General features: G+C 49.3%; 47 protein-coding genes (2 of these 47 running past the window's edge). 27 read left to right on the top strand and 20 right to left on the bottom strand.

The annotated features are described in order from the left end of the window. From CWI70_RS05765 to CWI70_RS05755, 3 genes are all read left to right on the top strand, one after another. Positions 1-83 carry the 3' portion of a hypothetical protein gene (locus CWI70_RS05765; protein WP_126771353.1) on the top strand. 391 nt of this gene lie to the left of the window's left edge, so the window shows 83 of its 474 coding nt (coding positions 392-474); its start codon lies off the left edge, out of view; its stop codon occupies positions 81-83. Positions 84-415: 332 nt separating this feature from the next. After that, positions 416-1,480, top strand: coding sequence for a nitroreductase family protein (locus CWI70_RS05760; protein ID WP_126771352.1), 1,065 nt, complete (start codon positions 416-418; stop codon positions 1,478-1,480). A gap of 28 nt (positions 1,481-1,508) precedes the next feature. Then, positions 1,509-3,359 carry an acyltransferase family protein gene (locus tag CWI70_RS05755; protein ID WP_126771351.1) on the top strand — a complete coding sequence of 617 codons (1,851 nt, stop codon included), beginning with the start codon at positions 1,509-1,511 and terminating at the stop codon, positions 3,357-3,359. A 5-nt stretch (positions 3,360-3,364) separates the two neighbouring features. Here CWI70_RS05755 and CWI70_RS05750 read toward each other — a convergent pair whose 3' ends face one another. After that, on the bottom strand, positions 3,365-4,510 hold the full coding sequence (locus tag CWI70_RS05750) for a polysaccharide pyruvyl transferase family protein (protein ID WP_126771350.1): 1,146 nt from the start codon (positions 4,508-4,510) through the stop codon (positions 3,365-3,367). Between the two features lie 89 nt (positions 4,511-4,599). Between CWI70_RS05750 and wecC the strand changes: the two genes are divergently transcribed. Genes wecC through CWI70_RS05725 form a run of 5 tightly spaced genes read left to right on the top strand, consistent with a single transcriptional unit; the run spans position 4,600 to position 9,608 of the window. After that, positions 4,600-5,868, top strand: coding sequence for a UDP-N-acetyl-D-mannosamine dehydrogenase (gene wecC / locus CWI70_RS05745; RefSeq protein WP_126771349.1), 1,269 nt, complete (start codon positions 4,600-4,602; stop codon positions 5,866-5,868). 9 nt (positions 5,869-5,877) lie between these two features. Next, positions 5,878-6,930 carry a glycosyltransferase family 4 protein gene (locus CWI70_RS05740; RefSeq protein ID WP_126771348.1) on the top strand — a complete coding sequence of 351 codons (1,053 nt, stop codon included), beginning with the start codon at positions 5,878-5,880 and terminating at the stop codon, positions 6,928-6,930. Next, positions 6,927-8,072, top strand: a complete 1,146-nt coding sequence (gene wecB / locus CWI70_RS05735) for a non-hydrolyzing UDP-N-acetylglucosamine 2-epimerase (protein ID WP_126771346.1) — start codon at positions 6,927-6,929, stop codon at positions 8,070-8,072. Before CWI70_RS05740 ends, wecB begins: the two co-directional genes overlap by 4 nt. Continuing rightward, the gene (locus CWI70_RS05730; protein WP_126771344.1) at positions 8,069-8,782 is read left to right on the top strand and encodes a WecB/TagA/CpsF family glycosyltransferase; all 714 of its coding nucleotides are present in this window, start codon (positions 8,069-8,071) and stop codon (positions 8,780-8,782) included. Before wecB ends, CWI70_RS05730 begins: the two co-directional genes overlap by 4 nt. A 16-nt stretch (positions 8,783-8,798) precedes the next feature. Continuing rightward, positions 8,799-9,608, top strand: a complete 810-nt coding sequence (locus tag CWI70_RS05725) for a glycosyltransferase (RefSeq protein ID WP_126771342.1) — start codon at positions 8,799-8,801, stop codon at positions 9,606-9,608. Here the strand turns inward: CWI70_RS05725 and CWI70_RS05720 are convergent. The 3 genes from CWI70_RS05720 to CWI70_RS05710 are packed head-to-tail and all read right to left on the bottom strand — an operon-like array spanning position 9,595 to position 12,620. Beyond that, positions 9,595-10,908, bottom strand: a complete 1,314-nt coding sequence (locus CWI70_RS05720) for an O-antigen ligase family protein (RefSeq protein ID WP_126771340.1) — start codon at positions 10,906-10,908, stop codon at positions 9,595-9,597. The genes CWI70_RS05725 and CWI70_RS05720 overlap by 14 nt on opposite strands. Next, on the bottom strand, positions 10,889-11,725 hold the full coding sequence (locus CWI70_RS05715; RefSeq protein ID WP_126771338.1) for a hypothetical protein: 837 nt from the start codon (positions 11,723-11,725) through the stop codon (positions 10,889-10,891). The genes CWI70_RS05720 and CWI70_RS05715 overlap by 20 nt, the downstream gene beginning before the upstream one ends. Further along, entirely contained in the window at positions 11,718-12,620 is a 903-nt protein-coding gene (locus CWI70_RS05710) for a GumC domain-containing protein (protein WP_126771336.1), read from the bottom strand. Before CWI70_RS05710 ends, CWI70_RS05715 begins: the two co-directional genes overlap by 8 nt. A 161-nt stretch (positions 12,621-12,781) precedes the next feature. Between CWI70_RS05710 and CWI70_RS05705 the strand changes: the two genes are divergently transcribed. From CWI70_RS05705 to CWI70_RS05660, 10 genes are all read left to right on the top strand, one after another. Continuing rightward, positions 12,782-13,948, top strand: coding sequence for a nucleotide sugar dehydrogenase (locus CWI70_RS05705; protein WP_126771334.1), 1,167 nt, complete (start codon positions 12,782-12,784; stop codon positions 13,946-13,948). 18 nt (positions 13,949-13,966) lie between these two features. Beyond that, positions 13,967-15,079 (top strand): UDP-N-acetylglucosamine--undecaprenyl-phosphate N-acetylglucosaminephosphotransferase, encoded by a 1,113-nt coding sequence (wecA, locus tag CWI70_RS05700; RefSeq protein WP_126771332.1) that lies wholly within the window; start codon positions 13,967-13,969, stop codon positions 15,077-15,079. A gap of 19 nt (positions 15,080-15,098) precedes the next feature. Further along, complete coding sequence (locus tag CWI70_RS05695; RefSeq protein ID WP_241967826.1) at positions 15,099-17,861, top strand: SLBB domain-containing protein; 2,763 nt, start codon at positions 15,099-15,101, stop codon at positions 17,859-17,861. A gap of 167 nt (positions 17,862-18,028) precedes the next feature. Further along, positions 18,029-19,480 (top strand): glucose-6-phosphate isomerase, encoded by a 1,452-nt coding sequence (pgi, locus tag CWI70_RS05690; protein ID WP_126771330.1) that lies wholly within the window; start codon positions 18,029-18,031, stop codon positions 19,478-19,480. Further along, complete coding sequence (locus CWI70_RS05685; protein ID WP_126771328.1) at positions 19,481-21,007, top strand: oligosaccharide flippase family protein; 1,527 nt, start codon at positions 19,481-19,483, stop codon at positions 21,005-21,007. It begins immediately after the preceding gene. Positions 21,008-21,025: 18 nt separating this feature from the next. Then, positions 21,026-21,994 (top strand): glycosyltransferase family 2 protein, encoded by a 969-nt coding sequence (locus CWI70_RS05680; RefSeq protein ID WP_126771326.1) that lies wholly within the window; start codon positions 21,026-21,028, stop codon positions 21,992-21,994. A 39-nt stretch (positions 21,995-22,033) separates the two neighbouring features. Continuing rightward, positions 22,034-22,900 carry a polysaccharide pyruvyl transferase family protein gene (locus tag CWI70_RS05675; protein ID WP_126771324.1) on the top strand — a complete coding sequence of 289 codons (867 nt, stop codon included), beginning with the start codon at positions 22,034-22,036 and terminating at the stop codon, positions 22,898-22,900. Between the two features lie 94 nt (positions 22,901-22,994). Further along, a complete protein-coding gene (locus CWI70_RS05670; RefSeq protein ID WP_157980872.1) occupies positions 22,995-24,266 on the top strand; it encodes a hypothetical protein in 1,272 nt (423 codons plus the stop codon). Positions 24,267-24,287: 21 nt separating this feature from the next. Further along, complete coding sequence (locus CWI70_RS05665; RefSeq protein WP_126771321.1) at positions 24,288-25,094, top strand: sulfotransferase family protein; 807 nt, start codon at positions 24,288-24,290, stop codon at positions 25,092-25,094. A gap of 4 nt (positions 25,095-25,098) precedes the next feature. After that, positions 25,099-25,707: a 2OG-Fe(II) oxygenase gene (locus tag CWI70_RS05660; protein ID WP_126771319.1), complete on the top strand. Its 609-nt coding sequence runs from the start codon at positions 25,099-25,101 to the stop codon at positions 25,705-25,707. Here the strand turns inward: CWI70_RS05660 and CWI70_RS05655 are convergent. Beyond that, a complete protein-coding gene (locus CWI70_RS05655) occupies positions 25,700-27,511 on the bottom strand; it encodes an ATP-binding protein (protein ID WP_126771317.1) in 1,812 nt (603 codons plus the stop codon). The genes CWI70_RS05660 and CWI70_RS05655 overlap by 8 nt on opposite strands. Positions 27,512-27,923: 412 nt before the next feature. Between CWI70_RS05655 and CWI70_RS05650 the strand changes: the two genes are divergently transcribed. Continuing rightward, complete coding sequence (locus tag CWI70_RS05650; RefSeq protein WP_126771315.1) at positions 27,924-29,228, top strand: hypothetical protein; 1,305 nt, start codon at positions 27,924-27,926, stop codon at positions 29,226-29,228. Here CWI70_RS05650 and CWI70_RS05645 read toward each other — a convergent pair. The 7 genes from CWI70_RS05645 to CWI70_RS05615 all read right to left on the bottom strand — a co-directional run bounded on the left by CWI70_RS05645 (position 29,225) and on the right by CWI70_RS05615 (position 34,557). Continuing rightward, positions 29,225-29,794 carry an NUDIX hydrolase gene (locus tag CWI70_RS05645; protein WP_126771313.1) on the bottom strand — a complete coding sequence of 190 codons (570 nt, stop codon included), beginning with the start codon at positions 29,792-29,794 and terminating at the stop codon, positions 29,225-29,227. The genes CWI70_RS05650 and CWI70_RS05645 overlap by 4 nt on opposite strands. A gap of 162 nt (positions 29,795-29,956) precedes the next feature. Continuing rightward, a complete protein-coding gene (locus tag CWI70_RS05640) occupies positions 29,957-30,388 on the bottom strand; it encodes a hypothetical protein (RefSeq protein ID WP_126771312.1) in 432 nt (143 codons plus the stop codon). Beyond that, positions 30,378-31,322, bottom strand: coding sequence for a tetratricopeptide repeat protein (locus CWI70_RS05635; RefSeq protein ID WP_126771310.1), 945 nt, complete (start codon positions 31,320-31,322; stop codon positions 30,378-30,380). Before CWI70_RS05635 ends, CWI70_RS05640 begins: the two co-directional genes overlap by 11 nt. Beyond that, positions 31,309-31,608, bottom strand: coding sequence for a hypothetical protein (locus CWI70_RS05630; RefSeq protein ID WP_126771308.1), 300 nt, complete (start codon positions 31,606-31,608; stop codon positions 31,309-31,311). Before CWI70_RS05630 ends, CWI70_RS05635 begins: the two co-directional genes overlap by 14 nt. A gap of 10 nt (positions 31,609-31,618) precedes the next feature. Continuing rightward, positions 31,619-33,160, bottom strand: coding sequence for a DUF4331 domain-containing protein (locus tag CWI70_RS05625; protein WP_420849352.1), 1,542 nt, complete (start codon positions 33,158-33,160; stop codon positions 31,619-31,621). A gap of 159 nt (positions 33,161-33,319) precedes the next feature. Next, positions 33,320-34,009, bottom strand: a complete 690-nt coding sequence (locus CWI70_RS05620) for an anti-sigma factor (protein WP_126771304.1) — start codon at positions 34,007-34,009, stop codon at positions 33,320-33,322. Then, entirely contained in the window at positions 34,006-34,557 is a 552-nt protein-coding gene (locus CWI70_RS05615) for a sigma-70 family RNA polymerase sigma factor (RefSeq protein ID WP_126771302.1), read from the bottom strand. The genes CWI70_RS05620 and CWI70_RS05615 overlap by 4 nt, the downstream gene beginning before the upstream one ends. A 312-nt stretch (positions 34,558-34,869) precedes the next feature. On the opposite strand from CWI70_RS05615, the gene CWI70_RS05610 reads away from it, so the two are divergent. Beyond that, the gene (locus tag CWI70_RS05610; RefSeq protein WP_126771300.1) at positions 34,870-36,597 is read left to right on the top strand and encodes a cell envelope integrity TolA family protein; all 1,728 of its coding nucleotides are present in this window, start codon (positions 34,870-34,872) and stop codon (positions 36,595-36,597) included. 133 nt (positions 36,598-36,730) lie between these two features. Here CWI70_RS05610 and cysN read toward each other — a convergent pair whose 3' ends face one another. The 4 genes from cysN to cysC all read right to left on the bottom strand — a co-directional run bounded on the left by cysN (position 36,731) and on the right by cysC (position 40,626). Next, the gene (cysN, locus tag CWI70_RS05605; protein WP_126771298.1) at positions 36,731-38,143 is read right to left on the bottom strand and encodes a sulfate adenylyltransferase subunit CysN; all 1,413 of its coding nucleotides are present in this window, start codon (positions 38,141-38,143) and stop codon (positions 36,731-36,733) included. A gap of 1 nt (position 38,144) precedes the next feature. Then, complete coding sequence (cysD, locus tag CWI70_RS05600; protein ID WP_126771297.1) at positions 38,145-39,050, bottom strand: sulfate adenylyltransferase subunit CysD; 906 nt, start codon at positions 39,048-39,050, stop codon at positions 38,145-38,147. Positions 39,051-39,237: 187 nt separating this feature from the next. Then, positions 39,238-40,011 (bottom strand): 3'(2'),5'-bisphosphate nucleotidase CysQ, encoded by a 774-nt coding sequence (gene cysQ / locus CWI70_RS05595; RefSeq protein WP_126771295.1) that lies wholly within the window; start codon positions 40,009-40,011, stop codon positions 39,238-39,240. 15 nt (positions 40,012-40,026) lie between these two features. Continuing rightward, entirely contained in the window at positions 40,027-40,626 is a 600-nt protein-coding gene (gene cysC, locus CWI70_RS05590) for an adenylyl-sulfate kinase (RefSeq protein WP_126771293.1), read from the bottom strand. A 257-nt stretch (positions 40,627-40,883) separates the two neighbouring features. Between cysC and CWI70_RS05585 the strand changes: the two genes are divergently transcribed. After that, a complete protein-coding gene (locus tag CWI70_RS05585; protein ID WP_157980870.1) occupies positions 40,884-42,530 on the top strand; it encodes a diacylglycerol kinase family protein in 1,647 nt (548 codons plus the stop codon). A gap of 316 nt (positions 42,531-42,846) precedes the next feature. Beyond that, complete coding sequence (galE, locus tag CWI70_RS05580; RefSeq protein WP_126771289.1) at positions 42,847-43,881, top strand: UDP-glucose 4-epimerase GalE; 1,035 nt, start codon at positions 42,847-42,849, stop codon at positions 43,879-43,881. Here galE and asnC read toward each other — a convergent pair. Continuing rightward, a complete protein-coding gene (gene asnC, locus CWI70_RS05575; RefSeq protein WP_126771287.1) occupies positions 43,878-44,324 on the bottom strand; it encodes a transcriptional regulator AsnC in 447 nt (148 codons plus the stop codon). The two genes, galE and asnC, sit on opposite strands and share 4 nt — an antisense overlap. Positions 44,325-44,487: 163 nt before the next feature. On the opposite strand from asnC, the gene asnA reads away from it, so the two are divergent. Next, positions 44,488-45,495, top strand: a complete 1,008-nt coding sequence (gene asnA / locus CWI70_RS05570) for an aspartate--ammonia ligase (protein WP_126771285.1) — start codon at positions 44,488-44,490, stop codon at positions 45,493-45,495. On the opposite strand, the gene CWI70_RS05565 is transcribed toward asnA, so the two are convergent. Both CWI70_RS05565 and CWI70_RS05560 read right to left on the bottom strand, forming a co-directional pair. Next, on the bottom strand, positions 45,433-46,809 hold the full coding sequence (locus CWI70_RS05565) for an MBL fold metallo-hydrolase RNA specificity domain-containing protein (RefSeq protein ID WP_126771283.1): 1,377 nt from the start codon (positions 46,807-46,809) through the stop codon (positions 45,433-45,435). The genes asnA and CWI70_RS05565 overlap by 63 nt on opposite strands. Before the next feature lie 22 nt (positions 46,810-46,831). After that, a complete protein-coding gene (locus tag CWI70_RS05560) occupies positions 46,832-47,209 on the bottom strand; it encodes a hypothetical protein (protein WP_126771281.1) in 378 nt (125 codons plus the stop codon). A gap of 305 nt (positions 47,210-47,514) precedes the next feature. On the opposite strand from CWI70_RS05560, the gene CWI70_RS05555 reads away from it, so the two are divergent. Next, entirely contained in the window at positions 47,515-50,091 is a 2,577-nt protein-coding gene (locus CWI70_RS05555) for a putative bifunctional diguanylate cyclase/phosphodiesterase (protein WP_198677654.1), read from the top strand. Between the two features lie 105 nt (positions 50,092-50,196). Here CWI70_RS05555 and CWI70_RS05550 read toward each other — a convergent pair whose 3' ends face one another. Then, positions 50,197-51,357 (bottom strand): DcaP family trimeric outer membrane transporter, encoded by a 1,161-nt coding sequence (locus CWI70_RS05550; protein WP_126771277.1) that lies wholly within the window; start codon positions 51,355-51,357, stop codon positions 50,197-50,199. Positions 51,358-51,627: 270 nt separating this feature from the next. Between CWI70_RS05550 and acs the strand changes: the two genes are divergently transcribed. The 3 genes from acs to CWI70_RS05535 form a co-directional block, all read left to right on the top strand. Beyond that, the gene (acs, locus tag CWI70_RS05545) at positions 51,628-53,571 is read left to right on the top strand and encodes an acetate--CoA ligase (protein ID WP_126771275.1); all 1,944 of its coding nucleotides are present in this window, start codon (positions 51,628-51,630) and stop codon (positions 53,569-53,571) included. 215 nt (positions 53,572-53,786) lie between these two features. After that, the gene (locus tag CWI70_RS05540; protein ID WP_126771273.1) at positions 53,787-54,434 is read left to right on the top strand and encodes a response regulator transcription factor; all 648 of its coding nucleotides are present in this window, start codon (positions 53,787-53,789) and stop codon (positions 54,432-54,434) included. Positions 54,435-54,554: 120 nt separating this feature from the next. After that, positions 54,555-57,671 carry the 5' portion of a S8 family serine peptidase gene (locus tag CWI70_RS05535; RefSeq protein ID WP_198677653.1) on the top strand. It continues 1,125 nt past the right edge of the window, so only the first 3,117 of its 4,242 coding nucleotides appear in the window; the start codon lies at positions 54,555-54,557; the stop codon falls past the right edge of the window.

Genomic DNA, 57,671 nt, shown 5'->3' with positions numbered 1-57,671 from the left:
TCACTTTCCCAAGCGAGACTGAGTTAGATGGTGATGAGGAATTAGTCCCCAGGGAAAAGCCACACCTGCGTGTGGTGAAGTAGCCCGTAGTTCTACTACGGGGTAACTACCACCACCGCACAATGTTCGAGCGTGACCCGTGGTAGAACCACGGGCTACAATCACCGCGCAATGTTCGGGTTGGACCCGTGGTAGAACCACGGGCTACCCCATGTCGTAGCCCGCAGTTCTACTGCGGGGGATGTCGAATTGATCGGGTATACCGGAAACGTCGGGTCGGACCCGTGGTAAAACCACGGGGTACCCATGTGCGGACCAACGCCAACAACACGGACTAATGCATTCACCGAAGGTTGCTGATAAACTTGTCGGCATTGGACAACTGTTTGACGCATAAAGAGATAGAAACGCGACTATGGGACTTCGCTCACTCGCTCGCAGATATTTACCGTCGGAATTAAAGGCGTCGTTGCGGGCGTGGCCTGCGCGTGTGAGTCGTTGGGTGTTGCCATTGTTTGCGCGTTGGCGCTGGAGCAGCTCGCTGTATTACGGACTTTTCAGTCGCGCCTTCACCCGCGAACATTTTGGCGTAATACAAGGCCGCCGTGCCTATTGGCGCTCGCTCAACCAAGACCAACAGAGCTATGCGTTGCTTCGCCGTAACACTCATCGTCTGGAAAAAGGCCTGATCATGCGCCCGCGGCGCGCGGTGTTTGCCGAAGCCTATATTGAAGAAACCGTGCAGATGTTCCTACGCGCACAGCAAAGCAAGGTTATTGCCGCAGCGGAATTAAACTGGGCGCACGATGTACTGCATGAATACTTTACCGTAGTGCAAGACACCCCAGTGATTACCAAAGCGCGTGAGCTATGGACAACTCGTACAACCGCCGATGCAACAAACTCGGGAGCGGTGCCGTATCGTCGCGCAGACGCTCCGGCGTTATCGGTTAACGCCGATGACCTTGAACAGTTATTTCGGCGGCGGCGTTCAGTACGTTGGTATTTGCCCGAAGCGGTACCAGAACAGTTGCTGACTCGCGCAGTGAACATGGCGACGCTAGCGCCTTCGGCTTGCAATCGCCAACCCTATTCGTTTTATGTGATTAACGATGCCGCGCGTGCGGCGAAGGTGGCCAGCTTTGCCGGCGGTACAGTCGGTTTTGCGCAGCAGATCCCAGCATTGATTGTGGTGGTAGGTGATTTAAGTGCCTATCCACTTGAACGCGACCGCCATTGCATATACATTGACGGCGCATTGGCTGCGATGCAATTGATGCTCGCTACCGAAACCTTGGGCCTTGCAACCTGTCCAATTAACTGGCCCGACATCGAGCAGCGCGAACGCGCCATGCAGCGAGAATTGCAGCTCGAACCCTACCAGCGCCCCATAATGCTAATGGCGGTGGGTTACGCCGACCCCGAGGGCGGCGTGGCGTATTCAGCGAAGAAGGATGACCGCGTTTTGATGCGGCAATAACGATGGATTTTGGTGCACAGGAAGTTAAATGAAATACCGTTCTGAAGTTGATGGCTTAAGAGCATTTGCCGTTCTCCCCGTAATTTTATTCCATGCTGGCTTCGAGCTATTCAGTGGTGGTTATGTTGGCGTCGATATTTTTTTCGTGATCAGTGGGTATTTGATTACGTCCATTCTTCTTAAAGAGTTAGCTCAAGATAAGTTTAGTATTATCCATTTTTATGAGCGCCGTGCTCGTCGGATCTTACCAGCGTTATTTGCTGTCATGCTGGCGTGTATTCCGTTTGCTTGGGCGTGGCTTGACCCCTTTGCATTGAAAGAGTTTTTTCAAAGTCTCGTTTCTACTGCCCTGTTTTCGTCAAATATCTATTTCTTTTTAAAAACCGGCTACTTTGACGTTGCTGCAGAAATGAAGCCGCTCCTGCATACGTGGAGCCTGGCCGTAGAAGAGCAGTATTACGTCATTATTCCGATTGCCATGTTATTGCTTTGGCGTTTGAGTTTACGTTCAATGGCGATAACCTTTTGGCTCATTTTCATCGTAAGTTTATTAGCCGCGCAGTATTTTTCGAGCGTTAACCCTAGCTTCAATTTTTATCTACTGCCGACTCGAGCCTGGGAATTGATGATGGGCTCACTCGTTGCAGTTCACGCCGATAAATTGAAAATTGGCGAAGCATCAAAAACCAAACAGTTGTTCAGTGTTATTGGAATGGGACTTATTTTGCTCGCGATTTTCGCGTTCGATGACAGGACACCGTTTCCTAGTTTTTATGCGTTAGTGCCGACACTAGGCACCGTATTGGTTTTATGCTCTTCCGCACCATCAAATTGGGTCAACAAGTTTTTGAGCTGGAAAGGTTTTGTCGGCGTAGGTCTGATTTCATACAGTGCTTACTTATGGCATCAACCATTGCTGGCCTTCTATCGCGCGAAGACATTTGAAGAACCTAGTCTCTTAGTTGGTGCTCTTGTCGTTATTTCAACGCTTATGCTTGCGACCATAACCTATTACGTGATTGAGCAACCCTTCCGTAACAATAAAAGTCGAACTTGGACTCGTCGAAACGTATTTGTGTTCTCATTTGTTGGGATTGTTGCGTTTTCGACAAGTGGTATTTACGGACATATGAAGCAAGGTTTTCCAGAGCGAAATGAAGAATTTCTTAGATTAGCTCAAAATTATGGGTTAAGTAACGCTTGCTCTGGAGCAAGTTTTGATGACCCACGTTGCAAGTCAAGTGCTGATCCCAAGTATATTTTATGGGGAGACTCCCATGCGATGCACCTTGGTAAGGCAGTCGCTGAGGTTGTGGGTGATGCCGGAGTCTGGCAAATGACATTGTCCGCATGCCCGCCAGTAGTGGGAATTAAAGAAGCACCTCGGAAAGAATTGATAACGTGTCCAGATTATAATGATTTGGTTTTTGAGAAGTTACAAAGCTTGGAAAGCACGAATCAGCGAGCCGTACTGGTGTCGTCGTCAAAGAGTATTTCAATCTATCGCTGGAAGAGTAAAGTAAAAGCGACGTTTGATAAGTTAAAGTCATTGAATTACGACATATATCTTGTCTCGTCCACACCTCACTTTCCTGGAGTTGAGGGCTGTATAGTTAAGTCTCTAAGTGAAGGTAATGGATTTAGTGACTGCCAATATAAACTTAGCGAAACAACAAACTACGAATTACTTCAACGCGAGAAGAAGTTGGCGAAAGAATTAGATATTCATTACGTTGACCTCGTCCCACTATTTTGCAATCAGGGGGGAGACTGTAAAATAACGAATGGAAACGCGCTGTTGCTTCGTGATGAAAATCATTTTTCGCTTGAAGCTCAGCCCCTTGTTGGGGAAAAAATCCGTTCAGCACTAAATTTGTAGTTTAACTAACGAGTTAGCTGGTTTATCTTTTGTTCAACTTGTTTCCACATCTTCCGTGTGAGTTCTTTTTGCTTGATTGACTGAGTTTCAAGATGATTACGGATCTGAGTCATCTTCTCACTATCTTTCAGTAGAGATATCACACGGGACGCCTCATCAGCTGTCTTGTTTAGGTCAATCAAGTAACTTTCATGTTCATAATCAGCGAGTAGCGCCTGATATTTGTGACTCCAACTTGTAGCAAAGGAAGGTATTCCTTGGCTGAGAGCGTTGACGAGTCCGTGGAATCGACTAGAAATGACAAGGTGTGATTGACCAATGACCCATTTACACTCTTTTGCTGTGTTAGGTGTCACAATCGGAATATCAAGTCCATCTAGTCCGTGTAACAGCTGTTTTGCTAGCGTTGTGTCTTCAGCTTTCTCATGCACGAGAATAAAGGGCTCGAAGCCTTCGTTATGTGTTTTTTCCAAAACTTCACGACAAAAATTCAGGTATTGCGTAGACACCAGGGCATTGCGAAGCATTTTTAGGTTTGGGATCAAACATACCGATTTGAGAGAAGGTTGGAAGTCAGAGTAGGGCGTGGGCTTAACTAAGTTGGTAAAATCCGGAGACTGTTTAACTTCCGCTTGTGTAACTCCTAAATCAGAGAGGTACTTTAATGAAGCCTCATCTCGCGCAAAGAGTAAATCAGCATTATTGTAGATAGGCAGAAATGCTGTTTTGACAGCTTTTTTTTCAAACGGGCCGAATGCTTGTGGTAAAAGAATCAGAGGAATCCTTGTTGATTTTAACCTATTGATTTCTAAAGCTAACTTGTTTTTTATAATGCCCGGTGCCCAAGGATCGCCATAACCGTATCCGCTGGCATCAAGGACAATATTAACTTCCGAGCTTTTTACAATGCTTAGTTTGTGTAAAATAAACTTTGGGAAAATATTCAGAAACTGCAAAGTGTTGTACCCTTTCCTCAAATAACGTGCTTTGAGCATCAACTCAAAGTGTTTGAGTTGTCGGCGAGAGACAGGTGGCTCTACTACAAAGCGAACATCTGGATAAACAACTTTAAAATGGTCAATAACGGCTGAAAGCATGAGCTCGGCGCCCTTATTGTTGAATCCAATTCCCTTGATTTCAATGGTGAGCATATGGTTCGGTGTTGAGAAATAATAGGGTATAATACCGCGCTTTCACGGAATCTCAATTCAAACACGCACTGATTGGCGAAGGAAGTTTTGTGAGTAAACAGTTTAGTAAAGTGTCCGTTATTGGTTTGGGCTACATTGGCCTCCCCACAGCTGCAATTTTTGCGCGTGAAGGAACCGAGGTGATCGGAGTCGACATCAATCAAGCTGCCGTAGACACCATAAATAAAGGCGAAATCCATATTGTCGAACCGGGGCTGAGGGAAGTTGTGCGACACACGGTTGCGGAACATAAATTGCGCGCCACTACCCAACCTGAGGCCGCTGACGCTTTTGTAATTGCAGTTCCGACTCCATTCACCGAAAATCGTGACGGTGATTTAAGCTATATTCGGGCAGCGGCAGAAGCAATTGCTCCAGTACTAAAGACTGGTAATTTAATCGTTCTTGAATCTACTTCGCCTGTTGGTACCACCGAAAAAATGGAACATTGGTTAGCAGCTGCGCGGCCTGATCTTAAATTTCCTAGCGAATATGGTGATAGTGCCGACGTATTGGTTGCGTATTGTCCCGAACGAGTTTTGCCTGGAAAAGTTATGGACGAGTTGGTCCAAAATGATCGTATTGTCGGAGGTTTGTCGAAGGCATCCAGCGAAGCTGCAGGCGACCTCTACTCGATTTTTCTTAAGGGAAACTGCTTAAAAACCAATGCTCGTACCGCTGAAATGGCCAAGTTGACCGAGAATAGTTTTCGGGATGTTAATATTGCTTTTGCAAATGAGTTGTCACTCGTATGCGATGAGCTAAACATAAATGTTTGGGAACTTATTCGATTGGCGAATAGACACCCACGCGTAAATATCCTGCAGCCAGGTCCAGGAGTTGGCGGGCATTGTATTGCAGTTGACCCTTGGTTCATTGTCAGTTCGGCTCCAAAGACTGCAAAGCTAATACGCACAGCACGAGAAGTAAATGATAGTAAACCGCTGTGGGTGCTAAATCGTGTACTTGAGACGTTGACTCGGGTCGCTGCGCAAAAACAAAAATCCATTTCGGAATTGACGGTCACCTGTATGGGCTTAGCGTTTAAACCTAATATTGATGACCTGCGGGAAAGTCCGGCTTTGGCGATTGCGAAGGAAATTGCTGCCAAACATAGTGGGACAACCTACGTTGTCGAGCCTCACATTAAGGCTGATGCAAACCCAGTTGAGGGCGCAAAGCTGGTTGAAATTGACTTCGGATTGAAGCATGCAGATGTTGCGGTTTTACTTGTTGATCATAATGAATTTAAAGCTATCAGCCGAGGTGAAATTGAACATTTAGCCTGGATCGATACGCGCGGACTTATGGATCATTAGGGACCTTGAATGTTATTTATTGTTAGTACTGCCGTAAAGGTCGGAAAAGGAGGAATAAGCTCAGCGCTTGTTGGGTTTACGCAGTCAAAAGTATTGCGAGATTATGGTTTCCGCGCAGTAAGTTCTCATAGTGAACGAGACAAGAAGCGCCGATTTTTATCAGCCTATCGAACTTTACGGAATGAAGTTACCGCAAAGGATACCGCTTGGTTGCACTGTGGCCCGTGGCTGTCACTTTTTCGGAAGTGGTTACTCGCGCGTGCGGTAAAGAGGGCTGGTGGTAAAGTTATCTATCACTTCCATAGCGCAAAAATGGAAGCGTATTTGCTCAGTCCCGTTGGTCGTTTTTTTATTCGAGCTATGTTGCGTAATGCTGACGGTATAGCGGTGTTGACGCCGTGGTGGCAACGTCTATTTGAACGTAAGTTAGGTGCGTTACCGTGCCCAATTGCAGTAATAGGAAACCCGTTAGGTGTAGAGCTAGAAGGCATTGCTCATCAGCCTGTTTCGATAAAGCCTCCAGAAGGTCAGATAACGCTACTTGCAATGGCGCGTCTGCTCGAAAAGAAAGGCGTTGCTGATGTTGTTCATGCACTCAAAGCACTCCCCAACAATTATGTTCTATTGGTTGCTGGTAGTGGTCCGCAAGAGGACGACTTAAAGCAACTTGTAAAAAAGTTGAAGCTTAACGAGCGCGTGTCGTTTCTAGGCTGGGTTGATTACGATAAAAAATTAGCCGTCATCGAGAAAGCCAATATATTTTGTCTTCCATCACGGTATGATTCGTTTGGTATGGGATTCATTGAAGCTATGGCTGCAGGTTTACCAGTTGTAGCGTTACGCCAAGGCGCAGTTCCCGATGTTGTTTTAGATGGCGAAACAGGTATTTTGGTCAACGATGCGTCACCATCGACGTTAGCTAAAGCTATTGAGCTGGCATATGCGAACCGAGTGGAATTAGCGAAAAACGGTAAGCAACATGTTCTAAGGAATTACTTAAGCGAAAAACTAGCTGAGTCTTTCATCCAATTTAACGAAAGCATTGTAAGACAGGCCAAATGACGAAAAAGAAATTATTAGTGGTGTTTGGGACGCGGCCCGAAGCCATAAAAATGGCGCCCCTTGTGAAGGTATTGCAGGCGAACCCGAATATTGAGTGTAAAGTTTGTGTTACAGCGCAACATCGCGAGATGTTAGATCAGGTATTGCAGCTATTCGCCATTAACCCAGATTTTGATCTGAACATTATGAAGCCAGGTCAAACTCTGCATGATGTTACGAGTTCTATTTTGATAGGTCTCAAACCTATACTTGAGCAGGTGAAGCCTGATTTCGTGTTGGTTCACGGAGATACCGCAACGACTTTTGCGACAGCTCTTGCGGCCTATTATGGTCAGCATAAAGTGGGACATATCGAAGCAGGGCTTCGTACTGGTAATATTTATTCGCCATGGCCAGAAGAAGCTAATCGCAAGCTAACTGGGGTATTGACCAATCTCCATTTTGCGCCGACCGCCTCTGCAGTTGAAGCGCTTGAGCATGAAGGTTATGACCGCGCCACTATTATTCAAACCGGTAATACCGTCATCGATGCTTTGCTTGACGTTGCGGATTTGCTAAAGGGTGATGACGAACTACGTGGCCGTCTCGATGATCAGTTCAGCTTTCTCGACAAGAGTAAGCGTTTAGTCTTAGTGACCGGGCATCGACGCGAGAGTTTTGGCGGAGGCTTCGAACGAATTTGTCGAGCCATCCGAAACATTGCAGATCGTTTTGAGGATGTCGAGTTTCTCTACCCCGTGCACTTAAATCCAAATGTGCAAAAACCTGTGCGTGAGTTATTGGCAAGCCATCCAAGAATTCATCTTATTGCGCCGCAAGATTATCTCCCTTTTGTGTATTTGATGCAGCGGAGCTATCTAATTTTAACGGATTCAGGTGGAATTCAAGAAGAAGCCCCTTCACTTGGCAAGCCGGTATTGGTAATGCGAGATACAACAGAAAGGCCTGATGCTGTTACTGCTGGGGTCGTCAAATTGGTTGGAACGCAGCAGGAAAATATAGAAATTGGCCTTAGTGAATTACTTACCGATCGTGACGAATATGCTCGCATGAGTGTAGCGCAGAACCCATACGGCGATGGTAAGGCTTGCTCGCGAATTGTTGATGCTCTTTTGGCTTACTTAAATGAGTCTAACGTATGAGCAATAATGAGGTAATGGTAGGCGGAATTGCAGTTCGGCCTTTCAAGTCTATTGATGAGGCAGTTGATTGTGTCATCAATGGCGGTGATATTTTACAAGGTTCGGCTATAGCAATTAACCCGGAAAAGGTGATGCTGGCCAAAACCGACGAAGAATTAAGGTCGGCTATTGATACATCGGTATTAAGGTATGCTGATGGTATTGGAGTGGTGAGAACGATACGTCGCAAAGGGTTCTCAAACGTACGTATACCTGGCTGTGATCTTTGGCAAGCATTGATGGTAAAAAGTGCTGAGCTAGAAATACCAGTGATGTTGATTGGAGCTAAGCCTGAAGTAAGCCAAAAGGTAGTATCGCGACTGAAAGAGCTTGGCGTATCGGTAGTGTATGCATGCGATGGTTACTCTTTCGACGAAAGCGAAGTTATTAATGCTCTTATTAACCATAAACCTAAAATTATAAGCATTGCTCTTGGCTCGCCGAAACAAGAGAGACTGATCTATCGTCTTCAGCAAGCCTATCCTGAAGCGTTTTATCAAGGGGTTGGAGGAACGTTCGACGTCTACGTAGGGGCTGTGAAAAGAGCGCCAACATGGGCGTGCGCCATGCATTTAGAATGGCTTTACCGTTTATGTTGCCAACCAAGTCGAATTTTAAGACAACGAAGTTTAATTAAATATTTGTTCGCTGATTTAAGCGGTAAACTATAAAGAATAGGGATGTACGATGAGTGATCAGCCGTTAGTGACGGTTTATATGCCAACCAAAAACCGATTACATCTTTTAAAAAGAGCGATCGCTTCCGTCCAAGCTCAGACCTATCCCAACTGGGAATTAATTGTGGTCAATGATGCATCGACGGACGACACCGCTAGCTTCCTAGATGAGCTAACTGAAACGCACGCAAATATTCGCGTCATTCACAATGACGAAAGTGTTGGAGCTTGCGCAAGTCGCAATAAGGCGATCAAGGCTGCAAATGGAACCTTTGTCACTGGGCTTGATGATGACGATGAGTTCTTACCTACGAGGATTGAAAAAATGGTTGCGGCATATTCGGAAGAGTATGCGTTTGTCTCGACAGGACTGTTGTGGGTGACAAATAAAAAATCTAAGCCTATTTTGGCAACCGATATGATAATGACTCCTGATACTGAGCTCTATCTAAATAATGCGGGTAATCAGGTTTTGACCACCAAAGAGAAATTTTTAGCGGTTGGCGGTTTTGATGAAAGTTTCGTTTCGCTTCAGGATTACGAATGTTTTTATCGTTTAGTGTGTAAATTTGGAACAGCTAAGCGCATTAGCGAGCCTTTGATGAATGTTCATGTTTCACATGGTGAAACTCGCATCTCAAGCAACCCGAAATCAGTCAAGGGTTTTTATCAATTCATCGAGAAACATAGAGATGCATTCAAACCTTCACAAACCTATTCGATGAAAAGTAGGATTTTGGGTCGCCAGGGCAAAAAGCTCTCGCTTCGTTACGTCTATTATCGTGGATTAAGTACTTTACTTCGAATCATGAACCGTTAACTCGTGGTTTGAGCTGGTTTTTGTCGGTTTTTGACAGAATGGAAAGTCGATAAAGGGTAATGGCATAAATAACTGCTACAAGGTGGCTAGGCTGGCCGCTAACAAACGCATGGCCAGCCATAATACCGTGCCCTAGATAAATAAATAAAGCTAAGCAGAATGCAAAGTGGTCGACCGTTGGCCATTTAAAAAATAAAATTACCGTTAGTAAAATTAAGAAACAGTGAGTTGAGAATAAGAATGTTGCGTAAGGAACACCGTAATGCCCCACTGCATCTTGCCACTCTTGCTCGATTTCGCGGTAAACATCAAACGAGCCTTTGTTGTTATCTATAACGTAGTACTCTCGACCAACGCCTTCAAAAAAGGAAGCTCCATCTCCCTTTAAGTATATTTGCTGAGGATACGTGTCGTAATGGCGATTAGCTGACTCAACTAATCGAGCGCGAGGGTTTTCTCCTTCTAGTATCTCGGAGGCTCTTTCAAACTGAAATTTAAAAGAATCAAAGTTGTTGGTTACGTATACTGAGGCGACGGAAATACTCGATACTACCGAGATGATGATGCCAACTTTTAAGAACTTTTGTTTTTTTGATTTGGGTCTTAAGAACAACGCAATCACAAAAGTAAAGCTCGCAGTAATAAGCGCTCCGGCAGCCCATCCCGCTTTTGTTCCTAATAGCATTACACTAAGTATGCATGCTCCGACACTAATAAGATTCCGAAAATTGATTTTTTTATATAGATTTGCGAAAAGAACACATAAGCTCAACAAAGCCGCTAAGCCTACATCGTTACCGCCGATATAAAACGATTGAACCCCAAAAGCGTAATCGCCATAACTCTGATTGCCGATCCCTGTTACTAACGAAAAAATCATTGCAATGCTAAAGATCAATCCAAAGTGTGCGATCCCCTTTAAAAAGAGCTCGGTCTTATCACCAAACTTTTGCAATAAGCTTAAACAAATCAAAAGGACGCAGAAGGGGTATATTCGACGCATCATATGGTTTACGTCGCGTGTGAAAAGAATTTCACCATCTGGATACGTAGAAACCAGAAGCATCAAAGACCAAAAAAGCATAAAGCTTTTTATCACCCAAGGTATGGGGCCAGTCAATGTATAGGCTAAATAAAAGCCTATGAGTAATAACAGCGTGCGATACAACAAACTGATTCTTAAGAAGTCGAGACCTACATAAGATAGTACGCCATACATCGTGTCCAACCAGATGATTGGAAAAACAAGTGCGACTGACAGTAGCCAACCTAGCTGTGACTTAGAAAGTATAACGTTCATCGGTGACCTTTCGTGCTTGTCGTCGCTTTTTGATCAAGAGGTATGAGCTCAACCCCGTCAGTCCAACAATCATCCAAAAGAGCATGAATGTGACCATAACGAATATTCGTTTAGGGAAAACAGAACCAGTAGGTGCTTCAACTTCAGATGTGTAATTGATGAGCTTAAAATCGCTCGTTGTAAGTAAAGAAAGTCGAGTGTTCACAATGGTTAGTTGCAAACTGATAACTTCTTGAAAGCTGGGGTCAGTGGCTGACTCAAATAACTCTCCAAGCTTTTCTTTTTGAGAAGTTAATTCTGCAATCAACTGTTCAAGCATTACAGTATTTAGCTCTGAAACGATTAATTTCAGCTCTTCGACTAAACCAGCTCGATACAAGTTATGCCAGTGTATGATGTGCAGTTCGTCTAGTTGAAAACGGTAATAATCCAAATATTGTTTCACAAAATAGGTAAATTCTTCTTGGCTTTGAAAAAATTCGTCCACTTTTGGAGATTTTGCATATAAGGTTTTTGCGACCCGCTCGGCAAACTCCATGCTGCTAGCATAAAACGCAAAACGAACTTCTGGACGCCTTGTAAGAGCTTCGGAAGTTTTTGCGGTGTGCCCTCCTATTACCGAATCATCAACTTCTCTAAGTATACCTTGATGATAAGCCGCTGGGTTTAAGGTGAAAATGACGCTAGAGCGATATACTTTGGGTAACATATTCACATAGGTATATGCAGAGAGAGCTCCTAGGCCCACTAACGAGAGTGTTAAAAGCCAATGACGGAAAACCCACTTGAAATAATCAACTAACGTCAGATTAGTCATCGGTGTTGGCGTATCGATACGCGTGTAAAATATTCAGTGTGAGCATTAGAAAAACGCCAACAATTAATCCAACAATTAGCCAGACTAAACCTGAGAAACCAACAGGTTTTTGCGGAACAACTGCAGGATCAATGACTTCGTAAACATAATCCTTATTCGCCTCAATCAGCATCGCTCTTTTATACTGTTCTTGAAGAAGATAGAGTAACGATTGCTGAACTTCTGCTTGCTGAATTTCGCTCACTGTAGATGTTAGATAATCAATCTGCTTGGTTATTTTCTTTTTGTCGCTCGCGCGCATGTAGTCATTAATTTCTTCAACTAGTATTTCAACTAGGCGCTTTGCGAATACAGGGTCTACGTGAGTAACAGCTAATTTAACAACGCGAGTTGTACGATCGTTTTCAATTGAAACAATTTCGCGCAGAGGGGCGTAACCTTCCCATAACTCTGGGGGCTTGTTGCCCTTCCAGCTTTGGTTAGAAGCGTCATAAATGTCGTTGTCGAAAATCGGTTGTTGCTTCTCATCATTCCATCCTTCGACGGCTAACAAGTAAGGCATGAGACCGTATTTTTCGATGATCAAATAAGAAAAGGTACGAGACTGTAAAATCTGAATTGCGAGCTGCGTATTATTTAACCGCAATGCGCCGATATCAATGCCGGCCAGTCCAGCTAATCCAGATAAGCCGCCGGCAAGCTCAGCAAGTCCACCAGTGCGCTCTTCACTAGGAGCTAACACTGCAGATGCTTCATATTCAGTGGGTAAAACAGCCTTTATTCCCCAAAACGTTAGTCCAAGAAAAAGAGGTACCACGAGCCACCACAATCTCAGTGCTTTGGCGCTTTGGACAAACTGCTCACTAGAGAAAATAATGAGAGGCTTTTGACTCATTTTAGGTCCTTCTTTATTGATTTGGCCGTCGATTTTAGCGAATGCGTTGCTAATTTGCTATTCACTTAGAGCCTTTGAGTGTAAAAATTACCAAATGTCAGTTGCTGAAATTACTCAGTATCGTAAACTACACGCAAAATTTTTAACATTCTTTTGTGATTATGAAAATTGTAGTGGTTGGAGCGGGCTATGTGGGCCTGTCGAATGCTGTTTTATTGGCGCAACAGCACGATGTGGTGCTCGTGGATATTGACCGTGAGCGTGTTGAAGCGGTGAACCGTCGCCAAAGCCCAATCGTCGATAAAGAAATCGAAAGCTTTTTCGCTACCAAAAATCTTCATTTATCAGCGACCACGGATTTAGCGTCAGCAGTTAATGGTGCTGAATGGGTACTGATTGCCACGCCGACCAACTATGATACTGAAACCAATCGGTTTGACACGAGTAGTGTCGAAGCTGTGTTCGACGGTATTGTTGCCTGCGAAAGCGAGGCCACACTGGTGGTTCGTTCGACGATACCGGTCGGTTTTATTGAGCGTATGCGCCGCGATAAGGGGATCGATAACTTATTTTTTGCGCCGGAGTTTTTGCGCGAAGGCAAGGCGCTCTATGATAATTTGTATCCTTCTCGCATCATCGTTGGGGAGCAAGGAGTCGCCGCAGAGGCCTTTGCACAGCTCTTGAAGGACGGGGCTTTGCGCGAAGATGTGCCCGTGCAATTTACCGCTCCTACCGAAGCGGAAGCGATTAAGCTGTTTGCAAATACTTATCTAGCCATGCGTGTGGCATTCTTCAATGAGCTTGATACTTATGCTGCACACCATGGACTAAACTCGGAGCAAATAATTAACGGTGTGTGCCTCGACCCTCGCATAGGAGCGCACTATAATAATCCAAGCTTTGGTTATGGGGGGTATTGCCTACCTAAAGACACGAAGCAACTGCTGGCAAATTATGATAATGTCCCACAAGTCATGATCGGAGCTATCGTTGAAGCAAACCGCACGCGAAAGGACTTTATTGCCTCCGACGTTTTGAAGCTGAAGCCCAATGTGGTGGGTGTGTATAGACTTGTGATGAAGGCAGGGTCGGATAATTTTCGTTCATCTGCAATTCAAGGTGTGATGCGACGTTTGGACGCTGCAGGTGTAAAAATAGTGATTTATGAGCCGACCATCAAAGGGCCAACATTCCAAGGTTGGGATGTTGAAAATGATCTGACTGCATTTAAAGCGATGAGTGATGTCATTATTACTAATCGTCATGCGAAGGAGATGGTAGACGTGCAAGAAAAAGTCTACACGCGCGATGTTTTTGGCAGCGATTAGAAAAGGAAATCAAAGTTAATGAGCATCTTATTGGTGTTAACGATTGCCACGCTCCTGTCGAGTGTCTTGTGCAAAATTTTGATCCCGGTCGCTCAGCGAACTGAACTGCTTGATACGCCGTGTGAACGAAAGCAGCACACAGGGCGAATTCCGTTGGTGGGCGGTTTAGCCGTTTACGGGACGATGCTTATACTCTCCCTGGCTGTAGTGCCGGTGAACCCCGAATTCCGCTTGTTTTTAGTAGCTTCAAGTTTCATGGTGCTGATCGGCGCACTCGATGACCGTTACGATATTGATGCGGGTTTACGCTTTATTGCGCAGCTTTTAGCGGCAGCTGTTGTGGTGTTTGGCGCTGATGTGCAGATTGCGCAACTAGGTAACTTGTTAGGGTTTGGCGTTGTTGAACTTGGTGTGTTTGCCATGCCATTTACCTTGTTAGCGATGGTTGCGGCCATGAACGCTTACAACATGATTGATGGTATTGATGGTCTGTTAGGCGCATTGGCGATGGTTGCCTTCGCTGGCATCTTTATTTTAAGTTTATCAGCTGGGTTAGCTTTGCCTGCGATGGTGGCGACCATTTTATTTGGTGCGTTGATTCCGTATTTGGTCAGGAATGTGGGCGTAAAATCACGAAATATTCGCAAGATTTTTATGGGCGATGCGGGTTCGATGTTGATCGGCTTTACCATCGTTTGGATGCTGATCATGTTAACGCATCCGGCGCCTTATCAAGAGCTTTGGCTCCAACAAGGTCGCGAAGCCACAGCAATTCGTCCGGTTGCGGTGCTTTGGTTGATTGCGGTACCGTTGATGGACATGCTGGCGATTTTGGCGCGCCGCGTATTGAAAGGGCAGTCGCCTTTCCAGCCTGATCGCGAACATTTGCACCACATTTTTATGCGCGCGGGCTTTAGTTCACGGCAAGCATTAGGGGTGATTAGCGCACTAGCGACAGGCCTAATGTTCGTTGGCCTTGTACTGGAATGGTCAGCCGCGCCTGAGCCGCTTGTTCTTGGCGTTTTTGTCGGCATTTTTGTGCTCTACTTGTTGATGCTGAAGAACATCTGGCGCATTGTTTCATGGGTGCGCAGAAAACGCGAAATCGAACCGGCAGCAGATAATAAATAATTAAAAGGGGAATACCAGCGTGAAATCACGGTTGCAGCGCAAATTTGCAGGTGTCGTTAAGGCGTCACTGTTTGCTTTAAGTATGGTTTTAGTTGCAGTGCCTAGCGTCGCTGTTATGGCACAAAATATGGAGCTTTCCGCGGAGCAGATTGAAAAGATCAAACGGATGCCGCGCGCTCAGCAAGAAGCCATCGCCCGCCAATTTGGTCTGACTCTAAGTGAACTTGAAGCACAAGCGAAAGCATCACAGCCTCGCAGTAATGATTCGTCGTCAACAATGCAGCCACGCAACGGTGCAACGCAAACCGAAGAAGAACGACGTCCCCTTAATGAGTTAAGTCCAAGTGAATTAGAGAAGCGTTTAGCCGAAGATGACAGCGCCTTGCAACCCTACGGCTACGAGATTTTTAGTGGCGAACCGACCAGCTTTAATGCGCTCACGAATACCCCTGTACCTGCCGACTATATTCTAGGCCCAGGTGATGCGCTGCGTATTCAGCTTTACGGCAAGTCCAATTCAACCATCACTGCGACCATTGATAATGAAGGCATGATCACGCTTGATAGCTTGGGTCCGCTGAACCTAGCTGGCTTGAGCTACGACGAAGCCAAAGAGCTCATCCGTGCCACCGTGAAGGAGCGCATGATCGGTATGGAAGCCGCGGTGTCGATGAGCGAGCTGCGTAGCATCCAGATTTTCGTCGTAGGCGAGGCGTATAAACCAGGTGCCTACACGGTTAGTTCGTTGTCAACGGTCAGTCAAGCACTGTTCGCGTCGGGCGGGGTTAGCGAAATTGCGTCGTTGCGTGCGATTCAGGTGAAGCGTGGCGGCGATACGGTTGCGACATTCGACCTTTATAAGTTGCTCACCGAAGGGGATGCGCAAAACGATGTGCGTTTACAGTCTGGCGATGTGGTCTTTATTCCTACTCGCGGTGAAACGGTTAGCGTGGATGGCGAGGTGTTACGACCGGCGATTTACGAACTGAAAGACAATGATACGTTACGCGATGTTTTGGGTTTTGCTGGTGGTTTATTGCCGACAGCGTATAAACAGTCGGTACAGATTGAGCGTATTAGTAATGGTGTGCGTCGGATTGAAACCGTGGATTTAACGCGGCAGGGTATTACTTATGACTTGCGTGGTGGCGATAGCGTGGCCATTGCCGCGGTAGCTGAGGAACCAGTGGATAGCGTCATGCTAATTGGTGCAGCGGTACGTCCAGGCACTTATGAGTGGCGCGAAGGTATGCGCATCAAAGATCTGATTCCTAGCTATCAGTCTGCGTTGTTGCCGATTACGGATTTAACCTTTGGTTTATTGGTGCGTTCGAGCGAAGATCGCCGTCGTATCAAGGTTCATCAGTTCGATGTGGCGCGGGCGATCAATGGGGTTGAGAGTGAAAACCTTGCGCTGCAACCGCGTGACCAAGTAGTGGTTTTTAGCCGTTATGAATCGGTTGAAGCTGAGAAGAACCAACTAGCCAGTTGGCTGAAAACTGAATCCGAAAAAGCGCGCGAAGAGCGTCAACGTGTGGTTGAAGTCTACCGCAAGCAATATCTCGATCGTTTGATAGGCGAAGGGATTTATTCTCAGGAAATAGAAAGCACCGAGCCTCAGGCTTCGGCGCAGTTGGATCGTCAGTTGGGATCGTTGTTCGCCCTAGAGGGGCGCGGTGAAGAAGAGCATGACGAGGACTATTATTCGCAGTTTTCCAGATATCGCTTGTTGCAGCCGGTGCTTTACCAGCTACGCAACCAGTTTAGCGCCACTGGAACCTTACCTTTGGTTTACATCAATGGTGAAGTTCGTTTTCCGGGGATTTATCCGCTAACCGAAAACGCTGATGCGCAATCGCTTATCACCGCAGCTGGTGGGCTTCGTGAGTCGGCGTATCTTGCGCGTGCGGAAATCACTCGAACGCGTATTAATAGCGACGGTGAGGCGACTTCTGATTATGTGCCGTTTAACGTGAAAGACGTACTTGATGGTGCAGAAGAGATTGCGCTTCAAGGCCGCGACCGCGTGCAGATTCTACCGATTCCACAGTGGCAAAACACGCTCGAAGTTGCCCTTGAAGGTGAAGTTCGCTTCCCTGGTACCTATACCATTCGTCGTGGCGAAACATTGAGTAGCCTTATTGCACGAGCCGGTGGTTTCACTGATTTTGCCTTCTTGCGTGGTGCGGTTTTTACCCGTGAAGATTTGCGTGAAGCTGAACGTCGTCGTTTAGGCGAGCTGGCGCAACAACTGCGTCGCGATATTGCCTCGAACACCATCACCGATTCTGGCAATTCGGTCTCCTATGGCGAGATGAACCAGCTGTTAAGCGACTTAACTAATGTTGAAGCTGTTGGTCGCTTAATCATTGATTTAGATAAACTTCTTGCTTCCAACGGAAACCAGATTCAGCTAAAAGATGGTGATCGTTTGTATGTACCGACGATGCAAAATACCGTGTCGATTATTGGAGAGGTGCAATTAGCGAGCTCGTATCAGCACCAAGCTGGTATTTCGTTGGAGCAATATATTCAGCGTGCCGGCGGCTTACGTCAGAAAGCCGATGATGAGCGTATTTACGTGATTAAGGCGAACGGCAGCGTGGTGGTGCCTGAGCGTCGCTCATGGTTCAGTTCAGGTAACTTTGCGCAAATCGAGCCAGGCGACACCATCGTCGTTCCGATGGATACGCAATACATGAACAACATCGAGTTGTGGACCACCGCAACCCAGATCATGTATCAAGTTGGTGTAGCACTCGCCGCTCTAAGCGGACTGTAGCCCGTGGTTCTACCACGGGGTATGCCGAACACCGCGACATGATCGTAGCCCGTGGTTCTACCACGGGTATAGTTTGATACCGAGCCAATGGCTGATTTGACCCGCAGTAGAACTGCGGGCTACCGCGGGTTATGTCGAACACCGACGAAGGACCAAAACAGGACACCATGCAAGTAACGACGGACTATTTAAACCTCGATTATACCTTCCAAGGCCTTGATGCTGACGCTATCGAGGCCTTTGCCGCTAAGCGCTTGCCGAAAAACTTCGGACAACTCCGCGAGCAACTGCTGCAAGGCGAATACGATAATCCGAGTGAAGGACGCAAAGTCACCCACGTTCTTAACCGTAGTCGCCACTCGGTGGTTGCTGCTGCGGGTGGGCGCAATCGTTTTTCCGAAGTCGTTCGTCTGTTACGCAGCGGCAAATGGCTAGGTGCAACGGGTAAACCCATCACTGATGTCGTTAACATAGGTGTCGGTGGCTCGGACCTTGGCCCCATGATGGGCAGTTTCGCCCTCAAAGAATTTGCCGATGACAACGTTGAGCACCAGCTTGACGTGCATTTCGTTAGCTCGATGGATGGCGGCCAGCTCTACGCAGTGTTACCTATCGTCGATCCTGAAACTACACTGTTTATTATTGCGTCGAAAAGCTTTAGCACCATCGATACCCTAGCCAATGTCGACACGGTAAAGCGCTGGATTAAACCGCGGTTAGATGAAAAGCAGTGGTTGGCACAGCACGTTATCGGCGTATCCAGCAACAATAAAGCGATGACCGATTTTGGCATTCCTGCGGCACAACAGCTTAGCTTCGCGGACTCTGTTGGCGGCCGTTATTCGTTGTGGTCAGCCATCGGTTTACCAATTGCTTTAAGTATTGGCGCCAATCAGTTTGCCAAAATGCTTGAAGGCGCACAGGCCATGGACGAGCACTTTGGAAGTGCGCCATTGCTCGAGAATATTCCGCTGTTGATGGCGTTGCTCGGCGTTTATAACCGCGAAGAGCGCGGCTTGAACAACGTTGCAGTGCTGCCCTACGACGGCCGCTTAAGGTATTTACCGAGTTACTTGCAACAACTCGATATGGAAAGTAACGGTAAACAACAAGATCGCGACGGTAAGCGAATCGATTACCCAACGGGACCCATCATTTGGGGCGGTTTTGGACCCAACGGCCAGCACGCATTCTTCCAGCACCTGCATCAAGGTTACGATGATTTTGCCGCTGATTTTGTCGCAGTGCTGCACCGCAAAGCACCAGGTTTTAACCCCGACGTACAAGAAGGTTTGCGTCAACAACAAACGCTGTCGGTGGCAAATTGCTTGGCACACCGTCGCTTGATGTGGTTTGGTGACGGTGAATCGTATCCTGGCCAGCACCCATCGAACTTGCTATTCGTTGATGAGTTGACCCCGCAAAGCTTTGGGGCGCTGATTGCCGCCTATGAACATAAGGTGTTTGCGCAAGGGGTGATCTGGAATATCAATTCCTTTGATCAACCGGGTGTTGAACGTGGTAAACAAGTTGCCAAGACTGTTCTCTCAGTGCTCAACGGCGAAAGTGATGAGGCCTTCGATCCGAGCACCGTCAGTATAATTCGAAGAATGACCTAAATGAGTTTTAAAAATACGTCACGGCTAGTGAAGAACGTCGGTTTTTTGTATACCCGAATGCTCGTTACTATGGCTGTGTCACTTTACACCTCTCGAATTGTTCTTGATGTTCTTGGTGTTGAAGATTTTGGTATTTATCACGTTGTGGCTGGTTTTGTCGCCATGCTTGGTTTTGTCTTGAGTGCCATGTCAACTTCGACCACGCGGTTTTTATCTCATGCGATGGGAAAAAAGAACCCTGAAGCTGTGAATTCAACCTTTTTGATGAGCTTGAATATACATGTGCTTATCGCTTTGGGCGTCCTTCTTGTTGCTGAAACCATTGGTATTCGGTTTGTTGCTTCGGAGCTTACGATTCCAGCTGAACGAATGGATGCTGCATTATTTGTTTATCACTTTGCGGTTCTAAGCTTTCTCGTCACGATTGTGATGGTGCCATTTAATGCGCTGATTATCGCACACGAGCACATGCGAGTTTACGCCTGGGTAAGTATTCTGGATGCAAGTTTGAAGCTTGCTGCGGTCTTATTATTGGGTAAATTGGGGTTCGACGTACTGCAAAGCTATGGCGTACTGATGGCGTTGGTTGCTGCCTTGGTTGCTACTGTTTATATTGGTTATTGCCTACGCAAGTTTCAGGCAGCTAAGTTGCGAATTCATTGGAACACTTCTTTATTTAAAGAATTATTCTCCCATTCAAGTTGGACCATGTGGGGAACCCTTTCGGGTGTGGCTGCCAGTCAAGGTGTGAATATACTGCTGAACATCTTTTTTGGTCCCGCACTAAATGCTGCACGAACAATTGCAGCGCAAGTTGGACATGCCCTAAGCAGCTTCGTGATGAATTTGCAGCAAGCCATAAACCCTCAGTTAATGAAGTCTTATTCGGCCGGGGACTTGGATTATACGACGGCACTGATGTTTAATGGCTCGCGTTATAACTTTTTCTTGATAACGCTCTTAGCATTTCCTGTGCTATTCAATACTCAAGCGATACTCGACGTTTGGTTGGTGGAAGTGCCTGATTATGCGACGATTTTCGTGCAATTGTTGCTGGTAAATATAATCATCGATTCGACGTGTAAGCCTTTAATGGCAGTGTCGCAAGCAACTGGTCGCATAAGACTTTACCAATTTATGGTGGCTGGGGTGCAGTTATTGAATTTGCCGATGGTATATGTAGCATTTTCATATGGATATCCGCCGCAGTCTGCATTTTGGGTGCTTATCGGATTATCCATCGTTGCGATGTTTGTTCGTATTATCATGTTACGTCGCATATTTGTTTATTCCATATCTTCCTACTTTTTAAAAGTATTACTGCCTTGTGCATTATTAGGAAGTATTGGAGGTGCAGGAATTGCGTTTTTCTTGTACCTGCTAGGTGAAAACCTACTCGTGAACTTGGCAACAATACTGGTGCTTTATGGTCTGTTCCTTATCGTCTTTGGGTTAACACGAGCAGAACGCAACTTTATTGTCGACAAAAGCAAACTCGTCATGGGGCGATTGTTACGGCACAATTAATCGGCATAAGAGAAACTAGTGACTTCCGAACTTAAAGACAAAGTCAGAATTAGTGTAGTCATTCCTGCATTTAACGTTGAAGACTATATCGTTGCAGCGCTTGACTCATTGCACGAACAAACTGTTTTGCCTGATGAGATAATCGTAATCGATGATGGAAGTTCAGATCGCACTCTTGAGTTGTTGAATACTTATGCGTTCAAGGTCCCATCGCAAATCGTTAGTAAACAAAATGAAGGTCAGGGCATTGCGCGTAATATTGGCTTAGACAAAGCATCAGGTGACTATGTTTATTTTTTTGACGCGGATGACCTTTTAAAGCCTAACTTTATCAAAGAGATGCATGACGTACTTAGAGGAAATGACTTTCCATCGATTCTTTTCTTTGCTGGGGAAAGTTTCTATGAAGGAGAGCGCCATGACAATGTCTTGACGCCAGATTATCGTCGGGGTTTTGAGGGGCGCTTTCCTAATCGAGAAGCCTTTCTCAAAGCTCTCGCGCAGCGTGGTTCTATCTCATGCAGTCCCTGCTTATATATATCTAAGAAGAGTATGTGGACGGATAATGAACTGAAGTTCAAGAGTTATTATCATGAGGATGAAGAAATACTATTTCCGCTGATCTTCGCATGTACAACTTTTGTGGTTAGAGATACGATTTATTTTCGGCGACGTATACGGCCAAATTCAACAATGACAATTCGCCGTACCGATAGCCACATCGCTGGAATCAGAGCAACGATAGATACGCTCACCGAGCTGAAGCGTACGAAAGATGTTAGTAAGCTGGGTGTAAGACTCATTAACAAGCGTATCCACTCCTTTTCGATTAGTTACGTTAACGCATCGATTCAGGTTGGTCGGAAAATAGACTGGCTTTTCCTTTGGCAAAAGCTGTTAGAGATTAAATCGCTGAAATTCGGTATACAGGTTATCGCTCGCTTTTTATTTCCTAGCCGTTTTGGTTTACGGCATCGCAATAAGTAATGAATTAGAAGGAATTGTGTTGAAGTGTTGGTATCAATAATGTCATTTTACAAGCGAGTCTCAAACTACGTTAAACGTAAGCTAGTTTATCGACGCCGCTTTAACCAAGAGCGCAAGCTCCAAGGTGCTGACGTCCTCCCGCTTAAATACTTCCACGGCACGCTAAACGTTGGTGACGTGCTAAATGTGTACTTAACCGAAGCTATTTCTGGGCGCAAAGTGCAACGTGTTGAAACCGATGCGGTTCCTCACGTACTTGGAGTGGGTAGTATTATGCATTTCGGCTCACCGAACAGCTGGGTGTGGGGTAGCGGTGTGATTGACCCAAACCAGCCGTTTGATTACAGCCAGCTGCGCGCTGCGCAAATTGGTGCTGTGCGTGGTCATAAGACGCTCGCTTTACTGCGCGAAAAAGGCCTCGATGTCGGTGATTTGCCGTTAGGTGATCCGGCGATTTTGATGCCTGACATTTATCGTCCAGAAGGCCAAGAACCTAAATATGACGTGGGAATTGTTGCGCATTATGTCGACGAAGACTTGGCAACAGTGCAAGAACTGGCGCGGCAATTGAATGCCAAGTTGATTAGTGTGCGTCAGCACCCGGAAAGCTTTATCAATGATCTACTTGAGTGTCGGGCTATTTTGTCGTCGTCACTACACGGGCTGATTCTTGCCGACAGCTATGGTATTCCTAACCTTTGGATGCGATTTAGCGATAAGGTTTTGGGTGGTGACTTTAAATTCTTGGATTATTACAGCACTACTGACGCCGATCACGCGAAGGCTCATGAGGTCTTTACCATGAGCGATGTTGACGCGCTAGTACAAACCTTGAGTGATAAGGTTGCCGTGCATTATTATCAAGGCGACAAGGCCAAGCTGCGGGCGGCGCTGCCACTACAATAATAAGAAGAAGTTGGATGACCCCATGATAAGAACAACAGCAATGCTAACGGGAAGGCTAGGACTTCGGTTACGGTACCTGCTGAGCATCGTTTGCTTGTCGTTAACGCTTTCAGTAGTGCCAAGCGTGCAAGCGACGCCTTGGCTTGATGCTGAAGAGCTACATGTTCGTCATTCGTTGCAAGTGCTTGCTGATGCAGGTTTGTTGTCGGCACCGGTGACTACTTTCCCAGTGATGTGGCGGCCATTGATCGCCGATCTTGAGCGGCTTGATCCGGCAACGCTAACGCCGTTGCAGCGTACCGCTTATTACAAGTTGAGTCATTTGCTTGAGTATCATCGACGCGGGCATTACTCCGGTTTCAAAATTGCTGGTACGACGGACACCGGCGCTCAGCCAAGCTACCATCGACCGATGGAAGGTAAAGCTTTTGCCACCATTACGCATGAGCGTATTGGCCAAAATGTCGCAGGTCGGCTGCGCGTTACTTATCGCACCAGCGACGTGACGTTGAACCCTCGGGTGAAGACCGATAGTTTGTCTTGGCAGGGGAGCTACGCGGCAGTGATGGTGGGTGACTGGGCCTTGTCGATGGATCAGGTGCAAAACTGGTGGTCACCTGGGTCAGCGAAAGATGGCCTGCAAACCTTGAGTACGTTGCCGTTACGCTCGGTGCGAGCGACCTATACGCCATCGGCGGCGAGCGGTGCGATGCAACGTTTTACATTCACCTCGTTTTGGGGCGAAAGTGAAGAGGAATTTTTGCTGCAAGGCGACACGCAAACATGGCAGCGCGAGCAAGCCTTTGGTGTACGGGCCGGCTGGCGCGCTCATGAGATGCTTGAGTTAGGGCTGCAGTACACTGAATCTGAGCTTGACGATACTTCACAGAATTGGGCTTTCGATGCGCGTCTGACCTTGCCGTATCAATTCAGTTTCTATGGCAGCACCAGTGAGCATGATGTTGAAGGGGTGCGCGGCAATGGCCATATGGTTGGTTTCGATTGGAGCTTCTCTGAAGCTGGTAGCCTGTCACGCGTTTATGCTGAACACGACCGCAGTGACCTGCGCAGTCTTACGACGCTAGGCTATGCGACGTTCCGGAATAACGGTCATGGTTACGATGTGCGTTTGCAAGATACCCGCGTGCGACGCGATCATAATAGCTTCGGTCGGCTTGCGCGTTGGCAGTATTTACCTGAGTTCCGCCCCGGTATCGCACGAATTCAGCAGGTCGAAGCGGTGGCTTTTTACCCGCTGGGCGCGGGGCGCATTGAGATTGGCTTACAAGGCTGGAAGGACACCTACGAGAACGGACGCGAAGATTCGTTTGGAAACGTAATAGCGAGCTATGAGGTTCGTTGGTAACACGAAGACGATGGATGTGTAATGAGAAGGATAGCGAGAAGAATCAGACAATTGCTTAAGTACCCGCTTTACCTGTGGGCTTATGTCACGCGAGATCGGCAACAAAACGGGCCTGTATTTGTGGTGGGGACAGGGCGTTCAGGAACGCACATGCTCTGTCGCTGTGTGAATAAATTTCCCCAGGTGTCAGACTACTATGGCGGGGTGGAAAGCCCGGAGATGTTTTGGTCGATCAGTAATGCCACGGTTGCGCAAAAGCAGCTGTCGATTTTTCAGCTTGGCTATTACGCCTACATGATGCGCAAAGTAGACGGTTTGTTTCTTGATCAAACGCACCCCAACTTATGGAATGTTGAGCAATTGCTTGCAGCGTTTCCAAAGGCAAAGTTTTTAGCGCTCAAGCGTAATGTGCAGTCTGTGAGTTATTCGATGAAAAAGCATGGCGGGGTTTTGAAGTGGGTCAAAAACCACACCCATTACCCCAAACCCAATGGTTTTTTAGGGGTAACTCCGCAAAACGCTAAAGTTTACCAAGAGCAACTTTCTGACCTGCAACGCGATGTGTTTCGGTGGGCGAGTCATATGGAAAGAATTGATGAAGTCGCGAAGCGTTTTCCGGATAATGTTATGGTCTTGCACTATGAAGACGTCGGCGAATCGATGAAAAGCACTATGGCAGCTATTGCTGATTTTATTGCGACGCCACCGCCGTCTGAGTTTTTGGCGTTTAAAAAGGAATCGCTGCATAAACGCGATGCGTTGACCGCTGAAGAATTGGCGCAAATAGATGATGCTTTAGCCTTGTGGGGCTCGGTAGCAAAAGGGTAAGAACATGATGCTTGAATTGCGAAAGTACGTGCTCAGTCAGGATCCACTTGTTTATATCATTGATGACTTTTTCACTGAGTCTGAGGCGCAGCAGCTGATCAATGCCGCCCGTGAGCAAATGCAACGTGCGAAAGTCAGCTCAGACGCCGAAGGCGTTTACAGTAAAGCGCGAACCAATCAATTGGCATGGATTAGCCACAAACATTCAATGGTCGTGACAGACCTTGGTAGTCGTATTGCGCAGCAGGTTGGCTTGCCGTTACGCAATGCCGAGAGCTTTCAGGTGATTCATTACGACCAAAGTCAGGAATACCGTTCGCATTTTGATGCCTACGATATGAATACTGAGCGCGGTAAACGTTGTACTGCGCGTGGCGGGCAACGGCTGTTTACCGCGTTGGGTTATATCAATTCGCCAGCAAGCGGCGGTTCCACCTACTTTTCTAAACTCGATATCAATGTGGCCCCCAAGCCAGGCCGCTTATTGGTCTTTGAAAATGTGGTGCGCGGTACTACGGATGTACATCCAAAGTCGCTGCATGCGGGGATGCCCGTCGTTGCCGGTGAGAAGTGGGCGTTCAATTTGTGGTTCCACGAGCGCGAATTTAAATAACCTGTTGCTCTGCGAGTTCATACAAAGCAGTTGCGTGATCGGCCTCGGTCGCGCATAGCACCTCATCAATTCTGTCCATCGGTAATCCTCGTTCGAGTACGCTGGGGTCGTTCAAGCGTAACACCATAGCGGCAACGTTCTGTTGCGAATTCAGCATATTAAAGGCGGTGGCGAAGTGTTGTAGACCGCGCGTGAGGGTTTCTTGGTTGACACTGACACCATGGTGGTCACTCCAGCCTACGGTTAGTCCTTGCTGGTTAAGCTTGGCGACGGTTTGTTGCAGCAGCGTTGACGGCGCGTCGGGGTTGGCTTGGTCGATGACCACATAAACGGGGATGCGGCCATTACCTTCGATACGATTGCGCAGCAGGTTGCGGTACAAAAGTAGCCCCGCTGTATGACCAAGGTCTGGGCAGGCATTAACTTCACAAATCGCCGCGCCAGATTCCAACCATGACACGCTAATATCGGGAATGATCAAGTCGACGCCAGCAACGTCTAGGCGTAGTGCTTGCGTGGCTCGAATGGCGAGTCGTTTATTGTCTTCATGCATGTGGTCAAGCGCTGGCACGGGGCGGCCGCCCGCAGACATATTGGCGATGCGACGAAACATGACAAATTGGCCGTGTTGCGGAATGCTTGTTTTGGTCATTTGCTGGGCTTGCAGTAATTTTAAGGCTTCGTCGTCGAGCTTCAGGGTGGCTAAATTCTTTTTCGGACCTTCGCGGCGCCGCTCATGATTGTTCTCAATGGCAGTTAATTGTTCGATGGTGTGCTTGCCGTCACCGATGACGCCGGCAGGAACGCGCTCGACCGCGAAGACCACTTCGTTGTCTTGCACTTGGATGCGATAGTCACGCCCTTCAACGTGTTGTTCAACGACGATATTTTGGCTGTGCTCGCGGGCATTCTTGTAAGCTTCGATGAGCTCGGCTTCGTTGCTTAGGTGGGCGGCAACGCCGACGCCGCCATCGAGATCGGCTGGTTTCACGACCACTGGATAACCGATGCGTTTGGCGACGGTGCAGGCTTCTGCTTGATCTTTTACGGCAAACTGCGGGGGTACTGGTAGTCCGGCGCGCCGTAATAGGCGGTTGGCGTACCATTTATGTCGTGCGGCTCGCACGGGCAAGACACTGGTTTGCTCGGTAAAGCTGTGTTCGAGCCATTGTGACCGGTGGCCTTGGCCGAACTGCGTGAGGCGTCCATGCAGTGGATACATGGGAATATCCAATTCGTAGGCGGCGCTAGAAAAGTTCTCGTGGATGCCTTCTTTCATTGGCTCACGTAGGGGCGTGAGGACTTTCATCAACCAATCTTCGGCGGGCATGTTGTCGTTTGTTTGGCGATGCTTTTCACGTAGGTGAAGTTCAGCAACCATGACGACCACGCTCCATGCACGCGCTACGAGTTGCGGCGAGCAATGGGGGACGCTGACCAACACCGTTGATTCGGCTTGCGTGAGCTGGGCTTGCGGCGGCAGCGTGGTGTGGTCATTGTGTGGCAAAATGCGATAGCCGAGATAGCTAAGTAAGTGCTCGGTACAGTCGCTCAGTAGCAACAGGAGGGTTTGCCAGTCGTGTACCTGGCGTGTAGTTGGAAACTCACGGTGTAAATGGGTTTGCCACCATTGCTGGATTTGTTGGAATAGCTGCGGCGCCTGCGTTGTTTCGTTTGCGAAAAAGGTTAAAAGTTGTGGCGAAGGCGTAAGATGCATCAACATCGACGGTTGTCGGCGGCCATTTAGATAGCCTTTGACGTAGCGCTGCTCACCAGGCTTGAACCATTTTAGTTGATAATCCATTGTTATTCCCTAGTATACCTAATGTTGTCTGCCTGCTAGCATAACCGATTTCGACCCTGTGACGTAGCCCGCAGTTCTACTGCGGGGGATGGTTGATGCGCCCCCCGTACTAGAAGTACGGGCTACACTGCTGATGTGTTGTGACGTAGCCCGCAGTTCTACTGCGGGGGATGGTTGATGCGCCCCCCGTACTAGAAGTACGGGCTACACTGCTGGTGCGTTGTGACGTAGCCCGCAGTTCTACTGCGGGGGATGGTTGACGCGCCCCCCGTACTAGAAGTACGGGCTACACTGCTGGTGCGTTGTGACGTAGCCCGCAGTTCTACTGCGGGGGATGGTTGATGCGCCCCCCGTACTAGAAGTACGGGCTACACTGCTGGTGCGTTATAAATTGAAGAGCCAAGGAATTTTGATGAAACAAGCCCCATCGTATTGGATGCTCGCGGACACTGAAGTGCCGCTGGCGTGGGATCATAGCAAACTCGATAGCTTCGCCAGCTATTTCAAGCATGCGCTGCTGTTCAATGAGAAACTGATGCTCTCTGATGCACAAGCCGTCAATTGCATGAATTTCCGCCGCCTACTGACCAAAAATGAAGACTTTCGCCAAGTCTTGAACAAAGATATTTTGTCGGTCGCGGTACGCGCACCAGACGATGCACCACAAGGACATGCGTTAACTCAAGTACGTGATGCCTTTGTTGCTGAGGGTAAGCAGCGCACCCAAAATGCTGATGAATTCCAAGCCAATGACGATCTTGAACTGATCAATTCACGCTGTGAAATCGCACTCTACAACTACACCCAGCTTCGCGACAATTACACCAACGGCGTGATGCGCATCATGAATCTACCCCACGTGATGGGGCAGTTTGGCATCGATGACCATGCCTATATCGTCGAACTCTTAAATCAAGAAAGCGAGCGTAACCAAGGGCTCGGACGTATTTACTTACAGCAAGGATTAGGCGCCGATTTGACCGCTAACGGCCACGCCGAAACGTGGGCGCGCCACCGCGATTTGCTAATGAAAATTTCTGATGCACCGTATATTACCGGCATTCCTACCGTGATGGCGGCGGACCCGATTTATTCACCGTTGCACGAAGAAGCCTTTAACCTCGTCACCGGCACCGATGCGACAACTGCGGCAACAGCCACTGAAGTCACCTCGGTACTGGCACTACAAACCGACTTGAACTTGAGCTCTTATCAACAGGCGTTGGCGCAATTGCAGCTGGAAGACGTGTTTTATTTACGCAGTACGCCTGAATACAAAGATTACCAAAAGCGCAGTAAAAATCCGGTCCGTAACGAAGATGAACTGCGCGAAGTGACGGAAGCGCTAATTGTGTATCAGCGCTTGATTGATAACATGATTATTCGGCGCAAACTTGGCATTAAATTACGACGTGCTGAGAAGGTTTATCGGCATTTGCAGAGCATGCGTAAAGTCGGCCAAGAGGCTGGCGCTTACTCACTTGGCTTGGCGCTCACTGGTGATGCGTTGACTGGCGGAGCGCTGACCATGGCGAACTTCTTTGTCGGCTCGGTGCTGGATAAAATGCATGAGCGTGACCAGCGGAAACTGGATGCTGAACGGCATTTGTATGCGGCGCAGTTAGAGCGTTCGCAACAAGATGAAAAAATTGGTGCGGAGCGGCGCCTGAGTGAGCGGCCAGAAACGGTGTATACCTCGGTAGTTGCGAGCTCTTAGGCCTGCTGTTGCACTTGCTCGAGCTCTAGCAGGGTGATCGCGTACAAGGTGATGGGATCGTGAACTTGGCCGGCAGCAATCAGCTGGCGGCATTCGTCTACGCTGCATAATTTGGCTTGTGCGATGGCTTCAGACGTTTCCGGCGAGGCAAGTTGTTCAGCGGCTAGCGTCGCACGGAAAACGTGGGTTGGCGTGCCATGTGTGTCGAGCGTGTGCAGCTTGTGCCAACTGCTGGCAGCGAAGCCTGTTTCTTCGTGCAGCTCTTTTGCGGCGCAGGCTTCGGGGGTAAGCTCTGGTTCACCAAAACCTTTTGGGATCTCCCACTGCCAGTTGCGGTCTTCATGACGAAAGTTGCGGAGCAGTAGGAGCTGGTGTTGCGCGGTGGTTGCGATAATAAGCACGCCATACGGAGCGTTCCACCAAAAACGTAGATACTCGCCGGTGGCCCCGCTAGGAAAAACAACTTTGTCGTTGTAAAGAGTCGCGAAGCGATTCTCAAAAACTTTGATTTCTTCCAGAATCTCAATCTCGCCCAGGCGGTGATCGCCACGATACGTCTTGCTCATGCTTGTTATTTCAGTTGCGCTACAGTGCCGCTCATGTTGCCCGCAATTCCCGAGCGGGTCAACTCACGCTCGCGCTTGGTAGCCCGTGGTTCTACCACGGGCCCAATCTGACGTTGCCACGATTGTCGATGATTGGAACCAACCCCGTAGTAGAACTACGGGCTACGGGCTACTTTTGCGCTGCAGGACTTTATGGTCGGGCAGGGGGCCGAAGATGTGCCGCACGGTGTAGTCGATGTCTGTGCTGTACGCGCAGGGCGCGGTGCCGCTGTAGGTGTAGGTTTGCTCACCCGCATGCACACCGGCGTCGATCGCGGTGCTCGGCTCAGGACGGCAGTCGTCATTAAAGCGCAGCCACTCGCCGAGCAACGGCAATGCCGCTGCGGCATCCGGGCTGCCGGTTAACGCTTCGATGTCATGCGCGGTAAAACGCCAACTCCAGCGCAACTGTGCGTTGTCTTCATGCGCACTTAGGGTTAAAAAACTGGTGCTGAAACTGTGTGCTGCGGCACTTTGCTGAAGCAGAGGAACAAGCAGAATGGCAAAGCTGCAAACGCACAGCTTCCGCACCAGTGAAAGTGAATTAGTCTTCATTAGCGGTCTCCGGTTGAGTCGGTAATGCCTGCGCAGCAAGGAGTAAGCGCTGGTCGGCAGGCTCGCGCGCTACCGCATAATTTTGCGAAGCATACTGCTGCGCTTGCGCCGCATTCGGCACAACATGTACAAAATAAAAAGCAAGGTCAGAGGTATGTAACGGATCTGCACGTGCGATCCGAATCTCCATGCGTTCTGCTGCCAGCTTTTGCCAACATTCCTCAGTACCTCGCGCAAGTTCAGCCGCCGCAAGACGCACAATAATACTGTCAGCTGGCAGTTCGCCAACCTGCGGGCAGTCCTCATGCACTTCGAAGATCTTCTGAGGTTGCTGCATCGCCAACCAACTATCTAATAGTCTGATCTGGTTCACGGTCGGGTGCACGCTGTAGCTGGCATAACTTAACCATTGAATGCTTTCTGCAAAGCGCCCTAACAGAAAGGCTTGTTCGGCGAGTAACTGACGTTGCCAAACGAATATCGCTGGTGACATCTGAGCACTTCGCTCAGCTCGCAGCGGAACGGCCAGTTGTTGCAGTTGGGTATAGGTTTGCTCGAGTGTTTGTTGGTCATTTTCCGAGAAAGCCGCACGACCTCTGACCTCAAGCAAACAAGTACCAGTGATTGTTAGCGAAGCTTTTCCCATTAATGCGGCACAACTTTCACGTGCGGCATCAATACGACCTTGCGCAAGAAAAATCCGTGCCTCCATCAACCGTGCTTGTTCCACATGCTGGCCTTGCGCAACGATGCGCGAGAGCAGCTTTAGCGCAGCATCAAACTCATGGTTGTACTGCAATGCGTCAGCTTGTTGCAGCAGAGTGCTGTCTTCTCTTCCGTGCTCGCTGAGGTGACGTTCGCCGGCAAGGGCGCTGCCCCCGAACAGGAGCAGCGCACCGGCAATAACGCACATGAGTGTGTTATGAGCCGCCATCGATGGTACCTCCTTGTACGAGATCGTTGAACTCGGCGGTATCCATCACGTCAAAGGTGAATTCCTTGTCGTTGACGGTCAAGGGCATGTCACTTGGTGCTTGAGCGTACGCATCGCGAACGAATTGGCGGTATGAGGTGCTGGTGTCACCTCCACCTCCACCATCGCCGCCACCGTCTCCACCGTTATCATCGCCAGCTTTAGTAGAGCTACCGCCACACCCTGCCAAGGCAAACGCCGAAGCGAGTACTAACAACAAGGCGCTTTTTGAGAATAAGCTTTTCATAACGTCCTCCTTATTCCGCGCCTGAACCTGACAATGGCGTTACTAGGTACGGGAAGCTATCGTCAACGAAACTAGCATCCAGTGGTGCGCCATCGGTGAACGGTACGTTACCGACATTGGCATCTTCTGGTGCGCAGTAGCCAAGGTTGACCGGTGTGCCATTCACTGGAATCTCGTGACACAGAGCGCCCATCACTACACGTAGCGCAATATCGACCACATCGTCACCTGGACGGCGACCATTTGGGAAGCCCGCTAAGTCATCACCTGCGACACCATACGGCGACTGCAACGAGGCTGGCGTAGCTGGAATGGCCGTGTTCAGGCGCAACATCTCAGATGCGGTCACCATGGCTTGTTGGTTGACGCCGGGGAATCCGGTCAAGAAGGCAGCGACCAGATCTTCGCGTGGGAAGTTCGTTGGCGCGATGGTCTCGAAGTTCGTACCAAGGGTGTTGTTCACCGCATCACGGAACAGCAAGTCTAAAATCGCTGGCAAGGATGGGTGGGTAACATAGTCGGCAAACTGGCCATCGTCGCTTGGATGAGCACCGCTAAAGGTGTCTTTAGCGTCGATACCAATCACGAGTTCGTTAACTAATGGTGAACCGAGTCGTGAGACCTGCACCATAGCACCGCCGTTGACTTCTGGTTTCGCCAAGTTGGCTTCAGGATTCAGCACGCGTGCTTGTGGCAAGCTCGCCGTGGTCCACGCGCCAATCACGCCATTACCACTGCCGGTCACACATGAGGCTGGTACTTCAAGGGCGATAGTGTTGACGTTTTTGTCACGCAAGTCGTCGTTGTCAGTTGATTGGGTGATGCCGCCCGGAAAACCACCGCCGTCGCCGGCTCCTGGTGCACTGTCACCTTCCACTGGAACGTAATTCACGAGGTCAAAAGTTTTACCAAGGTTGACCGTGAACGGGTCTTTGCGTTGACCAACGAACACGCGGCCCATGGAGCTACAACCGGGGATCGAAATGTCGTAGACATACTGATCGGCGTAGTTTTGATAGGCGCTTGGGCTACTGAAGGTTTTGTTACCTACATAAGCATAGGGTTTAGTGAACGCGGTTTCGCCGCTACCACCGGTAACAGTGCTGCTTGAGCCGCTGCTGCCGACCACTTCTAAGGTGTAGCTTTCATTGAAGTTCAGTGCACTAGAATCACCTGCACTAATCCCACCGACGTGCTTGAGCGGTACGCTTACATCGCGCGTATTGCCGTCTGGACCAATGGTGAGTTTCACGCCACCGTTTGGCAACTCTTGCTGGAAGCGAAACTCAAAACTCAAGTCTTCGCTGGCGTCACCGTCACTATCGATATGAATCGCATAAACGGCTGCGGGGTCCATGGCGAAGTAGTTCGGGCCACCGTAGGCGTCTTGTAACGGCACATAGTTGGCTAAAAAGGTTACATAGCCTTCGCGGCCTGGCTCGTAGCTGTTAAAGACGTAAAAGTCCGTCGAGTCGAGCGTGGGGAAGCGGGTAATATTTGGCGCTTCGCGGTGACTCGAGGCGATAGCTGCGTGACTGAGGGTGCCAAGCATGACAGCCGCAACCGCCGCAGCGGTGGTATGGGTTTTAAAACGTTGTGTTGTATTCATTGTAAGTTCCTCTCATTACGGAGTTTTACTTCATGTTGTTACTGCTTTTTTACTACTGCAGTACTAACTCCGAATGAGAGGAACTTTTGGATGCAACTTTTTTTAAGTTTTTTGTGCGCTCAGTAAATCCGTAGTGAACACAACCGGTCCAGTCGGTATTGCTTCTGGCGAGCCACCGAGTGGTTCACGGCTTACCGCAAGCGCTGCGACTTGGCTAAGATCGAGATCGGCCGGCACGGTTAAAGTGCGTTGTCCTTGTTGCGGCAGTAGACCCAACGAAATCGGCGCTTCACCATTGGCTGGCAACATCCAGAGCTGGTAGTCCTCGTTGGTCAGCGGATCGACGTTGGCGGTTGCCGAGACGTACAGCTGTTGGTCGCGTTGCTCAATTAACCATAGCGTGCGAGCACTCTCGTTCTGAATCACCGCAATGCGATCAGTGCTTGGCGTCGGTTCAGTGAGGAGTGTTTGTTGCACCAGCACGACCAACAAGACCGCTGCAGCGATACTACTCAGCCATGCCCACCATGAGGTTTTGCCAGATGCTGTTGTGGGTGCAGCATCCCAACCAAGACGTTGTTGGATGCTGGTCCAAGCTGATTGCGGGGCTGGCTGCGTAGGGATTTGCTGCGTTAGTTCATTAAGGTGCTGTTCCCAAAAGATAACTTCGTCGCGTAATCGTGGAAACTGCATTTGCAGACGAATAAAACGCTGGCGTGCGCTACCACGCATGCTGCCAATGACGAAGCGTGCCGCCAAAGCGTGTTGTAGTTCAGTAATTTGATAGTTCATTTTGACAGGCACCTCTTGAGACTATCCAGCCCACGGCGGATCCAACTTTTGACCGTTCCTAAGGCGGTGCTCAGGTGATCACTCACTTCTTTATGACTAAGTCCGTATAAGAAGGCGAGTTGGATGCTTTGGCGTGAGTCAGGCTGGAGTTCTTGCAAGCAGTTTTCGAGTTGTTGCGCATATTCGCTATTGGCAACGGCCTGATCCAGCTGGGTATCGGTCTGCAGTTCCGGCAGATCGTCAACATTCACCGACTGGTTATTTTTATTGCGCAGCATATCGATGGAGCGGTAGCGGATCATACTGATGAGCCAGCTCATCACCGAACCACGGTTGCTCGAGTAGTCACCGGCGCCGTGCCAAACTTTGATAAAGGTGTCTTGCAGAGCTTCTTCAGCCCAATCGGCGCGTCGTAAAATATGTAAACTTACCGAATAGAGCTTGTCGGCAGTGGCGCCGTAAAGCGTTTTAAATGCTTGTCGGTCGCCAAGGGCCACGCGCTGTAAAGCGCGCGCAAGCTCCTCGGGCGTCGTGCGGATAGTCGCCATGGGGTTTCCTCATGCTGTCGCCGTGAACTGTTCACAGCCTCGAATTCAGCCTAGCACGTCGCCCGTGGTTCTACCACGGGATATCCCGAATCGCCCGCCGTCGGTCGCTCCATCACGGGGTGTATGGACTCGGACGTAGCCCGTGGTTCTACCACGGGGCCAATCTGACGTTTCCGCTATTGTCGATGATTTACGCGAACCCCGTAGTAGAACTACGGGCTACGTAAGCGTGTTGGTTGTTGAGTATTTGTAACGATGAATCGATAAAGTTATAGTGCGAGGAGTTCTCGAACGCATTAAAAGGTTGTTGCAATGAAATTATCTGCCCCTAAATGGTCTTTAACTATGTCCCGTGCCGCCCTGATGGCGGTGATGCTACTCCCCATCAATGCGGCAGTAGCTGATGAAGCCGCTAGTGCCGATGGACCTGCCAGTGAGCGTATAGGCCTTAAGGAGCTCGAAGACTTCAAAGCGGAATGCTTAAAGTACGAAAGTGACTTCTTTTCCTATAACCAATCGGGTCCGAGTGAGGTCTTTGAGGGCACGTTACAATACAAATGGTCGGATGTTAAAAGAAGCTATATCAAGGGGGTGGACTACCATCGTCCGCCCAGCTGTCTGGAAGACGGCGACTGTGAAGTGAAAGACCTTGAAGCTTTGCAAGGATGGCAGGCGAATGCCAACCAAGGTTTCAACGAGGTGTTTAATTTCATCGATGTGAACTTTAACGATATGGTTGAGGCGACCAATAGCTATATCGACGCGCGCCGTCGTTACAAGCGCATGCAGGTTACACGAACTGAGGGTGTTTTATTGTACAGCTTTTGTGCGGGCTCGCGTTATATGCTGGAGGTCAAACAGCAGTTGCAGTCAGCCGCCGCTGTAGTGCCAAAACTTGAAGAAGAGCAACGTGCGTTGATCGCTGAACAGAAGCGCCAAGAAGCCTTGCGCCAGCAACGCGAAGCGGAGCGTAAAGCGCGCTTAGAACGTGAGGCTGAGCAGGCGCGACTAGCTGAGTTGCGCAAGGAGCAAGAAGCTAAGCGTATTGCGGCGGAAACTGAGACTTTTTATGCGGATTTAAAGAGCCAGCTGGGCGCTGACGATGAAGCAGTTGTGCTCGTCAGATCAGGGACTGCAGGCAGCCGTTGGAACTTTAACGTTGACGACTATCCGTCGTTGGTGCAATTAGCCTTGCATGATGTTGTGGGGACGGGGAATGGCAATAGCAAGGCGACGAGTCAGCTTAGTGCTTATAAAGAAGCCATTACGAGGGCGAGTCAACCGTTGCGGCTCAGCCGCTTTGCTTATGATAGCGAGCAAGGATTGTTCAACGTCGCGGTCAAGGCCGGTCGTTTTGAACTGCAACAAGGGATGGCGTTAGATCCTGAATTAATTGCTGATGCGCAGCTTGCGCGCGAAACTGCACAAGCCTTGGAACAGGCGGTGAAGTCGGAGGCCGGTGAAGTATGGGTTGCGCTGCAAATCAGTGACGACCGACAGTTATTGACTTTGCGGGACGCGGCCATTGTGGTGTTTGATGACAAGGAGCCAGAGGCATCTGAGGTGGTGCCACTCATGCTTGAGCCGTTGCAAGTCAACATTTCGGCGCAAGCCGTAAACGCAAACTATCGTCAGTTAGTGGCGGAACGCAAGCAAGAACGAGAGCGCCAACGCCAGCGTGAGCTTGCTGCGCAGCGCCGCCACGCGGCAGAGTATCCGTATTATGCTGAGATTTCCTGTGAGGTGGGCCATGGTGGCTCAGTTTCGATGCAGGCGTGCCTCGCTGATGGTGGCGACATCCAAGTGACCACCAAGAGTGGTACCGAGAGCTATGGTATCGTTGACGTCTACCGACTAGAGGATCGTCGTGGTGTGGTGAAAATTGATTTGCCCGCTGTTTTTAATATTCGTGTGCAAAACGGCAGTGACGCCGACTACATGCGTTCGCGCTTAGTTGTTAAAGAAACCATCGGCGATGTGCAAGTGAAAACCTTGTCGGTGACCGGAAGTTATAAAACAATGCAACTGACGTCGCAGTAATTTTACCAAGTGAACACCCGCGGTATAAGAAGTACCGCGGTTACGCTATAGGCTAGCAGTACGACGATGCCGATGCGGCTGAAGTCGCTGAAACGGTAGTTGCCGGCATTCATGACCATTAGGTTGGTTTGCGTTAACGTTTGGTGATGTCTTTGGCGCCCCAATGCGGGAAGTGCTTGCGCACGTAGCTATTTAAACTCTTTTCAAAGTCGCTGAAAGCTTTTGGTTTTTGTGTTGCCTCAACCAATGGTTGTTCGATCATCCCCGCACCAACCGTTACATTGGTCATGCGGTCGATGATAATAAAGGCTCCGGTTTTTGAGTTTGTTTTGTATTTATCAAAGACTACCGGCTCTTGTAGGCTAATATCGAGTGTACCGATTTCGTTTAGTCCAAGAATGGCTGTGGCTTGCTCTTCAAGCGTGTTAACGTCGATGCGATGGTGGATTATTTCGCAACTGCCGTTGGTGAGTTTACTACCCATTTTAACGTAGTAGTCGCGATGAGGTACCAAGGGTTCATCATGCATCCATACGACTTTGGCACGTAACCGATCAGACATGTGAGGTAGAGCGTCCTTCTCTACGATCATGTCTCCACGACTAATATCAATCTCATCGTTTAACGTAAGGGTAACGGCTTGCGGGGCTTCAGCTTCATTGAGCTCACCGTCGAAGGTGACGATGCTTTTTATGGTACTTACTTTACCTGACGGTAGCACACGTATGGTGTCACCTTTCTTTATTTTGCCTGAGGCGATGGTGCCGACATAGCCGCGAAAATTTGGGTGGGGACGGCTGACACTCTGAACTGGGAAGCGAAAGTCTTGATGTTCCGGCTCTCGGTTGATTTTTAGAGTTTCGAGATACTCCATCAATGTGCGACCACGGAACCAAGGCGTATTCTTACTGCGGTTGACGACATTGTCGCCGTCAAGGGCACTAATCGGGACGAAGTGAATATCGGGAATATCGAGTTGACCAGCGAGTTTAAGGTACTCGTCTTGAATTTCTTTATAGCGTTCTTGGCGGTAATCGACTAGGTCCATTTTATTCACGGCTACGATAGCGTGTTTTATGCCGAGCAGACTGACAATAAAACTGTGTCTTCTGGTTTGGGTTTGGACCCCGTGGCGTGCGTCGATAAGGATCACGGCAAGGTCGCTGGAACTGGCGCCGGTGGCCATATTACGAACGTACTGCTCATGCCCTGGAGTATCGGCGATGATGAATTTACGTTTGTCGGTACTGAAATAGCGGTAGGCCACGTCAATGGTGATGCCTTGTTCACGTTCAGACTGGAGGCCGTCAACGAGCAGGGCGAGGTCGACTTTATCGCCGGTGGTTCCCATGGTCTTGCTGTCTTTGGTGATCGCAGCGAGCTGATCTTCAAAGATCATTTTACTGTCGTGCAACAGGCGCCCAATCAGGGTGCTTTTGCCGTCGTCGACACTACCGCAGGTAATGAACCTCAGAAGCTCTTTGTTTTCGTGCTGCTCGAGGTATTTCAGGATGTCTTGTTCGATTAATGGCGATGCGTGGCTCATGTTAGAAATACCCTTCCATCTTTTTCTTTTCCATTGAACCGGCGCTATCGTGGTCGATAACACGGCCTTGGCGCTCTGATGTGGTGGTGAGCAGCATTTCTTGAATGATTTCTGGTAATGTCGCCGCGCTGGACTCAACGGCACCGGTGAGCGGATAGCAGCCGAGGGTGCGGAAGCGCACCATTTTCAGTTCTGGTTTCTCGTTAGGTTCGAGCGGCATACGGTCGTCGTCGACCATGATCAGTGTGCCATCTCTTTGCACGACGGGGCGCTCTTTGGCGAAATAAAGCTCTGGGATTTCGATATTTTCTAAGTAGATGTATTGCCAGATGTCGAGCTCAGTCCAGTTACTTAGCGGGAACACACGAATGCTTTCGCCTTTGTGGACTTTACCGTTGTAGATGTTCCAGAGCTCTGGGCGCTGGTTTTTCGGGTCCCAGCGATGCTTCTGGTCGCGGAAGCTGTACACCCGTTCTTTCGCGCGGGACTTTTCTTCGTCTCGCCGGGCGCCGCCGAAAGCAGCATCAAATTGGTATTTGTCGAGGGCTTGTTTGAGCGCCTGAGTTTTCATGATGTCGGTGTGCACTGCGCTGCCATGACTGAATGGCCCGACGTTTTGCTTGATGCCGTCTGCGTTGCTGTGGGTAATGAGTTCAAACTCGTGTTGTTTCGCCATGCGGTCGCGAAACGCAATCATCTCTTTGAATTTCCACGTGGTGTCGACGTGCATCAGTGGAAAGGGTATTTTGCCTGGTGCGAATGCTTTGCGCGCTAAGTGGAGCAACACAGAACTGTCTTTACCGACAGAGTACAGCATCACCGGATTTTGGAACTCGGCGGCCACCTCACGGAAGATGTGAATCGACTCCGCCTCCAATTGCTTTAGGTGGGTCAGTTTTTTGCTCATTTTCGCATCCCTACAGCATTCTTGATTGCGTTTGATTGTACATATATGTAGCCCGTAGTTCTACTACGGGGGATGTTTGGAATCCATGTAGCCCGCAGTTCTACTGCGGGGGAGCTACGGGGCTCACTGGGGTGGTTGTTACTAGCACCGAGTCGGTGGGTGGTTAGACCCGTACTAGAAGTACGGGCTACTTCACAATGAAGTACGGATTCAACAGCGACTCTTTCTGGTTGTATTGCAGCGGTTCACCGTCGAGGGTCATCACCTCCGCCCCCGCTGCTAATGCCACGGCATGTGCTGCGGCTGTATCCCATTCGCTGGTTGGCCCAAGACGCGGGTACAGGTGCGCTTCGCTTTCGGCCACTAAGCATAACTTCAGCGAGCTACCCATTGGCACCATTTCATAAGGCTTGTCGAGTTGATCAAGGTACTCCTGCATGTCGGGTGAAGCGTGCGAGCGCGAACCAACAACTTTCAACGTCGCTGGGTCGGCCTCTTGGCGCGCCTTGATAACATCGCCATTTTTGTAGGCTTTGCCGGCGGCGGCACTGTACATGGTCTGCGTCGCTGGTGCGTACACCACCCCAGCGGCGGGCTGCCCTTTCTCGATGAGTGCGATGTTGACAGTGAACTCGCCGTTACGCTTAATAAATTCTTTCGTGCCGTCTAGCGGATCGATGAGCCAATAGTTTTCCCATCGCTGACGTTCTTGCCAGTCAATATTGGCCGATTCTTCCGACAATTGCGGTAATGCCGCCAGCGCCCTGTCGGATAACTTGGTAAGTTCGGCCTTAATCACTTCGTGCGCGGCTAAATCAGCCTGAGTCAAAGGGCTGTCATCACCTTTGGCCTGCACCGCAATGCGCGCTTCGAAATCTGGCGCATCATAAATCTTCATAATTGCGTCACCGGCTTTGCGTGCAATGGCTTCGAGTTCTTTTAAGCTGTCATGGCTTAGCATTCTTAGTCCCTTAATTTAATCGATGTAGGCGTGAGTACGTAGGTAGTCGATAACCTGCTGGGCGGCATCTTCAATGCTCAACTCGGCGGTTTTGATGTGGATTTCAGGGCTCGAGGGAGTCTCATAAGGTGAGCTGATCCCCGTGAAGTTTGGAATCGCGCCTTCACGAGCCTTTTTGTATAACCCCTTAGGGTCGCGTTGCTCGCAGGTTTCTAAAGGAGTATCCACGAATATTTCAATAAATTCGTTAACGTGTTGTAGCTCGCGCACTTGCTCACGGTCTTTGGCAAAGGGTGAGACAAAAGCGCTCAGTACAATCAGCCCAGCGTCAGCAAAAAGCTTACAGACTTCGCCGATACGGCGGATGTTTTCGATGCGATCTTCCTCAGTGAACCCCAAGCCTTTGCTGAGGCCCATGCGGATATTATCGCCATCGAGCAGGTAGGTGTGGTTGCCATTACGATTGAGCATTTCGTCGACGGCATTGGCAATCGTCGATTTACCGGAACCTGAAAGTCCTGTGAACCATAACACGACAGGTTTCTGCTGCTTTTGCGCGGCGCGCCGTTCGCGCGCCACTTGGTGGTTGTGCCACACAATATTGTTTGTGCTCATTTCTTTTGCATCTCTCTGCGCATCAAGCCCCGTATCATAGCGACATGCGGCACATATGTGTAGCCCGTACTTCTAGTACGGGTCGACTCTCCCCCGCAGTAGAACTGCGGGCTACTTCAAACGGGTCGACTATACCCCGCAGTAGAACTGCGGGCTACTTCAAACGGGTCGGAGGTAGGCTACTCGGATTCGGGAGGTCGGCGGCATTTTGTGCTACAAAAGGGAGGGCAGCCCTCTCTTTTGTAAGGAGTATTGATATGCACATCCGCCCCGAGGTTCCAACGGCTTATTTGGCTGGTGCTCTAGTGGCGCTGTTTGCTGCCATTTACACGCCTTTTTGGCTCGCTAAGGTAGTGTTGTTGTGGTGCGTTGTGGCGCTGTCGCTTATTTCGGCTGCCTATTGGTTTAACATTGCGGGCGTATTTCGTAAGCGGCAAGGTGGCAGAATTCCTTGGTATATTAGGTGGTTGCTGTTTCCGTTCTTAGCTGGCGTGAGCATTTACAACTGGTTGGCGCGCCGCCGCGATAACGTCGCTGCATGGCATGAAGTGTCAGATGGCTTGTACGTTGGTCGTCGCTTGTTCGCGTCTGATGTAGAACAGCTCAAACACGAGGGCATCCGTGCGATTCTTGATGTGACGGCTGAGTTTGATGCGCTGGACTGGGCTTCTGAAGAAGCAGAAATGACGTATCTTAACTTGCCTGTGCTTGATCATGTTGCGCCATCCGATCATCAAATTCATGAAGCATTACAGTGGATTCAACACCAGCATGATGAAGGCCGTAAGGTGTTGGTACACTGCGCGCTTGGCCGTGGACGTTCCGTGTTCATGGTTGCTGCCTATATGCTTATGCGAACGGATGCAAAGAGCGTAGATAAAGTGCTGGCGTCAATTCAGCGTGAGCGTTCAATTGCACGCCTCAATAGTTTGCAAGAGCGTGCACTCGAGAAATTTGCTGCGAGCAATAAACCTATGTTGGCGAAGGCTGTATGGATTATCGCAAACCCAGTTTCTGGCGGCGGCAAATGGGGGCAGGAACGGGATAAAATACTCGACTTTCTAGCGCCTTATTTTGCAACGAAGGTACTTGAAACGACAGAAGAAACGAGTGCTGCAGAACAAGCCAAGGTTGCGCTGCAACAGGGTGCTGAATTGGTCATTGCGGTTGGCGGTGATGGTACGCTTACCGAGGTAGCAAGTGTGCTCCGAAATACCGATGTGGTCATGGCCATTATTCCAATGGGTACGGCGAACTCATTGAGCCAGGCATTGTGGGGTCTGAGTTCGAAAATTTCGCCGGTTAATGCAGCGTGCGCCACGGTCATTGAGGGGCGCTGTCACGCAGTTGATGTCGGCATTGTGAATGACCAACCGATGCTGCTGTGCACTGCGGTGGGCTTTGAAGAACAGATGATTTCTAAGGCTGATCGCAAGGCTAAAGATAAACTTGGACAGCTGGCGTACTTGAGCGGGTTATGGCAAGCGGTCAACGAGAATAAAGTGATGGAGCTTGAGGTGGCGTTGAACGGCGAGCCATTTGAAACGTGGCAAACGAGCAGCTTAATTATTGCCAATGCCGCGCCACTGACGACGTTGTTGGCGCAGGGCCGAGGTAACCCGATGATGGATGACGGCAAGCTCGATTTGACCTGGCTCGAACCACAAGAATCTGGTGAACGAAACGTATTGAGTTTGCTCGAGCTGCTTTATTCAGGACTTACCGAGGACAGTATCGGCACGAATACTGGGCATACTCAGGCGCAGTCGGTTATCGTTCGCCATGCTGATGGTTCTAAAGTAAAGTATGTGATTGACGGTGAGGTGTACTGCGATGATGAGTTGCGTGTCTCGCTTGAAGCGAGAGCACTTAAAATCTTGATTCCAGAACAAGCTGAATATTGAGAGAAGCTGCTTAGGATCAATGTTTTTTTGGTGTTAACAAGTTGTTCCAATTTTGATTTTATTCATGTAAGGTTAACTCAAATAATGCTGAACAAACAATCTATTTTATTGATTTGTATGGCGTTGTTTTAACTGAATAGTGAAGTAAGGCTTCCTATTCTGCACCAAGCTATGGAACAGCGCTGGCATGGATGCCAGAGGTGTGAAGTCATAGGGGTCACGAAGGGAGAGCAGGCCTCCCTTCGTGACAAGGAATCGTGACAAGGAATCCTGCCAAGTTCATTTTCAGTATCAACGAGAAAGGAATTTACCACCGATGATCCTAGTGACAGGCGGAGCCGGCTACATTGGTTCGCACACGGTTGTCGAATTACTCAGCCGTGGAAGTGAGGTGGTTGTCCTCGATAACTTCTGCAATAGTTCACAAGACAATCTGTGTAGGATTGAAAAAATCACCGACCGTAAACTGGTTTCGATTACCGGTGACGTGTGCGATAGCGAACTACTGAACCAGGTGTTTTCGCAGTATCACATCGAAGCTGTCATTCATTTTGCTGGTTTAAAAGGGATAGCTGATAGTCTTCAGAACCCACTTCAATACTACGAGAATAATTTTGTTGGCACTTTAAAACTTTGTCAGGCCATGGCGAAGCACGGTGTCAAAAAACTTGTTTTTTCTTCGTCGGCGACGGTCTATGGCGAACCGCAATCGGTGCCATTGAAAGAATCGAGTCCGACGGGCGCGACGACAAATCCCTACGGCGCATCGAAATACATGGTTGAGCAGTTGCTTGCCGACCTTTGCGACGCTGATCCTGAGTGGGCGGCCATTGCTTTGCGCTACTTTAATCCCGTAGGAGCACATCAGTCAGGGCTCATAGGAGAAACGTTCAGCGCGGCTTCGACCAATATCATGCCGCAAATCGTGCAAGCAGCGAGTGGCAAGTTGCAGCGTGTACCAATTTATGGTGGCGACTACCCGACTGCAGATGGCACTGGCGTGCGTGACTATATCCACGTTGTTGATTTGGCCAAAGGACACTTGGCGGCACTGCAAGGGCTCGAGTCTCGGGGCTACGACGTGGTCAATCTGGGTACCGGTGTTGGGGTGTCGGTGTTGCAAATGATAAAAGCCTTTGAAGCGGCGTCTGGGCGCACTGTTCCTTATGAAGTCGTAGCGCGTCGGCCCGGCGATACTGCGCAGTGTTATGCTGATCCGACTTATGCGACAGAGCGGCTTGGCTGGCGTGCCAGTTACTCGCTAGACGACATGATGCGCGATACGTGGAACTGGCAGTTGCGAAACTTACGTGACCATAAAAGTGACGATACGGAATCGCACCGCAGTTAAACTGAAACTTGGCGCAGTATGGGCTGTTGCAGGCTGATCAAGGTTTCTGTTGCTTGTATCTCATCAATGGGTTGAATTTTTTCAATCAAAAGTTGCTGTAAATCGCTAATGGATTGGACCATCACTTTAATAAAAATACTGTATTGCCCCGTCGTATAATGTGCTTCAACAACTTCTGGTAACGCTTCAAGTTTCTTCAATGTGCTAGGGTAATCACCGGCTCGCGCTAAGTTAATTCCGATAAAGCAGCAAACGTCATAACCCAACTTTTTGGCATTGAGGTGGACATGGGTGCCGTCTATATAGCCAGCTTTGCGCAGCTTTTCGATGCGAACATGAATGGTGGCTGGACTGACGTTACTGTTTTTCGCGATTTCGGCGTATGAAACACGAGCATCGTGCTGCAGTGTGCGCATGATGAATTTATCCAGATTATCGATCATTTAAATTATCCACCTCTACCGACTATAAAAATAAATAAAGTATCACCAAATGCACTTTATATTAATCAAAATATTGTTGTATACCTTTATGTTTTAAATGCTATTGAAGTTTTACCGGTTTTGGGAAGATTATAGACAAAACAATTAATGAAAGGAAAGAACCATGTCTATAACTCAATTAAAACTGCATTCTCAGGCTTATGCGCTTAAACATGAAATCACCCAACGGCTATGTAAAAAACTAAATCTAGCTATCGTTCAGGCTCCACTCATTGTACCTAGCCAAAGTGGTTTACAAGATACGCTTAGTGGCCATGAAAAGCCGGTGAGCTTGGTCGTCCGTGCTGAAGGACAAAAGTATGAGGTTGTGCATTCGTTAGCGAAATGGAAACGTGCAATTTTAGCAAAGTATCAAGCGCAACCGGGCGAGGGGGTCATTGCTCATATGTTAGCACTGCGACCTGATGAAGCGTCTTTGAGCTCGCGTCATTCCGTTCAAGTTGATCAATGGGATTGGGAGCAGGTTGTTGCTGCAGAGATGCGAACTTTATCCACGTTAAAAGACCGAGTTCGGGCGATCTATTCAGCGCTACGAGAAGCGGCTATTGCCACTGAGCATTGGCGCGACAGTTATGCTGATGAGGTATTTTTTATTCATAGTGAAGAGCTGCGTGAAATGTATCCGAACTTATCTGCAAAACAGCGTGAACGAGAAATAACGCGTATGCACCGAGCGGTTTTTATTATTGGCATTGGCGGTGTGTTAAGTGATGGTGACAAGCACGATGATAGAGCCGCTGATTACGATGATTGGACATCCGCCAACGATGACGGTTTATATGGTTTAAACGGTGATTTACTGGTTTGGCACGAAGGTTTAGATGATGCCCTAGAGCTCTCGTCGATGGGGATACGCGTCACTCCAGAGGTGATGGTCAAGCAACTGGCCCTGAAGGGCGCGCTACCTTCCCTAGATCTTCCTTGGCATAAAAAGCTTATCGCAGGAGAATTCCCAACCACGATTGGCGGAGGTATCGGGCAGTCGCGTGTGACAATGTGGCTATTGCAACAGGAACATATTCAACTGGTTCAGGCGCCAACGGCACACCTAGGGGCTGGTGATGTGGTGTTGACGGAGCAGAGCCGTGAGGGCTTGTTGAGCGCTGGGTGAGCCGTGAATGAGGCGGACGCGGCCAACGTGCGAGGCTGTTAAGACGAAGTCGAGTAATTCACGTTGGTCTGCGTGAGCGGAGTAGCCGCCAAGAGTGTGCACGCCAGCGCGAATCGAAATGCGCTCGCCATCGAGGACGACGTAACCGCCTTGCGGGCCATACTCTTGGATTTCGCGACCAGGGGTGCCCTCGGCTTGGTAGCCAACAAAAACGACATCGGTACGCGGATCCGGCAAGAGTGCTTGTAAGTAGTTCTGCATACGGCCACCGGCGCACATGCCGCTGGCTGCGATGACGATGCAGGGGTCGCCAGTACTACGCAGATAATTAACGACGCGTTCGTGCTCGGCATGGCTTTCGACCACGTGTAAGCGAGCAAAGTCCAATGGATTGCGGCCACTGGCATTACGGGCGAGCGCTTCAGCGTCCCATAGGCTATTTAGCTCCTGGTACAGATTGGTAAAGGCGGCGGCCATGGGCGAGTCTAAGATAACGGTGATTGCTGGCCAAAAGGAACCGTGGGTGGCAATGATGTCCTCGATTTCGTACAGCAATTCTTGGGTACGGCCGATGCTGAAGGCCGGTATAAGCACAGCGCCACCATCAGCCACACAGCGCTCAATGACCTTGCGCAGTCGTTCTTCGCGGTCGTGGCGTGACTCGTGTAAACGATCGCCATAGGTGCTTTCTAAATAAAGGATATCGGCACGCTCAAGTGGCTCTGGATCAGGTAATAAAGGAGTACCGCGACAGCCGATATCGCCGGAAAAGACGATGCGAAAGCCGGCATCGACGCCGTTTATCCATTCAAACTCGACGTAAGCTGATCCGAGGATATGACCGGCTTGGCGAAAGCGAAGATGAACCTCAACCGCTGCGCCAACCTCTAAAGCTAGCCAGGTATCATACTCGACTGGAATGAGTAATGAACGCAGCAGCTCAAGTACTGAAGCGATTAATGTTGCGTCGCGAGTGAGCCCCAAACGGAGCGCATCTTCAATCACTAACGGTAACAGTAGCGCGGTCGCGCGTGTGCAATAAATCGGACCGCGAAACCCAGCCATTAGTAAATAAGGAATGCGACCGACATGGTCAATATGCGTATGGGTAACGACCAGTGCTCGAACTGAATCAAGCGGAAAATCAATTGCCGGCGCTAACGCCGAGCCCTGCGAACCAGCGGAACTTTCAACTCCCTGAAACAACCCGCAGTCAATTAATACCGAGTCTTCAGCAGTGAGAAACAACTGATGACACGAACCGGTGACACCTTGAAAGGCACCATGATGAATAACACTGCGCGCTGCGGGCAAAGGCCTGCCTCCAATTAGGTGTTTACAGCACTTGCCTTTTTAACGTGGCTTTTGTACTCACAGGAGCATCGTCACTCATTGCTGCATGACGCTCAACCATTGCCACACAGAAGAGCAAGGACGACATCAGGATCAATACCACAGGAGCGGCAAAAGTGGTCACCTGTGGGCTAACCGAGCTGCTTGCCATGCTGGTAATCGTTACATGCAAAGAGGTAAAGCCGCTGGCGATGAAGAAAGCGCTGGCAACGAGGCTCGAGAGTTCACTATGACGCTGTACTATGCCTAAACTTAATGCGCAAATCAGTCCAAGTCCAACAAATAGCCAGACGAACATGTTTGCGACCCAAAACGCTGTTAATAATGCGACACAGGCGCATAGTATCAGCAGTAGTTTCATGGGAGAGAAGATCCTTCTTTAGTGGGTTTTATCCATAACACGCTACACGAGATAAACAAAAAGGTAACATAACCTTTAGAGGCTATTCAAGCGAATAATTTTGTGTTTATATGAGTTAGTATCGTTAACTAAAAGTTTCACACTGGCCGATGAAAATAATAAATACTGATATACAGGCTAGAGCTGTCCTCCAACTGGTAGCGGCCACTGCGTTATTCTTCGCAGGGGTGCTGATCCTTAGTTATCGTCTTTTAGAACCGTCGCAACAACTGCTTTATCACTCTATTAGCTCGTCTTTTCAAGTCATGATGGTGAGCATAGGCACAGCAGTATTGCTGCGTAGCTACTTCCGGCAAAACAAGCAGGCACAGCGGCTATCATCAGGCTTCGCAGTACTCTGTTTAGTGGGCATTATCGATGGCTGTACAGGAAGCTTTTTTGACGCTTTCGACGCTCAAATTCCTTGGTTTGCTTACCTTAGTTTTGCCCCGCTTGCGATCGGACTCTTACCGATTTTTCCCGAAGCTTCGCAACGTAACCCCTGGCAGCAACTGTTTTTGCAAGCCAATGCGGGCTATAGCTTAGCCTTTGCGGGTATCGGCTTTGCGTTCTTGTTGATGCATTTGTTTTTGAAGGCGCCGCTATTAGCGAAGCACCCAACCGGCAGTTTGGTCGTCTGTGTGGCCGCAATTCTTGCCGGTGTTGCTGTTTACGCGACCCATTATCGCGGTCGCCGTAGCTTGCCCCGTTTGTCGCCAACCTCGGCCAATTTTACCACCTTAGCTGTGCTCACTGTGATGGTTTTCGGCGTGGGCATGTTCCACACGCAAATGACTGAGTTACGCTCTGACGGCGAACGTGCGGTACAGCAACTCCGGCAAAGTCGGACGGCGATGGGGGAGAGCATCATTGAACTGTTTGAACGGTTAGGCCAGCGCTGGGAAACCTATCCGTTGCAGGACCACTCAGAGCTTATGGAAGTCGACATCGTAACTTATTTGAAAGATGTCGATTATTTGGATGCGTTATTCCTTGTTGCACCTGACAAAACCGTAGTCTTTGAGCGTCTTAAGCCGTCGAGGATGAGTTATTTTGAAGCCGTAATGAGCGACAAGGTGATAATGGATGGCTTGGAACGCAACGTTTCTAAGACGGAAATTCTTGTTCCTGAATTCGCGGTCAAGGATCTTACTGCGAAGCTTGTCGTCCGTGTTCCGGTGGATTTTGTCGACCCTGAGGGCATGCCTGATACGGGGATTTACTCGGTGCTGGCCGTGCTCGATGTCCGAGCAATGCTGGGCATTGCTATGCTAAATACGGTCGACAGCGATATTGAAACGTACACGTTAGTAAGGCCTGGGCGGTGGATGGATCGCGCTGGCTTTTGGGTTACTGAGCCGACGGCAAGGTATCTGCGCGACAAGGCTATTAAGCTGTATGACAGCGAATTATCGATGTATTACAGCTCTGGTGTCCCCACCGAAGCCTATCTGTATCGTCTCGACACCTTGCAAGAAACTTCCAACTTACAGATGCTCATTATCGTCGGCGGCATTGGCTTAGTGTTGCTTGTGGTGCTTGCAGTGGAGCGAAATGTCTCGTTAGAAGTACAAGGCCGACAGTTATTCTATCAAGCCCACCATGATGCACTTACTGGTCTGTGGAATCGCGCGAGTATTGAGCAGTATATCGGCTCAAAGTTTTACGAAACCAAAGATGTCACGGTGCTGTTTATCGACCTCGATGGGTTTACGCTCATTAACGATGGTCTTGGTTTGCATGTCGGCGACGAAATTCTGAACCAATTGGCTGAGCGTCTGCAAAGTGAACAACCGCGGCGGAGTGAATTAGCGCGCTTTGCGAGTGATGAGTTTATTTTAGTGCTCGACGGGGCCACGGCTTTCCCTGAGCGGGTAAAGAGTTTGGCGCAAGACATCATGAATTTAGTGGCTCAGCCCTATCGTGTGGGTGACAACAAAGTTTATCTCACGGCAACCATTGGCGTCGCCCATCAGACACCAGACGTAAGTACGCCATTGGAGCTCATCCAACGGGCTGATATGGCAATGCACCAAGCGAAAAAACTCGGCTACAACTACGTACTAGAGTATGAACCGAACATGGCTAAGCGCTTGCTTACCACGTCGGCAATGCGTAGTAATTTGCAAGAAGCGATAGATAACAACGAGTTGGAGTTACATTACCAGCCGATTGTCCGCAGTAATGATCAACAAACAATACAAGTCGAGGCGTTAATTCGCTGGCCTCAAAGCGACGGCAGCTTAATTGCACCTGATGACTTTATTCCGGTAGCGGAAATGACTGGGCAGATCATTCCGTTGAGTGAGTGGGTCTTTAAACGTGCCTGCGAGGACGCCGTTAAGCTGCAAGAGCGCGAGCCTAAACTGCGGATGTCGGTGAATATTTCGGCATTACACTTTAATCGCGCTAACTTTGTCGATTTTGTGCTTAACACTTTGGCTGAAACCGGCTGTCGTGGTACATGGATTGAGCTTGAGCTGACCGAAAGTATCCTACTTGAGGGCAGCCAATACGCGATTGAACGCTTACAGACGCTACGCAAACATGGCTTGAGTATTGCGCTTGACGACTTCGGCACGGGCTTCTCGAGCTTAAGTTATCTGAAGCGTTTGCCGCTTGATGTGGTTAAGATCGACCGCAGCTTTATTGCCGGAATTCGCCATCACAAAGGTGATCGGGTGTTGATCGAGAGTGTGATAAAAATTGCACAAAGTCTTGATTTTGCAGTGTTAGCTGAGGGAATTGAAACACCCCAGCAGGCCGAATTTGTGACCGAACTGGGGTGTAACTACCTGCAGGGCTACTACTTCGGCCGCCCAATGCCTTTAAAAAACCTTTAAAAACTGTTGCTCGTGGTAACCCGTGGTTCTACCACGGGGGCCTCGAATTCCACGGACATGGTCAAACGTCAGATTGAACCCGTGGTAGAACCACGGGCTACCGTTTTAAAAGCTGTACATGGCCATGAATTGCAAGCGCGTCATGTCGCCATCGACACCCGCTTCGGTTTCACGAGTAGCGCGCGAGACTTCAGCCCCAAAGGTCAGGTTTTTAGCTGGGGAGTACATGTAATTGGCGCCGATACGTTGGGTGTATTCAGTGCCGTTCACGCCGGTCAAAGCCGTATCATTGTCGGCCCAGCCTCGGCTGTAAACAAAGTTGGAACGCGCTTTCTCACTCCATACGTGTCGGTACGCAAAGGTAATACCCGAAGAATCAATCGTTTCGAGGTCACCATTGGCATCAACTACGGCAGCGTTGAAGGTATTTAAACCTAAATAGCGACCAAATCCTGATCCGGTTTGAAACGAGGCTCGGATGTCGTTTTTCCCAAGCTGCCATTTTGCACCTACCGAGATACCGTAGCCTGATGCAGTTTCGTCGCTACCGTCGCCATCAACGTCATGGGCAAGCTGGCGCACTAAGCCGGCAATGCTGTATGACAAATCACCGGCTTTACCGACATACTTAGCAGTCAGATCAGGCATTACCCCATCACTCGACGTAATGCGTCCACCGCCACCAAATGGTGTGACTGTGGTTTCGGGGTTTTCGGCCGAGACGCTAAATCCGCCTTGGGTGTAGCGAATTTGCGGTTGACGGGCAAAGATAATACCGTCGGTCGCACCAATGAAATCAACTGATTCAGGTAAGATACTGAGATTCTGAAAGTTTGACCAAGCTTGTCCCACCAACCAATTGCCGTAGGTGAAATAGGCTTGGCGCAATCGCGGTGCATAGGAGTTGGTGATACGTTCGTCACCGACGGGTACCGTCATAAAATCGAGTTCGATACGGGCTTTTACGGTTTCACCGTTGTCCAACTCTTGGCTAACATCGAAGAAGAAACGGGATTGCCGTGCATGCACGTCGGTGACGACGTCGTCTCCATTACCGCCCACAGGTGTGGTGCTGGGGATGTAGAATTGTCGACCAATAAAGCCACTAGATGGTGCGGTGCCATCTTGATAATCTGACATAAAGGCATCAAGTTTAATGTAGCCGCTGAAACTCCACTCAGGGTCAGCAGCATGGGCCGGTGTCATGGCGATTCCGCCCAGTACGGCACTGGCAATCAGCGATTTTGTTAATGTTTTTGGCAGCATTGCGATGCTCCTTGTTGTTTGCAGTTGCGCAGAAAAGCATCGAATGGTTGGGGCAAATAATCAATCTAGACTATGGTCTAATGGTCGAACGCGGCCCAATAACTGAAGGTATAGCAAAACAAAAATGCGTTATTCGTTGTTCGTAACCCGTGGTTCCACCACGGGTCACACCGGAAGGTTTGACCATGTACGTTAAATGAGATGGCCCCGTGGTAGAACCACGGGCTACCTAGACAGCGAACAATGCAGTTACAGGCTTTAGGAGGTTTTATGCAGCAGAACATATACAAAGTGCCGGCCGAAGCGAAGAACCGAGCACACATTGATAACGATCGTTACCTTCAGATGTATCAACAAAGTGTTGAAGAACCTGAAGGCTTTTGGCGTGAGCAAGGGCAGCGTATCGATTGGTTTAGCCCTTACAGCAAGGTCAAAAATACCAGCTTTGCGCCGGGCGATATCACCATAAAATGGTTTGAAGACGGCACTTTGAATGCTTGCTATAACTGCGTCGATCGGCACTTAGCTGAACGTGGTGACAAAACGGCGATCATTTGGGAAGGCGATGACCCGTCGGTTAGTGAAGAAATTAGTTACAAGCAGCTGCATGCGGAAGTGTCTCGTTTTGCCAATGGCCTTAAAAAGTTGGGTGTCGAGAAAGGTGATCGCGTTGCAATATATATGCCGATGGTACCGGAAGCTGCTTACGCAATGTTGGCTTGTGCGCGGATTGGCGCCGTACATACGGTTATTTTCGGTGGCTTTTCACCGAATGCGATTGCTGACCGTGTGAATGACTGTGGCGTGAAGGTTGTCATTACTGCCGATGAAGGTCGCCGTGGTGGTAAAACCACCCCTTTGAAAGCAAACGTTGATGAAGCGCTGAAAGATAACCGGTGTCCAACCGTTGAACATGTCGTGGTTGCCAAAGTCACCCATGGCGATGTGGGTTTCGACGACAGTCGCGACGTATGGTGGGATCAGTTGGTGAAAGATGTGGCCACTGAATGCCAGCCAGAAGTAATGAATGCCGAAGATCCACTATTTATTTTGTACACCTCTGGCTCGACGGGTAAGCCGAAGGGGGTCTTGCACACGACCGGTGGTTACATGGTGTGGGCGTCGATGACGCACGAATATGTATTTGATTACCATGAAGACGACGTTTATTGGTGTGCAGCAGATGTAGGCTGGATCACTGGGCATACGTACATCGTTTATGGGCCGTTGGCGAATGGTGCAACGACGCTGGTGTTTGAAGGATTACCAACCTATCCAGGCGTCGGCCGTATTGGTGAGGTTGTCGACAAACACAGTGTAAATATTCTCTACACCGCGCCAACCGCGATTCGCGCACTGATGGCGAAAGGCACTGCTGCCGCGGATACAAGCTCGCGTGAATCGCTGCGCACGCTAGGTTCCGTCGGGGAACCGATTAATCCAGAAGCGTGGGAGTGGTACCACAAAGTCATGGGTGACAGTCGTTGTCCGATTGTCGATACGTGGTGGCAAACCGAAACTGGTGGGATCATGATTACGCCGTTGCCAGGCGCAACCGATTTGAAACCTGGCTCTGCGACGCGCCCATTCTTTGGGGTTCAGCCCGCATTAGTTGATGCTGACGGTAATGAGCTAGAGGGCGCAGTTGATGGTAATTTGGTGATTAAAGATTCTTGGCCGGGGCAGTCTCGCACGTTATGGGGTGATCACGAGCGCTTTGAACAGACTTACTTCTCTGCGTACAAGAACCTGTATTTTTCTGGTGACGGCGCGCGTCGCGACGAAGACGGTTATTATTGGATTACCGGTCGCGTGGACGACGTCTTGAACGTTTCGGGTCACCGCTTGGGTACGGCAGAAATAGAAAGTGTGCTGGTCGAACATCCGGCGATTTCTGAGGCTGCCGTAGTGGGGTATCCGCATGACCTGAAAGGGCAGGGTATCTATGTGTACTTGATCGCGATGTCGGGCACAGAAGTCAGCGATGATTTGACCAAAGAAGTACGGGACTGGGTGCGTAAAGAGCTGAGTCCGATTGCGACGCCAGACTTTATTCACTGGGCACCGGACTTGCCGAAAACGCGCTCGGGTAAAATCATGCGTCGGATCCTGCGCAAGATTGCCGCCAATGAGTTCGAAAACCTTGGCGATACTTCTACGCTCGCCGATCCAAGTGTGGTAGATTCCCTGATTGATAATCGTTTGAATAAATAACGGTAGCCCGCAGTTCTACTGCGGGGTAACTTGATTTGAATCGCTATCGTTGATGTAGAGTCGTAGCCCGCAGTTCTACTGCGGGGTAACTTGATTTGAATCGCTACCGTTGATGTGGAGTCGTAGCCCGCAGTTCTACTGCGGGGTAACTTGAATTAAATCACTATCTTCGATGTGGGAGATTTGGCCCGTGGTAGAACTACGGGCTACATACCATGGCTAAATTTTTAATTGCTGATGATCACCCGTTATTTCGCGAGGCGTTGCAAGGCGCGCTCGCGAATCATTATGGCAATCTGGAATTGCGTGAGGCGGGCGATCTTGACGCAACTTTAGCCGCACTCAACGATGACGACGACCTTGATTTGTTGCTGCTCGATTTGCACATGCCGGGTAGTGGCGATCTCTACGGTTTGATTCGTATTCGTGAAGACTTTCCTTTACTACCCGTTGCAGTGATTTCTGGTTCGGAAGAGGCCAGCGTGGTCGCCAAGTGTATCGGCTTTGGTGCTTTAGGCTTCATTCCTAAGTCATTACCGTCGGCACAAATTGCCGAGGCAATTGATGCCATTTTACAAGGTGATACTTGGGTTCCTGCTGAGGTTCGTGGTCGCCTTGATCGTATTAGCGATGAAGATCAAGAATTGGCGCGCAAAGTCGCTGATCTCACACCGCAGCAATATCGGGTGCTTTATCTATTGCACGAAGGTTTACTGAACAAACAAATTGCCTACCAACTCAATATTACCGAAGCCACGGTAAAAGCGCATATTACGGCGATTTTCCGTAAGCTCGGTGTCTACAGCCGCACGCAGGCGGTCTTGCTGGCTGAACGTTTACAACTTGAAGCGCCAGTGAGCTAGGCGCCTCACGCTATTGTAAATTCCTGTAACATTCTTTACACAAATCCCGTACCTGATCGAATTTTTTCGTGATAACTTAGTCCTAATAATAATGATCACATTGATGTAGGAAGGATGACCATGAGTACTAACGGCTTCATTTTGCGGCCTTCGGCGGCAGCGTTGGCAGTTTTGTCGTCGCTTACGGTGACTGGTGTGGCTGCGCAACAAGTCCAGCAAACACCAGTGCAGACACCACAACTTATTCAACAACATCAGCCCGAAAAGGGCGATGAGTTGGCGCGCAAAATGGTACGCAGTTATGATGTGACGCGCTTTATTGTCGAGCTGCACGATCCAGCCGCAGCAGTGTATAAAGGTGGTTTAGCGGGCTTCGAACCGACCAGTCCAGTAGCCACAGGAACAGCAAAGTTGCAGCTCGCATCGGCCCCTGTGCAGACTTACCAAGCGCATTTGCTGAGCAAGCAAAACGAGGTTTTACGCAACCTCAAAGCCCGCGTTGGTAATCTTGAAGCCAAGCATCATTTAACACTAACCTTTAATGGTTTGGTGGTTGAACTTCCAGGGAAAGTTGCAGATGCCGCGGCCATGCGCGCGCAATTAGCGCAAGTTCCTGGGGTGAAGCGGGTTTATGAAGATGAACGTTTTTACGCCACGACAGCGACCTCAATGGATCTCATTAATGCTCCGGCGGTGTGGAGTCAGCTTGGTGGGCAAGCTGACGCGGGCCGTGGCGTAAAGATTGCTATTATTGATGGCGGTATCGACCAAGACCATCCTTCCTTTGCTGATAATGGTCATCCGCCGGTGGCACGCCCTACCAAGGACGATTATTGCACCACTACGCCAACGTTCTGTAATGACAAAATCATTGTTGCCCGTTGGTATGAGCCAACTGGCGAGATTCATCCTGATGAAGTCGAATCCCCCGCGGATTACAACGGTCATGGTACGCATGTGGCTGGTACAGCAGCGGCAAATCCGACGACGGTGACCTTGAATGGTGCCAGTGTGAATATTACCGGTGTTGCCCCAGGCGCTCACTTGATGGTGTACAAGGCGCTGTTTAGCGACCCAGAAGGACAAGGCTCAGGTAGTACCTCGATGCTGTTGCCAGCGTTGGAAGATGCGGTGGCCGATGGCGCCGATATCATCAATAACTCATGGGGTAGTGGCCCTGGTGGAGATCCAGCAGATAGCCCATACAGCGCGGCATTTACCGCAGCTAAAGAAGCGGGGGTGTTAACCGTAACAGCAGCGGGTAACGATGGTCCAGGCGAGCGCACCGTTGGTTGCCCAGCCTGTATTGAAGATGGCTTGAGTGTTGCGAGTAGTCAACATGGTGGAGCGATTAGCCTTACCGTGGATGCTGGTCCATTTAGTGGCCTCGATGCGATTATTGGTGTTGGTAACTTTACGATTACCGATCCGATTAGTGGTTCGTTAGCACTTGCCGGCAATGCCGGTGATAGCTTGGCGTGTTCAAGTTTTGCCAGCGGCGAGTTTGCGCAGCAAATCGTTTTGGTTCAGCGCGGCTCATGTAACTTCAGTGTCAAAGCTGACAATGTACAAGCGGCTGGTGCGGTGGCGATGATCGTCTACAACAACGAACCAGGTACCGTGACCATGAATATGGGTGAAGCCACGTTACCATCGGTATCGATTACGCAAGATGCCGGCGTGGCTATCGTACAAGAATGGCAAAGTGGCGATACGGCAACGATTAACGCACCGGCTCTGCGGATCGATGAGAATTTGGTTGATGCCATGTCAAGCTTTAGTAGCCGTGGGCCGAATGGCGACTCAACGTTCTTGAAGCCTGACCTCGCGGCGCCAGGAAGTTCAATTATTGCGCCAGTACCCGATAATACCTACGGTTTGAAGTCAGGCACGTCGATGGCTTCACCGCATGTTGCGGGTGCCGCCGCCTTACTGCTTGAACAACGTCCTGACTTGACTCCAGAACAATTGAAATCATTGCTGATGACCTCAACGGAAAGTGGTTTACGCAGTCATGATTTGGTCTCTGAGACAACGCCATTTGACCGTGGTACGGGTCGTCTAAATGTGGCAAATGCAGCCGCAACCAATGTCGTGGTTGATCAACCGTCACTCGCGAACAACGGCTGTGCGATTGGTTGTACGTTCGACCGTACGTTCACCAATATTGGTAATGCCGCTGTCAGCTTTAATGCATCAGTTATCTTTGCGAATCCGGACGTTACGGCGACTTTGTCGGAAAGTTTAATTGCACTCGACAGTGGTGAGTCGCTGAGCATGGCGATCGAAGTTGATTCACGCTATGCCGAGGAAGGCTGGCATTTCGGCGAGTTGTTACTAAGTAGCTCAGACAATCATCCAGATATGCGCTTACCGATTGCCATTTATGCTCGCTCTTCTGATAACGAAGCTATTGTGAGCGTCGCGCATACCGCTGGCACCGTTGCTGTAGGTGAGCCTATAAGCGTTAACGCTCGCGGGGCACTGGGCACTAGCTCAAGTGAAGTCGAGTTGACGGTGCAGTTGCCCGCAGGTGCGAGTGCAGACGAAGCATCTATTGATGTTACAAGTGTCCGCTCGACGACTACCAGTTCGGGGCTTGAGGGCGATACCATTGTGTGGCGTGGTCAACAAACCGACCAAGCTGACGTAGCTGAGGTGAACAACGCCAATAATGAGTTCTTTGCTGGGGCAACCATTGAAGAGCTGAGTGGTTCGGTGCCCAACAATGTTTGTGCAGATGGTTGTGATGACACTCTTTTTACCTTTGATATCAGTTCTAACGGGGGCCTGTATCTCGATGGTGTGCGCTATGACTCGGTGGTCATTTCAACCAACGGCATCATTGGTGCTGGCGATAATACCAGTGGCTTTGGGAGCACTGCTACAAATCGTGCGATTCCAGATGTTGACCAACCGAATGCATTTTGGGCGCCGTTCTGGACTGATCTCGAGATGGGCCCAGAGGCCGGTGGTGGCCAAATAAATTACGCGGTATTAACCGATACGAATGACGTAAGTTATTTGGCTATTGAATTTGAGAGCGTCCGTAAATACGACGACGTCGGTGGTGATCGCTACAGCTTTGCGTTTTGGGCCGAGTTGGGTACGGACAATGTTTACTTCAACTACATTGATATTCCGGTAGCGGCGCCTGACGATCTGACGATTGGTGCCGAGACGGCAGCAGATGCTCTTGGTGTGGTTGGTGTGCAGCACTACTTTGAAGGTTCAGGG

It is taken from the genome of Pseudidiomarina homiensis (assembly GCF_003987225.1).
In the GTDB taxonomy this organism is placed as follows: Bacteria; Pseudomonadota; Gammaproteobacteria; order Enterobacterales; family Alteromonadaceae; genus Pseudidiomarina; species Pseudidiomarina homiensis.
Note: the sequence above shows the minus strand (reverse complement) of the source record. Positions and strands in the feature narration are given on the sequence as shown.

Bases quoted from the DNA above. Each gene is read 5' to 3' on its own strand.
- galE (WP_126771289.1), top strand. From the start codon at position 42,847: ATGATCCTAGTGACAGGCGGAGCCGGCTACATTGGTTCGCACACGGTT.
- asnA (WP_126771285.1), top strand. From the start codon at position 44,488: ATGTCTATAACTCAATTAAAACTGCATTCTCAGGCTTATGCGCTTAAA.
- CWI70_RS05610 (WP_126771300.1), top strand. From the start codon at position 34,870: ATGAAATTATCTGCCCCTAAATGGTCTTTAACTATGTCCCGTGCCGCC.
- CWI70_RS05665 (WP_126771321.1), top strand. From the start codon at position 24,288: ATGAGAAGGATAGCGAGAAGAATCAGACAATTGCTTAAGTACCCGCTT.
- CWI70_RS05685 (WP_126771328.1), top strand. From the start codon at position 19,481: ATGAGTTTTAAAAATACGTCACGGCTAGTGAAGAACGTCGGTTTTTTG.
- CWI70_RS05625 (WP_420849352.1), bottom strand. From the start codon at position 33,160: ATGCTTGGCACCCTCAGTCACGCAGCTATCGCCTCGAGTCACCGCGAA.
- cysQ (WP_126771295.1), bottom strand. From the start codon at position 40,011: ATGCTAAGCCATGACAGCTTAAAAGAACTCGAAGCCATTGCACGCAAA.
- CWI70_RS05645 (WP_126771313.1), bottom strand. From the start codon at position 29,794: ATGAGCAAGACGTATCGTGGCGATCACCGCCTGGGCGAGATTGAGATT.
- CWI70_RS05655 (WP_126771317.1), bottom strand. From the start codon at position 27,511: ATGGATTATCAACTAAAATGGTTCAAGCCTGGTGAGCAGCGCTACGTC.
- pgi (WP_126771330.1), top strand. From the start codon at position 18,029: ATGCAAGTAACGACGGACTATTTAAACCTCGATTATACCTTCCAAGGC.
- CWI70_RS05725 (WP_126771342.1), top strand. From the start codon at position 8,799: ATGAGTGATCAGCCGTTAGTGACGGTTTATATGCCAACCAAAAACCGA.
- CWI70_RS05615 (WP_126771302.1), bottom strand. From the start codon at position 34,557: ATGGCGACTATCCGCACGACGCCCGAGGAGCTTGCGCGCGCTTTACAG.
- wecA (WP_126771332.1), top strand. From the start codon at position 13,967: ATGAGCATCTTATTGGTGTTAACGATTGCCACGCTCCTGTCGAGTGTC.
- cysN (WP_126771298.1), bottom strand. From the start codon at position 38,143: ATGAGCCACGCATCGCCATTAATCGAACAAGACATCCTGAAATACCTC.
- CWI70_RS05650 (WP_126771315.1), top strand. From the start codon at position 27,924: ATGAAACAAGCCCCATCGTATTGGATGCTCGCGGACACTGAAGTGCCG.
- CWI70_RS05750 (WP_126771350.1), bottom strand. From the start codon at position 4,510: ATGCTCACCATTGAAATCAAGGGAATTGGATTCAACAATAAGGGCGCC.
- CWI70_RS05635 (WP_126771310.1), bottom strand. From the start codon at position 31,322: ATGGCGGCTCATAACACACTCATGTGCGTTATTGCCGGTGCGCTGCTC.
- CWI70_RS05710 (WP_126771336.1), bottom strand. From the start codon at position 12,620: ATGAGTCAAAAGCCTCTCATTATTTTCTCTAGTGAGCAGTTTGTCCAA.
- cysD (WP_126771297.1), bottom strand. From the start codon at position 39,050: ATGAGCAAAAAACTGACCCACCTAAAGCAATTGGAGGCGGAGTCGATT.
- cysC (WP_126771293.1), bottom strand. From the start codon at position 40,626: ATGAGCACAAACAATATTGTGTGGCACAACCACCAAGTGGCGCGCGAA.
- CWI70_RS05730 (WP_126771344.1), top strand. From the start codon at position 8,069: ATGAGCAATAATGAGGTAATGGTAGGCGGAATTGCAGTTCGGCCTTTC.
- CWI70_RS05755 (WP_126771351.1), top strand. From the start codon at position 1,509: ATGAAATACCGTTCTGAAGTTGATGGCTTAAGAGCATTTGCCGTTCTC.
- CWI70_RS05705 (WP_126771334.1), top strand. From the start codon at position 12,782: ATGAAAATTGTAGTGGTTGGAGCGGGCTATGTGGGCCTGTCGAATGCT.
- CWI70_RS05660 (WP_126771319.1), top strand. From the start codon at position 25,099: ATGATGCTTGAATTGCGAAAGTACGTGCTCAGTCAGGATCCACTTGTT.
- asnC (WP_126771287.1), bottom strand. From the start codon at position 44,324: ATGATCGATAATCTGGATAAATTCATCATGCGCACACTGCAGCACGAT.
- acs (WP_126771275.1), top strand. From the start codon at position 51,628: ATGCAGCAGAACATATACAAAGTGCCGGCCGAAGCGAAGAACCGAGCA.
- CWI70_RS05675 (WP_126771324.1), top strand. From the start codon at position 22,034: ATGTCATTTTACAAGCGAGTCTCAAACTACGTTAAACGTAAGCTAGTT.
- CWI70_RS05760 (WP_126771352.1), top strand. From the start codon at position 416: ATGGGACTTCGCTCACTCGCTCGCAGATATTTACCGTCGGAATTAAAG.
- CWI70_RS05540 (WP_126771273.1), top strand. From the start codon at position 53,787: ATGGCTAAATTTTTAATTGCTGATGATCACCCGTTATTTCGCGAGGCG.
- CWI70_RS05740 (WP_126771348.1), top strand. From the start codon at position 5,878: ATGTTATTTATTGTTAGTACTGCCGTAAAGGTCGGAAAAGGAGGAATA.
- CWI70_RS05555 (WP_198677654.1), top strand. From the start codon at position 47,515: ATGATGGTGAGCATAGGCACAGCAGTATTGCTGCGTAGCTACTTCCGG.
- CWI70_RS05620 (WP_126771304.1), bottom strand. From the start codon at position 34,009: ATGAACTATCAAATTACTGAACTACAACACGCTTTGGCGGCACGCTTC.
- CWI70_RS05630 (WP_126771308.1), bottom strand. From the start codon at position 31,608: ATGAAAAGCTTATTCTCAAAAAGCGCCTTGTTGTTAGTACTCGCTTCG.
- wecB (WP_126771346.1), top strand. From the start codon at position 6,927: ATGACGAAAAAGAAATTATTAGTGGTGTTTGGGACGCGGCCCGAAGCC.
- CWI70_RS05720 (WP_126771340.1), bottom strand. From the start codon at position 10,908: ATGAACGTTATACTTTCTAAGTCACAGCTAGGTTGGCTACTGTCAGTC.
- CWI70_RS05560 (WP_126771281.1), bottom strand. From the start codon at position 47,209: ATGAAACTACTGCTGATACTATGCGCCTGTGTCGCATTATTAACAGCG.
- CWI70_RS05715 (WP_126771338.1), bottom strand. From the start codon at position 11,725: ATGACTAATCTGACGTTAGTTGATTATTTCAAGTGGGTTTTCCGTCAT.
- CWI70_RS05585 (WP_157980870.1), top strand. From the start codon at position 40,884: ATGCACATCCGCCCCGAGGTTCCAACGGCTTATTTGGCTGGTGCTCTA.
- CWI70_RS05550 (WP_126771277.1), bottom strand. From the start codon at position 51,357: ATGCTGCCAAAAACATTAACAAAATCGCTGATTGCCAGTGCCGTACTG.
- CWI70_RS05640 (WP_126771312.1), bottom strand. From the start codon at position 30,388: ATGAAGACTAATTCACTTTCACTGGTGCGGAAGCTGTGCGTTTGCAGC.